Genomic DNA, 55970 nt, shown 5'->3' on the forward strand with positions numbered 1-55970 from the left:
ACGCCGAGACTGACCCACAGCATCGTGTCGACCTTCCGGTGCCGGAAGGCTACCCACGCGACCTGGGCCAGTGTCGCGACGATCGCGACGGCGGTGGCGGTGAAGATGCCCCAGACCTTGAAGGCGGCGAAAAACAGGATGATCGGAAACAGATCGAACAGGAATTTCATGGCGCTCGCAGCTGCGTGAAAGGCCGCATCGCGCGGCCTTTCACCGTTGTGGGGACCCGCCAGGCGCCACTGTCCGGGATCGGGGCAGCCGGGAAGGCTGTCCGACCGATTCGTCCGGTGCCGCTCATTCGTTTTCGGGTCGGGACTCGAAGTTTAACGCAGCCGAATTGATGCAGTACCGCAAACCGGTCTTGTCACGCGGGCCGTCCTCGAACACGTGGCCGAGATGCGCGCCGCAATGGTTGCAGCGGACCTCGACGCGCACCATGCCGTGCGAGCGGTCGATCTTCTCGTCGATCACCTCGCCGTTGAGTGGCTTGAAGTAGCTGGGCCAGCCGCAGCCCGAATGGAATTTGGCGCCGGATTCGAACAGCGGCGTGCTGCAGACGACGCATTTGTAGATGCCGGCGTCCTCGGTATCGGTGTATTCGCCGGTGAAGGCCCGCTCGGTCGCCGCATGCTGCGTGACCTCGTACTGCATCGGCGTGAGCCGGCGGCGCAGTTCGGCGTCGTCCTTCTGGTACGGGAAGGTCTTGTCGTCGGAATCGTGTGACATGTGGGTGTTCTCCTGATCGGTCGGTCGGGTCGTGCGGGTCACGACGAGCAGCTCACTTCGAGCGACCCGGCCCAGTCTGGCGGCAATGCCGCATACGCTTCGTGTTCCGGTTGTTCGTCGTATGGCCGGCGCAGCACCTGCGCGAGTCGCTCGACTTCGGAAAAATCCTTTTCCTTCGCGCGCCGGATCGCGACTTCGGCCAAATGGTTGCGCAGCACGTATTTCGGATTCACGCGATTCATCGCGGCCGCGCGGGCCGCGTCGTCGCGCGTTTCCTCGGACAGCCGGGCGCGATAGAGGTTCGCCCACGCGTCGAATGCGTCGCGATCGATGAACAGGTCGCGCACCGGCGCGTCGCGGCTCGCGTCGTGTTTCGACAGCTGCGCGAGCCGGCGGAACGTCAGTGTGAAGTCCGCATGGCTTGCGTGCATCGTTTCGAGCAGCTTGTTCGCGAGCTCGGCGTCGTTCTCGCGCTCGAGTTCGAGGCCGAGCTTCGCGCGCATCGCGCGTTCGAGCGCGGGGCCGAAGCGCTCGGGAAATCTTGCGAGCACGGCCTGCGCGTCGTCGACCGCGCGCTCGGCGCGCGCATCGTCGTCGGCGATCCCGTGCTGCAGCCCGATCAGCGGCAGCAGCGCCTGCGCGAGGCAGTAGCAGTTCCAGTGCGCGATGCGCGGCTGCATCCGGTACGCGTAGCGGCCGCTCGTGTCGGAGTGATTGCAGATGTGGTTCGCGTCGAACGCGTCGACGAAGCCGAATGGACCGTAGTCGATCGTCATGCCGAGGATCGACATGTTGTCGGTGTTCATCACGCCGTGGCAGAAGCCGACCGCTTGCCACTGCGCGACGAGGTCGGCCGTGCGCAGCGTCGCGGCTTCTAGCAGCGCGAGGTACGGATCGTCGGCGTCGCGGCATGCCGGATAGAAGCGATCGATCACGTGATCGGCGAGCTGGCGCAGCAGGTCCGGGCGATCGTTCGAGAAGAAATGCTCGAAGTGGCCGAAGCGCACGAAGCTCTCCGATACGCGTGTGACGACCGCTGACGTCTCGATCTCCTCGCGCACCACCGGCTGGTCGGAGCCGATCACCGTGAGCGCGCGGGTGGTCGGGATGCCGAGGTGATGCATGGCTTCCGAACACAGGAATTCGCGGATCGACGAGCGCAGCACCGCGCGGCCGTCGCCCATCCGGGAATACGGCGTGCGGCCGCCGCCCTTGATCTGCAGTTCGTAGCGCTGGCCGTTCGTGCCGGGGAGTTCGCCGATCGTCAGCGCGCGGCCGTCGCCGAGCTGGCCGGCCCACACGCCGAACTGGTGACCGGAATACACCGACGCATACGGCATCGCGCTCGCGGGCCAGTCGCGCGTCGGGTTGCCGGCGAAGAGCTCGGCGAACCCGGGCTGCTGGCCAATCGACACCGGCAGGCCGAGCAGGTGCGCGACTTCGTCGGAAAAGCCGACGACGTACGGCGCGGGCAGCGGTGCGGCCGGCAGCCGCGTATGAAACGCATCGCCGAGCGTGACGAACGCGCCGGCGGCCGGCGCACCGAGCGTCGCGGCGAGGTCGGGAAGAGTGTCAGCCGTATCGGCTGCGCTTCGGGAAAACGACATGTTGAGCGCCTCTGGGTAAGCCGATATTGTAAGGCGGCGCCGCGCCGCCCGCATGGCGGCCCGCGCGCCTTGCGCCAGGCCTGTCCGGGGCCGCAAGCTGGCGCACCGCTTCGAGGCTGGTCACCGATTCGCGTCCTTCCGGGAGAACAAGACGATGGGTAAGCCGTTGCTGGGCCAGATGATGGACATGCCGTTGCTGGTGTCGTCGCTGATCGCGCACGCCGCGCGTTACGCGGGCGACACGGAGATCGTGTCGAGGCGCGTGGAAGGCGACCTGCATCGCTACACGTACCGCGACTGCGAGCAGCGCGCGAAGCGGCTCGCGCAGGCGCTCGCGCGGCTCGGCGTCGAATCGGGCGACCGCGTCGGCACGCTGGCCTGGAACGGCTACCGGCATCTGGAGGCGTACTACGGGATCGGCGGGATGGGCGCCGTGTGCCACACGATCAACCCGCGCCTCTTTCCCGAGCAGATCGCCTACATCGTCAATCACGCGGAAGACCGCTACGTCTGCTTCGACATCAATTTCGCGCCGCTGGTCGACGCGATCGCGCCGCAGTGTCCGCACGTGAAAGGCTGGATCGCGATGACCGACGCCGCGCACCTGCCGTCGGGCGCGACGCCGTTCCTGTGCTACGAAACGCTCGTCGACGCCGAGGACGGCCGCTACGACTGGCCGCGTCTCGACGAGCTGCAGGCGTCCGGCCTGTGCTACACGTCGGGCACGACCGGCAACCCGAAGGGCGTGCTGTATTCGCATCGCTCGACGGTGCTGCACGCGTACGGCGCAGCGCTGCCCGACGCGATGAACCTGTCGGCGCTCGACGCCGTGCTGCCCGTCGTGCCGATGTTTCATGTGAACGCGTGGGGCCTGCCGTATGCGGTGCCGCTCACGGGTGGCAAGCTCGTGCTGCCCGGCAAGGATCTCGACGGCAGGTCGCTGTACGAACTGATGGAGGCCGAACGCGTGACGTTTTCCGCGGGCGTGCCGACCGTGTGGCTCGGGCTGCTGAACTACATGCGCGAGGCCGGCGTGCGTTTCTCGACGCTGAACCGCACGGTGATCGGCGGCTCCGCGTGCCCGCCCGCGATGCTGCGCACGTTCGAGGACGAATACGGCGTGCGCGTGATCCACGCGTGGGGGATGACTGAGCTGTCGCCGCTAGGCACGCTCGCGACGCTGAACTGGGCGCAGTCGCAGCGGCCGCTCGACGCGCAGCGCCGGTTGCTGGAGAAGCAGGGGCGCGTGATCTGCGGTGTCGACATGCGGATCGTCGGCGACGACGGCCACGAATTGCCGTGGGACGGCGTCGCGTTCGGCGAACTGCAGGTGCGGGGGGCCTGGGTGATCGATCGCTACTTCAGGAGCGATACGTCGCCGCTGTCGGGCGGCTGGTTCCCGACCGGCGACGTCGCGACGATCGACCCCGACGGCTTCCTGCAGATCACCGACCGCAGCAAGGACGTGATCAAGTCCGGCGGCGAGTGGATCAGCTCGATCGACATCGAGAACGTCGCGATCGCGCACCCGGGCGTGGCCGAAGCCGCGTGCATCGCGTGCGCGCACCCGAAATGGACCGAGCGTCCACTGCTGGTCGTGGTACCGCGCGAAGGGGCGAACCTGACGCGTGACGCGCTGCTCGCGTTTTACGAGGGCAAGGTCGCGAAGTGGTGGGTGCCCGACGACGTCGTGTTCGTCGAATCGCTGCCGCACACCGCGACCGGCAAGCTGCAGAAGCTGAAGCTGCGCGAGGCGTTCCGCGACTACGTGCTGCCGACGGCGGTCGGCGAGCCGTAAGTCGCGGCCGGCGACGGCCCGCAGCACGGTCTCCCGATCCGGCCCCCGGATCGGGGAAAAATAAAATTGAACGACCGTGCTTTTTCGTTGTATGCTGCCTCCGTTCGATCCGGACATGCGGCCGTTCGACCGCGCACAATGAAGCGCAGCCACCCCGGCGCGCGATGCATGGAGGCAGGCAGATGGCAGTGGATTACTCGACTCGCGACGGCGTGGCCGTCATCACGCTCAACAATCCGCCCGTCAACGGGCTCGGCCTGTCGACACGCCAGGGCGTCATGGACGCGCTCGATCGCGCCGCGCAGGATCCGTCGGTCACGGCGATCGTGCTGACCGGCGCGGGCCGCGCGTTCTCGGGCGGCGCAGACATCACCGAATTCAATACCCCGAAGGCCCTGCAGGAGCCGACGCTGCACACCGTGATCCGCGCGGTGGAGGCAAGCGCGAAACCGGTCGTCGCCGCGCTGCACAGCGTCGTGATGGGCGGCGGCCTGGAGCTCGCGCTCGGCGCGCACTATCGCGTCGCGGCGCCCGGCGCGCAGGTCGCGCTGCCCGAAGTGAAGCTCGGCCTGCTGCCGGGCGCGGGCGGCACGCAACGTCTGCCGCGTGCGGTGGGCCTCGAAACCGCGCTGAACATGATCGTGTCGGGCGCGCCGGTACCGTCGGAGCAGCTTGCGAAGAGCGGGCTGTTCGACGAGATGGCCGACGGCGACCTGCTCGACGCGGCCGTCGCGTTCGCGCGCAAGGTCGGCGCGCGGCAGGGGCCGCATCCGCGCGTGCGCGATCGCAAGATCGTCCACGAGAACGCGGCGGGCTTCCTCCAGTTCGCGCGCAATTCTGCGCGGGCCGCCGCGCCGAATTTCCCCGCGCCGCACAAGTGCATCGACGCGATCGAGGCCGGCGTGCTGAACGGCTTCGACAAGGGCAGCATCGCCGAGCGCGAGGGTTTCGTCGCGCTGATGATGACGCCGGAAAGCCGCGCGCTGCGCCATGCGTTCTTCGGCGAACGTGCGGCGAGCAAGATTCCCGACGTGCCGGCCGATACGACGCTGCGCGAGATCCGCCGCGTCGGCGTGATCGGCGCGGGCACGATGGGCGGCGGGATCGCGATGAACTTCGTCAACGCGGGCCTGCCCGTCACGCTGCTCGAGACGAAACAGGAAGCGCTCGAGCGCGGCGTCGCGACGATCCGCAAGAACTACGATGCGCAGGTGAAGAAGGGCAAGCTCGCGCAGGAGAAGCTCGACGCACGCATGGCGCTGATCACGCCGACGCTGTCCTACGACGACCTGAAGGATGCGGACCTGATCGTCGAGGCCGTGTTCGAGGAACTCGGCGTGAAGGAGCAGGTGTTCAGGAAGCTCGACGAAGTCGCGAAACCGGGTGCGATCCTCGCGTCGAACACGTCGACGCTCGACGTCGACAAGATCGCCGCGTTCACGAAGCGGCCGCAGGACGTGGTCGGCATGCACTTCTTCAGCCCGGCGAACGTGATGAAGCTGCTCGAAGTCGTGCGCGGCGCGCAGACCGCGAAGGACGTGCTCGCCACCGTGATGGCGGTCGCGAAGAAGATCCGCAAGACGGCGGTCGTGTCGGGCGTGTGCGACGGCTTCATCGGCAACCGGATGATCGAGCAGTACATCCGCCAGGCACTCTTCATGCTCGAGGAAGGCGCGCTGCCCGCACAGGTCGATCGCGCGATCGAGAAGTTCGGTTTCGCGATGGGCCCGTTCCGGATGAGCGATCTCGCCGGCAACGACATCGGCTGGGCGATCCGCAAGCGCCGCTATGTCGAGCAGCCCGATCTGCATTACTCGAAGATCGCCGACCGCCTGTGCGAGGAGGGCCGCTTCGGCCAGAAGACTGGCGGCGGCTGGTACGACTACGTGCCGGGCGAGCGCAAGGCGAAGCCTTCGGCGCTCGTCGACGAGATGGTCGTCGCGTATTCGAAGGAGCGCGGCGTGGAGCGGCGCAAGATCGGCGACGACGAGATCGTCGAGCGGCTCGTGTTCGCGCTCGTCAACGAAGGCGCGAAGATTCTCGAGGAGAAGATCGCGTCGAAGGCGTCCGACATCGACATGGTCTACCTGACCGGCTATGGCTTCCCGCTGTGGCGTGGCGGCCCGATGCTGTATGCGGACATGGTCGGCCTCTACAACGTCGAGCGCGCGATCCGCCGCTATGCGGCCGCGCCGAACGGCGACGCGTGGCAGCTCGCGCCGTCGATCGTCGAACTGGCAAAGGCCGGACGCGGGTTCAACGGCTGACGCCGTGCGTGACGGCGCGACCCGTCTTGCAAGGAGAAACGCAATGAAACGCACTGACGACGTGTTGCTCGTGATCGACGTGCAGTACGACTTCATGCCGGGTGGCGCACTCGCGGTGCCGGACGGCGACGCGGTCGTGCCGGTGATCAACGCGCTCGCGCAACGCTTCGACCAGGTCGTGCTGACGCAGGACTGGCACCCGCGCGAACACGTGTCGTTCGCGGCGAATCACCCGGGGCGCGAGCCGTTCTCGACGCTCGCGCTGCCGTACGGCGAGCAGGTGCTGTGGCCCGTGCATTGCGTGCAGGACACGGAAGGCGCGGCGCTGCATCGCGACCTCGACATCCCGCATGCGAGGCTCGTGATCCGCAAGGGCGGCGACGCGCAGGTCGACAGCTACTCCGCATTCGTCGAAGCCGACCGCACGACGCGCACGGGGCTCGCCGGCTATCTGCGCGAGCTCGGCGCGAAACGCGTGTGGTGTTGCGGACTCGCGACCGACTATTGCGTCGCGTGGTCCGCGCTCGATGCGCGCGCGGCCGGCTTCGAGGCCGCCGTGATCAACGATGCGTGCCGTGCGATCGACCTGAACGGGTCGCTCGCGCACGCATGGCAACAGATGCAGGCGGCGGGCGTCGCACACGTGACGTCCGCGGGCGCGCGCCCGACGGCGTAGCGCATTCCCATCCGATTCAGGACATGAAGCAGGACCGAAGGAGACTCGCATGACCGAAGCCGTAATCGTATCGACCGCACGCACGCCGCTCGCGAAATCGTGGCGTGGCGCATTCAACATGACGCACGGCGCGACGCTCGGCGGCCACGTGGTCGCGGCCGCGCTCGAACGCGTGAAGCTCGACCCAGCGCGCATCGAGGACGTGATCATGGGCTGCGCGAACCCCGAAGGCGCGACCGGCGCGAACATCGCGCGGCAGATCGCGCTGCGCGCCGGGCTGCCGGTGAGCGTGCCGGGGATGACGGTGAACCGTTTCTGCTCGTCAGGGCTGCAGACCATCGCGCTCGCCGCGCAACGGATCATCGCCGGCGAGGGCGACGTGTATGTCGCGGGCGGCGTCGAATCGATCTCCTGCGTGCAGAACGAGATGAACCGGCACATGATCCAGGACGGCTGGCTCGTCGAGCACAAGCCCGAGATCTACTGGAACATGCTTCAGACGGCGGAAAACGTCGCGAAGCGCTACGGGATCGCGAAGGAGCGGCAGGACGAGTACGGCGTGCGGTCGCAACTGCGTGCCGCGGCCGCGCAGGAAGCCGGGCGCTTCAACGACGAGATCGTGCCGATCACCGTACGCGCGGGCATCGCCGACAAGGCGACGGGCCGGCTGTTCACGCAGGACGTTACCGTGTCGGCCGATGAAGGCATCCGGCCCGACACGACGCTCGAAGACGTGTCGAAGATCCGTTCGGCCGTGCCGGGCGGTGTGATCACGGCGGGCAACGCGAGCCAGTTCTCGGACGGCGCGTCGGCGTGCGTGGTGATGAACGCGGATGTCGCACAGCGCGAAGGGCTGCAGCCGCTCGGCGTGTTTCGCGGTTTCGCGGTCGCCGGTTGCGAGCCGGACGAAATGGGCATCGGCCCGGTGTTCGCGGTGCCGAAGCTGCTGAAGCAGGCGGCGCTGAAGGTCGACGACATCGGCCTGTGGGAACTGAACGAAGCGTTCGCGGTGCAGGTGCTGTACTGCCGCGATACGCTCGGGATTCCTGACGACCGCTTGAACGTGAACGGCGGCGCGATCGCGGTCGGCCATCCGTACGGCGTGTCGGGGGCGCGCCTGACGGGCCATGCGCTGATCGAAGGCAAGCGGCGCGGCGTGAAATACGTCGTCGTCACGATGTGCATCGGCGGCGGGCAGGGCGCCGCCGGCCTGTTCGAAATCGTCTGATCTTTTGCTTGTCGGCCGACGGCCGCCGCCTGTGTTGACGCAAGCCGCGGCCGTCGCATGCGATTCGAAAGGATCGGGAAGCAAACGGTGCCGGTTCGATGCTGCCGTTTCCCCTTACTTGTCAAACGAATTGCCGCACCTATACTTGCTCTGACATTTGCCTTTCGGCGGGATGGGGCAACGCGTGCATCGCACCGACGCACGTGATGCGTTTCCGGTAGCCGGCGCAGTCGATGCATCGCGCGTGTCCGGCACCGTGAACGTTCGAACCACGCAGCAGACCGAACGGGGACCGAATTGAGCACGACCTATGCAGCCGGGGAACCGCCGCGCGTCGTCAGCGCGGCCGCGAGGCTCTATGCGAAATGCCTGCTGGTCGGCTTCGCATTGCTGCCAGCCTATCTGATCGCCTATCTGTGGTTCTTCAGCGACCCGCACGTCGTGTTCGAGAGCCACGCCTTCCATGAAATCGCGATCGCGGCCGCGACCCTCGAGGGTGCATTCGTCACCTACGTGACGTGGGTGTGCTACCGGTCGTCCGGAGAGCCGCTCCTGCGCTGGCTGACACTCGGCTTTCTGGGCTTCGCGATGATCTACGCGTTGCACGGCCTGTTCACCGGGATGGCGCATCACAACATCTGGCTGTTCCTGCTGTACGGGCCCGCATCGCGCCTCGTGATGTCGATCCTGCTGCTGACGGGCCTGCTGTCGTATTCGCAGCCGCCCGATCGGGTCGAGAAGCGTGCGCGCGCGCGAACGTGGCTGCCGTGGATCGTGTTGTTTCTGGTCATCAACGTGGCGGTTGCATACATCGCGTATTCGCCGGTCGCGGGCGCGCTGGGCACGCGACTGTCGATGGAAGGCGGCGCGCTGGTGTTTTCGCTGCTCAACGTCGGCATGCTGCTCGCGCGGCGCATCCGTTCGCCGCTGATGGTGATCTACGGCATGTCGATCATGGCGTTCGCGCTGTCGTCGCTCGCGTTCATCCTCGGCAAGCCCTGGAACCACATGTGGTGGCTCGCGCATGCGATCTTCGCGGGCGGGTTCTTCCTGCTCAGCTACGGCGTCGTGCAGGCGCTGCAGACGACGCGCTCGTTCTCGGCGATCTACAGCCAGGAAGACCTGATGAGCCGGCTGTCGGAATCGATGGCGCGCACCGAGAGTGCGCTGCAGGAGTTGCGGCGCACGAACCAGAAGCTCGAATACATGGCCGCGACCGATCCGATGACGGGCGCGTCGAACCGCCGTCAGTTCATCGCGCAGGTCGAGCGCGAGATCGTGCGCGCGGAGCGCGACGGCACGCCGTTTTGCCTGCTCGCGCTCGATCTCGACAACTTCAAGAACATCAACGACGCGTACGGGCACCAGATCGGCGACGAGGTGCTGCGCGGCGTCGTGCGCCAGTCTCTCGAGGCGATTCGTCCGGCCGGTGCGCTCGCGCGGGTCGGCGGCGAGGAGTTCATGGCGCTGTTGCCCGAGATGCCGCTCGAAGGCGCGCGCATGACGGCCGAGCGCGTGCGTTCGTCGATCGCGAGTTCACCGTTCGGGCTGGATTTCAAGCGCGTGCAGGTGACGGTCAGCGTCGGCGTCGCGCAGTACGGCGTCGACGGGAGCACGGTCGATGCGTTGCTGCGGGCGGTCGATGAACGGCTGTACCAGGCGAAGCGCGACGGGCGCAATCGCGTGGTTGCGCACTGACGAGCGGCGGCCGCGCATTCGGCGACGTGGCGCGCGCGGCCGCAACGCAATGGCGCGACGCGAGGCAGGTCCGATTCGCATGCACCCTGAATGAAGCCCCGCACGCGCACGAGCATGTGGGGCTTTTGTGTCACTGGCGCATCGGCTATCGCGACGCGATGGCCGCCGCATGCTCCGGCTGCGCGTCCTGCATCCTCTGCGACGCCTGCCACCAGTACTTGCCCGCGCGCAGTTGCGGATCGCGGATCGCGAGATACGTCGTGCTCCACAGCTGCGCCGCGTTGGCCTCGGTCGCATCCGCGCTGCGGGTGCCGAATGCATCGGTCTGGTACCGACCGTTCACGTACGACCAGGTCCACATTTCCGACGTGCGCATGTCGCGTCCGTTCGAGATCACCTGCCAGATCGTCTGCCGGGCCTGCGTCAGCAGCGTGCGCGTCGCGTCCGACAGATCCTGGCGCGCGAGCTGGCGGTCGAGCCCGGCGACCCACATCGCCTGTTGCCACGACCAGATCACCGTGCCGTGATACGCCGAACTCGTGAATTTGGGCCATAGCGCCTGGTTCGCATACGCGGGGTTCGCGATCAGCATCCCGACATCGGTGACGAGCCCGGTCGGGAACGGCCGCGTGACGTCGGTGACGATCCGCTGAAGCTGGTCGTCCGCCGGCGTGCCGAACAGCAGCGCGAAGCCGCCGTCGGAATTCATCACCGGGATCGGCGTGCCTTGCTGGTCGAGCGACAGCGCATAGAAAGTCAGCGGCGCGCCTGGCGCGGTACCGGCCGGCACACCGGCGGACGACGCATAGGCCGATACTTCGGTCGCCGCCTGCGCGGCCGGCACGCTCACCTGGAACAGCGGCGGCGCCTGCTGCTCCCAGGTAGCCGCTTCGGTCGCCGTGTTCGCGAGGGTCGCACGTTGCCCGGCGTCCAGGTAAGGATCGAGCAGGCCGCGCGCGAGGAACGCATTCGCCGCGCGCAGCGCGGCCGGCACGAGCACCGCATTCACGTCGTACGGATAGACGCCGCCGCCGAGCCCGTCGGTGCTGTCGCGCCAGTTGCCGACGATCTCGCCAGGCCGCAGGCGGATCAGGTTCGCGACCGACGGCTGCTGTGCGAACGGCTGCGCGGTCGCCGCGACGTGCAGCAGGTTGACGACGAGCCGGCTGCCGTTCGTCTGACCGTCGCTGCCGCGTTGCGCGAGATAGGCGGCCGCGCGCGCCTGGCCGCGCGTGTCGTCGATCAGCCAGGCCGCCGCGATCGGCGCGAGCAGGTAGTCGCTGTCGATCATCTTGTAATCGTAGGTCGGCGTTGCATCGTTCGGCCGGCCGTGCTTCGCGTTGTCGACCAGCGCGAATTCGCCGATGCCTTCCTCGTGCGCGACCTTGCCGTCGTTCGACAGGCGACTCAGCACCGATGTCAGCCCGGCCTCGATCGCCGCAGGCTCGAGCACCGGCATCAGCATGCGCACCGAGATCAGCGTGTCGCGGCCGAAGTAGGTGTCGTATTGCCACGAGCCGGCCAGCAACTTGTCGTGGAAGCTCAGGAATTCGAGCACGTTCTGGCTGACCGGGTCGGGATTCGCGGACGGCGCGAGCAGGTCTGCACGCAGGATCGGCGACAACGGCGTCTCGCCCGACAGCGCATCGACGTGCAGTTTCAGCGTACGAGCGCCGGCCGCCGCGCGCAGCACGAGCTTGCCGCCCGCGGCTGTCGCGATGCTGCCGCCGTCGCGCAGCGTGATGCGCAGCATCTGGCCGGGCGCGCCGTCGATCCGGTCGCGCTGCCATTGCGTGACGCTCCTCTGGATCGTCGGGGCGGTGACGATCTCCGGCGGTATCGTCGCGCCGCCGTTGAAGTCGCGCAGGAAGCGCACGTTGCCGAGCAGCCCCTGGCGGATCGTCAGCGTGTCGGTGTCGACCGATACGTCGGCGCCGATGCCGTGCAGCGGGCGACCGTGCGTGTCGGGTGCCGACAGCGCGGACGGCGGTGTGTCGAGGCTCCAGCTCACCGGCTGGGCAGTGTCGTCGAACCACAGCCCGGTGCCGCTGTTGCCGGCCGGAAACACCACGAGCAGACGTGGTTTCGTCGACGAGCGCACCAGCAGGTGCGCGGCGACTTTGTCCTGCCGGTAGAACGCATTGATCTGCCCGCCGGTGTCCATGCGGAACGACAGTGCGGCGCTGTTGGACGACGTACCGCTGGACTGGACGTCGTCGTCGTTGCAGGCGGCGAGCAGGCCGGCGCAGACGAATCCTAGACACAGCGATTTCGTGAAGCGGTGCATGTTCATGACGACCCTCCTGATGCATGTGATTTTTATCGGAATGCTTGAATGAGCGGACGGCTTGATCCGCTTTGTGCTGCGTCTCGGGTATTCTGAAAATGCCCGGGATTAATCGTGGCGTGATGCTCGGGGGGGCGAATTGAACGGCTTTAATCGAATGGACGATCAATGCCGAAAAGTGAAGGTAAAAGGACGAGTCGCCCGTTCTGATGCGGGTGTAGTCACTGGAGCACGCCTTCGCGCTGGCGAAGGGCAACGTTCGTGCGGTACTGAAAAAGTCAGACGAAAGATGTTGTATGGGATTCTAAATTTCGACGAAAGTCAAAGTCAATGAAGTTTGGTGGTATTTCGGATATTTAATTGCCGGTTAAATCGTAATTGTTACTCGGTGAATCAGTAAAAAGTGCGGTTATGAAAATATGAATGACGAATCCTGATAACTATCGATCAAATGGTTGGCAATGGCGCTGGAATCCGGCGATCCGGTGATTGATGCCGGATTGGAATTGAGCGATCGGGAGCGGCCGAGCAATACGCGTTCCCGCCATTCGGCTGGAGACGGATGCCATTGCCGCCGCAGGACAACTGATGCGGGCTGCCCGCTGCATGATTACCCCATCGCGATCGTCAAGTTTGGTAGGCTTGGTGCCTGCCGCCGTTTCCCGGATCTCGTCGTCGAATATCGATGCGGTGAAAAATCGCGTATCGTCGTCGGAACGACTGGACGACGGTCGATCTTCGACTCGTTTCGTTCCGAGCCGCCCGCGCCCGAGGGTAAACAGCGCAGACCGACAACAGACGGCGTGCGTCGCCCGCCGCCCTTGCGGCGCGCCGGCAGCGCGCACGCCAACGAACAGGAGCAACGGAAGTGATCAGACATATCGTGATGTGGAAGCTGAAAGAATCGGCGGAAGGCGGCACGCGTGCGCAGAACGCGCTGAAGCTGAAGGAAAAGCTCGAAGGCTGCCGCGACCTCGTGCCGGGCATCCTGCAACTCGACGTCGGCATTGCGACGCCGGGCCTCGAAGCCACGTCGGACGTCGTGCTCGTGTCCGATTTCACGGACAAGGCCGCGCTTGATGCCTACCAGGTGCATCCGGTCCACCAGGAAGTGAAGAAATTCGTCGTTGCGGTGGCGGAATCGCGCCAGTGTGTCGACTACCTGTCCGAAAGCGCAGCGCGATGAGCGACGCGGCATCCCCGACGGATGGCCCGTCGATCGAAAGCCCGTTCGTCGATCTGCTCGGCGTGCGGCTCGTGTCTGCGAAGGATGGCGCGAGCGAGATCGTGCTGCCGCTCGACGAGCGGCACATGAACACGTGGAGCATCGCGCACGGCGGCGTGACGATGACGCTATCGGACATCGCGCTCGCGATGGCCGCCCGGAGCCTGACCGACGACGGCGTCGGCGTCGTCACGGTCGAGATGAAGGTGAATTTCATGCAGCCCGGGCGCGGCGAGTTGCGCGCATATGGCCGCGTGATGCATCGTTCGACGACGATGGCGTACTGCGAAGGTGAAGTGCGCGACAGCGACGGCAACTTCGTCGCGAAGGCGCTCGGCACGTTCAAGTATATGCGGCGGCTCGCGGTGGGTCGCGACATCAAGCGGCAACGCACGCGTACGGCGCCGGACGCCCAGCCCGGCCCGAGCGACGCGTAAGCGCCGGGACGCGCGGCCCTGCCTGGTCACAGGCGGGGCCGTTTTGTTTTGCGGCACGGATTCAAAACGGGACGGCGTGACGCTGCGAACGAATCCTGGGAGACAGCCATGAACACGATCAGCCGCTAGATCCCGCTCGTGTCGCGCCCGCAAGGCGCCGCGCGCGCCGACAACTTCCGGCTCGTCGAAACGCCGCCCGTGCCTCTCGCGAATCCGGACCTGATCCTGCGCTCGCCGCTGACGATGCAGGGCTTCATCGTGTTCGAACACCCCGACGCATGGCCGCCCGCGCTGGCCGAGCTCGGCGAACTCGTCGCGACGATCGCATACGGACTCGAGCGGGCGCCGGACGCGTTCCCCGGGCTCCTGAGAGGCCGCAATTTCGGTAGGCAGCTCATGCAACTCGTCTGATCCGCGCGTGGCATCATGTGACGCTTGTCCGTTCACGGCGCCGCACGCGCCGTCCTCACCGATGCCGCTGAATCCGAAGATCGCCCAGATACTCGACATGGTCGAGCGCGCAAAGCGCCCGTCCTATCACCACCAGACGCCGCAGCAGGCGCGCGCCGCGTACGAGAAGAGTGCGCTGATCCTCGATGTCGCGCCCGCGCCGATGCATTCGGTCGAGGCCTGCGTCGTGCCGACGCGCGATGGCCGCACGATCGGCGCGCGGCTCTTTCTGCCTGTCGAGCCGAGCCTCGCCGAACCGCTGCCGGCGCTCGTCTATTACCACGGTGGCGGCTTCACGGTCGGCAGCGTCGATACGCACGACGCGCTGTGTCGCATGTTCGCGCGTGACGCGCAGTGCGCGGTGCTGTCGGTCGACTACCGGCTCGCGCCCGAACACCGGTTCCCGACCGCCGTGAACGACGCCGACGACGCATTGCGCTGGTTGCATCGCGAGGCTGCCGCATTCGGCATCGATGCGACACGGCTCGCGGTTGGTGGCGACAGCGCGGGCGGTACGCTCGCGACCGTCTGCGCGGTGCTCGCGCGCGACGCAGGCATCGATCTTGCGCTGCAGTTGCTGATCTATCCGGGCGTGACGGGCTACCAGGACACCGAATCGCACGGACGGCTCGCGAACGGCTACCTGCTGACCCAGGACACGATCCAGTGGTTCTTCACGCAATACGTGCGGGATCGATCCGACCGCGACGACTGGCGCTTCGCGCCGCTCGACGGCACGCGCGGCGCGCCGTCGTTCGCCGGTGTGGCCCCGGCCTGGATCGCGACGGCCGAATACGATCCGCTGAGCGACGAGGGCGCCGCGTACGCGGACAAGCTGCGCGCGGCCGGCAATACGGTTACGCTGGTCTGCTATCCGGGGATGATCCACGAGTTCTTCAAGATGGGCGGCTACGTGCCGGAGGTGCGGGCCGCGCATGCCGACGCGGTGGCGGCGCTCAAGGCCGCATTCGACGACGTTTGATGGCGGCGGCGCCCGGCGCCGCGCGGAGGAAGCGATGACCGACGGCTGGGTGGAAACGGGCGACTGGGCCGTGCTGGGCGGCGATGCCGCACGTATTCGCGATGCGGTGTTCGTGCGCGAGCAGCGGATTCCGCCGGAATGGGAACTCGACGACGAGGATCCGCTGTCGTTGCACGCGGTGGCCTACCGCGTCGATGCGGCGACCGGCGCGCGCCGCGCGGTCGCGACGGGACGGCTGCTGCGCACCGGCACGATCGGCCGCGTCGCGGTGTTGGCCGATGCACGCGGGCAGGGCGCGGGATCGGCCGTGCTGCATGCGCTGCTGGACGCGGCGCGGCATCGCGGCGAGCCGATCGTGCGGCTCTACGCGCAGGATGCCGCGGTGTCGTTCTACGTGCGGCACGGCTTCACGGCAATCGGCGAACCGTTCCTCGAAATCGGCGTGCCGCACGTCGAGATGGCGCGCACGCCCTAGTGCCGCGCGCGGCAGGCTCAGCGCGGTTGCGTCGCGTCGATGTCGAACGTGAACGCGCGCTCGAAACTGCCCGGCCGAACGGTGCGGTGCGAGCCGTCGTCGTCGCAGCGTTCCTTGATGTCGACCGTCAGCCGCACGCCTTCCTTCATCGTCACGCGCAGCGCGGTCGTGCCGCGCGTGCCGTATTCGGGCGTCTCGATGAATGCGGCCGACAGCGCCCGCTCGCGCTCGATCGGAATGCCGGTGTGCGGCAGCGCGTCGTCGTCCGCGACATGCGGATCGCGCATCAGCTCGATCAACTCGTCGAGCGACGGGGTCGGATTGTCGGTCAGCAGCGTGCCGAGTTCCGCGCGCTTGCGCACGACTTTCGGCCAGGGCGTATCGAGCCGGGCGTTCGACAGCGCGTGCACGCCGGCGCCGATCGCGACCGGCGACGCAACGCCGGTTTCGCCTTCGGCCGCACGATTGCAGAACCACGCGAGTTCGCGCCGCTTCCAGTCGCCGACCAGCAGGTTGAAGCCGTTGTACACGGCCGCGTGCTCGGCCAGCTCGCCGAGGTAGTCGAGCGGCGCGACGGACGGGCCGCGGAGGTAATCGGACACGAGCTTGCCGCGGGTCGGCGCGCCCGCGCGAATGTCGAACGGCGCGCGGTAATTCGTCAGCGCCGCGAACCGGCCGTCGCGCGACACGCCGAGCCACGTGCCACCCGCTTCCAGATCGCGGCCGGCGAGCAAGCCCGGCACGTCCTCCCACCACGAAAGCGGCGCACTGGTACGGCGAAAGAATTCGTCGCGGTTGGCGGTCAGGGTAAAGACGGGACCGGCGGCGGCATCAGGCTGCCAGTCGAAGGCAATCAGACACATCGGGCGAATCTCTCGCAGGAAACTTCGGGCGCCGGCCGCGATCTGCGAGCCGGCGTGCGAACGGGTTGTCAGTGCGTCACGCTTCCGTCGGCCACGCGTACGGCAGCGCGTCGAACGCGAGCGCCGGACCGTCGGCGGAACCAAGGTGCACCGTGCCGTTGTCGAGCGCGGCCAGCTTGATCTCGACGAGCGCGTCGACGCCGCCCGCGGGCGCGGCCGCCGCGTTGACGATCATCCCGCACGGCTGGCCCGGGTCGTCGCTGTGGAACAGCTCGACGCCGGCATGCACGGTGTCGGTCTCGCCGGCGACGTGCGCGAGCGCGGTACGGCGCTTGATCGTGCCGCGGTACTGGCTGCGCGCGACGATTTCCTGGCCCGGGTAGCACCCCTTGCGGAAGTTAACGGCGCCGATCACGTCGAAGTTGACCATCTGCGGCACGAACTGCTCGACGGCCGGCTGCGTAATGCGCGGCTCGCCCGCGCGCACGTCGAGCCAGTCCCAGACGGCCGGCGACACGACCGGCAGCGTGCCGGCGAGCGCGGCGAGACGCGCGTCGACTTCCGCGCGGGGCCCGATCCACAGGTAGCGCTTGCGGCCGGCCGCGTCCGGCACGCGGATCAGCGCGCCGGCCGGGCCGTCGACCTTCACGTGCACGCCGTCCGGCAGCGCGTCGAAGATGCCCGACAGCACGTCGCGCACGTCGCCCGCGAAGCCGACGACCGCGAGCGCATCGCTCGCGTCCGTCAGTTTCGCCTTTGCGCGCAGCACGAACATCGACAGCCGTTTCTGCACGGCGGCCTGAACGTCCTTCGAGACAAGCAGGCGCACGCCGTGACCGCCACGCCACGCGAGGAACGACGCGAGCAGGCGGCCCTTCGGCGAGCAATAGCCGGACAGGCGCGCGCTCGCGGCATCGAGATGCTCGATGTCGTTGGTGAGCTGGCTGTGCAGGAACGTCGCGGCGTCGTCGCCGGCCACGTCGATCACGCCGAACTGCGCAAGCGGCATGCAGGCGCCCGGCGCGTCGAAATCGGCGGCTGACGGGCGGGGGAAAACGGGGAGCGAGACGGATGCGGGCTGTGCAGCCGGTGAAGCGAACGGTGTGCTCATGGAATGAGGGAACAGTCAACCCTGACTTTGACGAAGGCGAGCAAGTATTATATGGGTCTTACCTGAGTCTCGTTTCCATGTCCCTACTGAAGAAATGCGCCGCGACTGTCGTGGCGCTGGCCGTCGTTGTGGCCGCTGCCGGCGCGGGCGGCGGATATTACTGGGCGACCCGGCCGCTGCTGCTGGGTGCCGCGTCGCTCGATGTCACGATCAAGCCGCGCAGCAGCGTCAAGAGCGTCGCGCTGCAGCTCAGGCGCGGCGGCGTGCCGGTCGAGCCGCTCGGCTTCGTCGCGATGACGCGCCTGCTCGGGCTGTCGAGCCGGCTCAAGTCCGGCAACTACGAATTCAAGACCGGCATCACGCCGTACGACGTGCTGCAGAAGATCGCGCGGGGCGACGTGAACGAGTACGTCGCGACGGTGATCGAAGGCTGGACCTTCAAGCGGATGCGCGCGGAACTCGACGGCAATCCCGATCTCGCGCACGCGACGGCCGGCATGAGCGACGCCGAACTGCTGCGCGCGATCGGTGCGCCGGACAACGCGATTCAGCGCGGCAGCGGCGAGGGACTGTTCTTCCCGGACACCTACCTGTTCGACAAGGGCACGAGCGATCTGAACATCTACCGGCGTGCGTACCATCTGATGCAGACGCGTCTCGACGAAGCATGGGCCGCGCGCGTGCCGGGACTGCCGTACAAGACGCCTTACGAAGCGCTGACGATCGCGTCGATCGTCGAAAAGGAAACGGGCCACGCGGCCGACCGCGCGTTCGTCGCCGCCGTGTTCGCGAACCGGCTGCGGATCGGGATGCCGCTGCAGACCGATCCGTCGGTGATCTACGGCCTGGGAGACGCGTACGACGGCCGCCTGCGCAAGCGCGACCTGCAGGCCGACACTCCTTACAATACCTATACGCGCCGCGGGCTGCCCCCGACGCCGATCGCCCTGCCGGGCGTCGCCGCACTGCAGGCGGCGATCAATCCGGCCCAGACGAGCGCGCTCTATTTCGTCGCGAAGGGCGACGGCACGAGCGTGTTCTCGGACACGCTCGGCGACCACAACAAGGCCGTGGACAAGTACATACGAGGTCAATAATGGCGAGCGGTAAATTCATCACGTTCGAAGGCATCGACGGGGCGGGGAAGACCACCCACCTGCAATGGTTCTGTGAACGCCTCCAGGCCAGGCTGGCCGCGAGCGGCCGGCAGGTCGTCGTCACCCGCGAGCCGGGTGGCACGCAGCTCGGCGAGAAACTGCGCGAGATCCTGCTGAATCAGCCGATGGATCTCGAGACCGAAGCGCTGCTGATGTTCGCCGCGCGCCGCGAGCACCTCGCGCTCGTGATCGAGCCTGCGCTCGCGCGCGGCGACTGGGTCGTGTCGGATCGCTTCACCGACGCCACGTTCGCGTACCAGGGCGGCGGCCGCGGGCTGCCGCGCGACAAGCTCGAGACGCTCGAGCGCTGGGTGCAGGGCGGCTTCCAGCCCGACCTGACGGTGCTGTTCGACGTCGCGCCGCAGGTGGCGAGCGAGCGCCGCGGCGCCGCGCGCATGCCCGACAAGTTCGAAAGCGAGTCGGACGCATTCTTCTCGCGCACTCGCGCCGAATACCTGCGGCGCGCGGAAGAGGCGCCGCACCGCTTCGCGATCGTCGACGCGACGCAGACGATTCCCGACATCCGCCAGCAGCTCGAACGCGTGCTCGCCGCGCTGTAACACGAAGGAACGCACTACATGATCTATCCGTGGCAGACCGACGACTGGAACCGCCTGCAGCAACTGCGTGCGCAGTGGCCGCATGCGCTGCTGCTGCACGGCCAGGCCGGGATCGGCAAGCTGCAGTTCGCGCAGCATCTCGCGCAGGGCTTCCTGTGCGAGGCGCCACAGCCGAACGGCGAGCCGTGCGGCGCTTGTGCGGCCTGCACGTGGTTCGCGCAGGGCAACCATCCGGACTACCGGATCGTGCTGCCCGAGGCGCTCGCGGGCGAGGCGCCGGGCGCCGCCGACGACGCGAAGCCTGCCGACGCGGACGAGGGCGGCAAGAAGACGCGCGCGCCGAGCAAGGAAATCAAGATCGAGCAGGTGCGTGCGTTGCTCGACTTCTGCGGGGTCGGTTCGCACCGCGGCGGCGCGCGCGTCGTCGTGCTGTATCCGGCCGAGGCGCTGAACGTCGCCGCGTCGAACGCGCTGCTGAAGACGCTGGAGGAGCCGCCGTCCGGCGTCGTGTTCCTGCTGGTGTCGGCCCGCATCGACCGGCTGCTGCCGACCATCATCAGCCGCTGCCGGCAGTGGCCGATGACCGTGCCGGCGCCCGACGCGGCCACGGCATGGCTCGCGGCGCAGGGTATCGACGATGCGCGCGCGCTGCTCGCCGAAGCCGGCGGCGCGCCGCTCGCCGCGCTGGCGCTCGCGAGCGACGAGAACCGCCCGCTGCGCGATTTCACGCTCGGCCAGCTCGCGGCCGGGGCCGCGTGCGATCCGTTCGCGTGCGGCGAGACGCTGCAGAAGCTGCCGGTGCCGCTGGTGCTCGGCTGGCTGCAGCGCTGGCTGTACGATCTGCTCGCGCAGCGGATGGCGGGCGCGCCGCGCTACTTCCCGATGCAGGCGGCCGCGCTCGCGCGGTGCGCGGAGGCGGTCGATGCGAATGCGTTCGCGCGCTTCATGAAGGCCGTGACGCGCCAGCGGACGGTCGAGAACCATCCGCTCAATGCCCGGCTCGTATTCGAGGAACTGTTTCTCGGTTATCGGGAAATGTTCGCGTGAGCGAGTATTGTTTCCTTCGGGTGAGGAAACGATTGCCGGCGAGTGCATGAGCGCCCGCCAACCGTATTCAGGAAACACGATGTTCGTCGATTCTCACTGCCACATCAATTTCAAGGGTCTCGCCGACCGCCTGCCTGCCGTGCTGGAGAACATGCGCGAGCACGACGTCACGCACGCGCTGTGCGTGTCGGTCGACTTCGAGACACTGCCCGACGTGCTCGCGATCGCGCAGGCGCACGACAACGTGTACGCGTCGGTCGGCGTGCACCCGGATCACGAGGACGCACGGGAGCCGACGCTCGCGGAACTGATCGAGCTGGCCGCGCACCCGAAGGTCGTCGCGATTGGCGAGACGGGCCTCGACTACTATCGCCTCGAAGGCCGCTCGATCGCCGACATGGAGTGGCAGCGCGAACGCTTTCGCACGCACATCCGCGCGGCGACCGCGACGATGAAGCCGCTGATCATCCATACGCGCTCGTCGTCGGAAGACACGTTGCGAATCATGGCCGAGGAGCGCGCGGACGTGCCGGGCGGCGTGATGCACTGCTTCACCGAGCCGTGGCCCGTTGCCGAGCAGGCGCTCGCGCAGAACTTCCATATCTCGCTGTCGGGGATCGTCACGTTCAAGAACGCGACCGACGTGCAGGACGTCGCGCGGCGCGTGCCGCTCGACCGGCTGCTGATCGAAACCGACTCGCCGTACCTCGCGCCGGTGCCATATCGCGGCAAGCCGAATGAACCTGCGTACGTCAGCCATGTCGGACGCTTTATCGCATCCGAGCGGGGGATCGCCGTCGAGGCGCTCGCCGATGCGACGACACAGAACTTTTTCCGGCTGTTCAAGATCGCCCGCTAACGGCGCGCGGCCAGCCGACAACCCAGGGAAGGAGCCCACAACAATGACGAAGCCGACCACATACCTGCCCAAGCGCGCACTCGTCGCCGCCGCGCTCGTCGCGAGCGGCCTCTTTGCCGCCGCCGGCGCGCATGCCGAGTCGCTCGACGCGATCGTCAAGGCGGTCAAGTTCGACGATATCGCCGACATCGGCAAGCAGCTCAAGAGCGGCAAGCTCGATCCGAACACGCTCGCGCCGAACGGCGACCCGATCCTCGTGATCGCCGCGCGCGAGAAGTCCGACAAGGTTGCCGCCGCGATCGCCACGACGCCGAACGTCGACCTCGAGAAGGAAGACAAGGCCGGCGAGAACGCGCTGATGCTCGCGTCGCTGAACGGCGACGTCGGGCTCGTCAAGCTGCTGATCGACAAGGGCGCGGAAGTCAGCAAGAAGGGCTGGGCGCCGCTGCACTACGCGGCGACCAACGGCCAGGACGAGGTCGTCAAGATCCTGCTCGACCACGACGCGTATATCGACACCGCATCGCCGAACGGCACGACGCCGCTGATGATGGCCGCGCGCGGCAACCACGCGACGACCGTCAACCTGCTGCTCGACCAGGGTGCCGATCCGCAGGTGAAGAACCAGCTCGGCATCACCGCGCTCGAGTTCGCGAAGCACTACAAGGCACCGGACGCAATCGACATCCTGAGCAAGCGGACGGTGCGCGTCGGTGCGTCGGCGCCGGCAGATGCCCAAAAGAGTGCAAAATGACGGTTTCGGCGCGGTGGCGCAGCGCCCGGCCGTCCGGAACCCGGCCGGCCGCGGGCGTCCGGCTGCCGCGCCGGTCAGCGCAGCAAGCGGCCCGGGGCCGCATTGACATAAGGAACACCATGTTGCGGGCTATGTTTTGTGCCGCGGCGTTCGCCGTGCCGTTGTCGGCGGCGGCTTTCACGGGCGCGGATCTCGACCGGCTGTGCGCGAAGACGGACGTCAAGTCGCGGGCGTCGTGCGCCGCCTACATCGAAGGCGCCGCCGATGGCGTCTACAACACGATCGACGCGATCGGCGGTACCACGGGGCCGCGCGTCGGGCAGTATTTCTGCCTGCCGCCCGACATCCGGGCGCAGCAGATGACCGACGCGGTGCGCAAGTACATCGCGGAGAACCCGAAGCTGGCCGACTACAACGCGAGCACCGCGGTGTCGCTCGGTCTCGGCAAGGCGTTCCCCTGCAGGGGCGGCAGCTGATCTGACGCCGGGGCCGGGCGCGCGCGTTGCCCGGACGTCGCCGACGCATCCAGGACGAGGCCGCCGCGCCTCATAACCGAAGCATTCCCGGGCGCCGATGATTTCAATCGAGGAATTGCAGCGCATCGCCGATGCGCCGTTGCATGCGTGGCTCGGCACGCTGGGCGTGTCGGTCATCGTCGTGCTTGTCGTCGTGATCGTGCACCGAGTCGGCGCACGCATCGTCAAGCGCATCGCGCAGCCGTATCCGTTGATGAGCGTGATCCTGCGTTACATCGACAAACCTTCGCTCGTCACGCTCGCGCTGCTCGCGCTCGAGTTCCTGTGGATCCAGGCCGACGAGGGCATGTCGTTCGTGGGCGGGATGCGCACCGCGGCCGCAGTCGGCTCCATCGTGTCGCTGACCTGGCTGCTGGTGCGGCTCGTGGCCGGCGTCGGCGACGCGATCATCCAGGCCCATCCGATGGATGCGGCCGATAACCTCCACGCACGGCGCGTCCACACGCAGGCCAAGGTGCTCGTGCGGACCGTCATGGTGCTGATCGTGATCATCGGCACCGGCGCCGCGCTGATGACGTTCCCGAACGTGCGCCAGGTCGGCGCGAGCCTGCTGGCGTCGGCCGGCGTCGCGGGGCTGGTTGCCGGCATCGCCGCGCGGCCGGTGCTCGGCAACCTGATCGCCGGGCTGCAGATCGCGCTCACGCAGCCGATCCGGCTCGACGACGTCGTCGTGATCCAGGGCGAGTGGGGCCGCATCGAGGAAATCACCGGCTCGTTCGTGTCGGTGCGGCTGTGGGATCAGCGCCGGCTCGTCGTTCCGCTGCAGTGGATCATCGAAAACCCGTTCACGAACTGGACGCGCAGCAGCTCGGAGATCATCGGCACGGTGTACCTGTCGGTCGACTACCGCACGCCACTCGCGCCGCTGCGCGAGGAACTCGCGCGGCTCGTCCATGCGGCGCCCGAGTGGGACGGCCGCGTGCAGGTGCTGCAGGTGACCGACGCGACCGAACGCACGATGCAGTTGCGCGCGCTCGTCAGCGCGGCCGACTCGTCGGCGTGCTGGGATCTGCGCTGCCGCGTGCGCGAGGGCTTGATCGCCTACCTGCAGGCGCGTTTTCCGCAATGCCTGCCGCGCAGCCGGATGGAACTGTATCCGCACGATTCGGCGCTGGACGAGCCGAGCCCCGAACGGCCGCATGCGCGGCCGCCCGCCGCCAGCACGGCAGCCAACACCGCGGCCGATCCGAAGGCCACCGAAGGCCGCTGAACGCGTGCCGGTACCCGCCGCCATTTTCTTTCCATGACCGCGCTGAACACGCTCGCCATCGCCAACTACCGCTCGCTGCGCGAGCTGATCGTGCCGCTCGCGGCGCTCACCGTCGTCACGGGGCCGAACGGCAGCGGCAAGTCGAGCGTTTACCGCGCGCTGCGGCTGCTCGCCGATACGGCGCAGGGGCGCGTGATTCCGTCGCTCGCGCGCGAAGGCGGGCTGCCCTCGACGCTGTGGGCCGGCCCCGAGCGCTTTTCGCGCGCGATGCTGAGCGGCGAGACGCCGGTGACCGGTACGGTGCGCAATGGACCGGTGAGCCTCAAGCTCGGTTTCGCGAGCGACGATTTCGGTTATGCGATCGATCTCGGCCTGCCGGTCCCGAGCCGTTCGCAGTTCGCGCTCGATCCCGTCGTGAAGCGCGAATGCATCTGGGGTGGCGCGCTGTTGCGCCCGTCGACGCTGCTGGTCGACCGGCAGGGCGCGCAGATTCGCGCGCGCGCCGGGTCGGGCGACTGGCACACGGTGCCGCAGCCGGTCGCGAGCTTCGACAGCATGATGACCGAGTTCGCCGATCCGGTCGGCGCGCCAGAGATGATCGCGGTGCGCGAGCGGATCCGATCGTGGCGCTTCTACGACCATTTCCGCACCGATGCGCAGGCGCCGGCCCGGCAGTCGCACATCGGCACCCACACGCCGGTGCTCGCGGACGACGGCGCCGACCTGGCCGCCGCGCTGCAGACGATTCGCGAAATCGGAGATGCCGCCGCGCTCGACGCGGCGATCGATGACGCGTTCCCCGGCGCATCGATCGACATCGACAATCCGGGCGGCCGCGGCCGCTTCGACGTACTGATGCGCCAGCCGGGGCTGCTGCGGCCGTTGTCGGCCGCCGAGCTGTCGGACGGCACGCTGCGCTATCTGCTGCTCGCGGCCGCGTTGCTGACGCCGCGGCCGCCCGCGCTGATGGTGCTGAACGAGCCGGAAACGAGCCTGCATCCCGATCTGCTGCCGGCGCTCGGCCGCCTGATCGCACAGGCCGCGCAGCGTTCGCAGGTGCTGGTCGTGTCGCACGCGGCGCGGCTCATCGCGACGCTCGAACGCGAGGCCGGCTGCGAGTCGCTGGTGCTCGACAAGCAGCTCGGCGCGACCGTGCTCGTCGACGCGGATACGCGCGACCTGCCGCCGTGGAAGTGGCCGTCGCGCTGACGGGAGGGGCGGTGCGCGCGTGGCCCGTCAGCGGCGGGCCGTCGGTCGCTCGCCCTCGGATGCCCGTCGCGCCGGTCCGGCCGCCTCGAAGCTGGTACGGGCGGCCCGCGGGCGAATGTATCCTGTCTGTAACAACGCCCATAAAATGAAAGTCCGGTGCTTCCGGGCACCGGGATCGCGAATAATAATGAGATATTTGGCCGGCGCGATGCCGGCCGCATGCCGCACGGAGCGCGGCGTGCACCAGCCCCCGTGGCGGCTGACCGAGGACACAGGAGACGTGGACCATGAGAATTGCCCAGATCGCCCCGCTGACCGAATCCGTGCCGCCGAAGCTGTACGGCGGCACGGAGCGCGTCGTGTCCTACATCACCGAGGCGCTCGTCGACCTCGGCCATGACGTGACGCTGTTCGCCAGCGGCGATTCGACGACCCGGGCCAGGCTCGAACCGGTGTGGCCACGCGCGTTGCGGCTCGACTCGTCGATCCGCGATCGCGTCGCCCCGCACATGCTGCTGATGGAGACGGTCGCGCGCCGCGCGAAGGATTTCGACGTGCTCCATTTTCACATGGACTACTACTCGTTTTCGGTTTTCAACCGGCAGGACACGCCGTACGTGACGACGCTGCACGGCCGGCTGGATCTGCCCGAGCAGCAACCGGTGTTCGACACGTTCAACACTGCGCCGGTGATCTCGATCTCGAATTCGCAGCGCCAGCCGCTGCCGCAGGCGAAATGGCTGACGACCGTGTACCACGGCCTGCCCGACGCACTGTACCTGCCGCAGCCCGTCGAGCCGCGCTATCTCGCGTTCCTCGGCCGCATCTCGCCGGAGAAGCGGGTCGACACGGCGATCCGCATCGCACGCCAGTGCGGGCTGCCGATCCGGATCGCGGCGAAGATCGACGCGGCGGACCACGAATACTTCGAACGCGAGATCAAGCCGCTGTTCGCTCTCCCGCACGTCGAATACATCGGCGAGATCGCCGACCACCAGAAGGCCGAATTCCTGTCGGGCGCGCATGCGCTGCTGTTTCCGATCGATTGGCCGGAACCGTTCGGGCTGGTGATGATCGAGGCGATGTCGTGCGGCACGCCGGTGATCGCGTTCAATCGCGGCGCGGTGCCGGAGGTGCTGGACGAGGGTGTGTCGGGCTTCATCGTCGAGGACGAGATCAGCGCGGTGGCCGCCGTGAACCGGCTGCACCTGCTGCCGCGCGCACGCGTGCGGCAGCGCTTCGAGGAGCGCTTCACGGCGCGGCGGATGGCGCAGCAATACGTCGACGTGTACCAGTCGCTGATTCGCGCGCAGAAGCGTTCGCGCTTCAAGGTGATCGATTCGACGACCTGACGCGCCACGCGCGCGGATAAAAAAACGGCGATGCCCGCAAGGACATCGCCGTTTGCACGTTGCCCGCGCGCGGTGCGCACGGGCGAGGACGCCTCGGCGTCAGATCTTCAGCTTCGTGACCTTCGTGCCGTTGATCGACACGTCGCCCATCAGGCCGGCATTGGTCAGCACGACGACCTGGACCGGCGCGGTGGCCGTGGTCGTGTCGACCGCGCCGTTCGCGCCCATCTTCACGAGCGCGACCGATGCACCGGCGCCGGCTGCCCAGCCGTCCGAGCCGCGGAATTCGTCGAGCGCTTCCTGCGTCATGAACAGGAACACGATCGCCTTCGACTGCGCGCCGGCCTGCAGGCCGACCGACAGCGACGACGTGTTGTAGTACCCGACCGTGCTGCCACCGACGCGCAGTGCGCCGTTGCCCGACTGGCCGCCGACGATGAAGCCTGCCTGGATCACGTCCGGGAACACGAGCACGCCGCGCGACTTCGCGACGAGTTCGCGCGAGCCCTTGACCGTGGAATACATGCGCGACAGCGTTGCGTCGACGCTCGAATCGATCGCCTGACGCTTCGACGCGTTGGTCGCGGCATTGTCGGGCTTGTCGGGGGTGGTGGTGCAACCGGTGAGCGCAAGGCTACCGACGACAAGCGCAGCGGCGGCTTTCAGCACAAGATTCCGTTTTTGCATCGTTCTTCTCCATCGGATGACGTTCGGAGTGAGTCTCGCTCAAGGAGCGGATCACGTCGGCAGTTATATCACAGCGGATTACAAACCCTTTTCGTTCGCGCGTGAAAAAGCGTCAAATCGTTTTGGGGTGTCGCGGCGCGCCAACGGACGGTCGGGCACGCGTACGGCGATACGTCGCGCGGCCGGCCGGGGGCGGCAGGAAAGGGGAAAGGGAAACGGTTGCTGTGCGTCAGTGCGGCGTGACGGGTGGTGCCGGCGGGGCAGGCGGTTTGATCGGCGGGCGCCGCAGCGCGCGGCGGATCAGCGCGATCACGACCCCGCACGCGAACAGGAACGCAGCCGGCACGACCCAATAGCCGACGAATGCATGCCACAGATAACCGGCGAGCGTATTGCGGCGCACCACGTATTCGTCCCGGGCTGCCTGCTGACGTGCCGCGTTGGCGGCCAGCACGTCGGCCGGGCAGCCGGCGGCGCGCGCCGCGTCAGGATCGCCGTGGCACTTCGCGGCGGCGCCTGCCGCCTGCTGCGCATCGGTGAGCTGCCAGGTGGTCAGCGCGAGCTGCAGGTCGGCCTTGTTGTACGCCATTTCCTCGCGGATCTCGCGCACGGCGACGATCGCGACGGGCACGGCCCAGAACACGATCACGATCAGCCAGCGGCGGAACCAGCGGTGTTGTCTCCATGCCATCCATGCCTCCGTTTGACGCGGTGTGCGCGTCCGTCTCGAGGGCGGCCCGATGGCGCTTCTTGTACTTGGATGGGCCGCGTTGCAGCCATCATAGAAGAAATCGCGGCGAATTGCCGCACCATGTGGCGGCATTCGTGCGGCGCGTGTAAGGAAGCGGGGTGGGAGGGTGGTGGAGCATGTCGCAACGGCGACGATGCCGTTGGCCGGACAGCGCGGTGACGCATCCGGCGTCATCGCGCGCGTCGATGCGCATGCAACGAAAACAAAAATGCCGCGCCCGCCGAAGCGGTGCGCGGCATTCGCGCGGGAGCGCCGGAACTCAGGCGGCCGGCTGGCTGCTCAGGCAACTCTTCATGAATGCCTTGCGGTCGTCGCCCTTCTTGTCGGCGGCCTGGGTGTTGCAGGCCTTCATCTTTTCCTGCTGCGACATCTTCTTCGCGGGCTTGGCCGACAGGCAGTCCTTCATGAACGCCTTGCGTTCGTCGCCCGTCTTGCCGGCGGCCTGGGTGTTACAGGCCTTCATCTTGTCCTGCTGGCTGTTCGCCGCGAAAGCGGGGGAAGCCAGCATGCCGCCGAGAAGGACTGCGGCTACGAGCGATTGGATTTTCATTTCGACACTCCCATGGGGTGAATTGCGTTTTATATCGACGCCGTCACGAAGCCCGGCGCAACGGGAACAGGGTCACATCGCGCCGCGCGCTCCGATTATGGCAAATCAATGTGAAAACACCAAAACGGCATACCTATAACGCGGCGGGCAACGCGGCCGTTGACGGCGTGCGCACGCCGGCGATCGGGACAAACCATGATGCGACGCGTTCGGCTCCGGGCGCGCGCACGGGACCTACCGGATGCCGGCCGCGAGCGATTACAATCGCGGCCATGAATATTTCGAACACCGCAACTCCTTCGTCCGCGCCGGCGCTGCCGCGCATCGCCGTACTCGCCACCGGCGGCACGATCGCCGGCGCCGCGCCGGACGCCGCCAGCACGGCCGGCTATCAGGCCGGCGCGCTCGGCGTCAATTTCCTGCTCGACGCGGTGCCGGCGCTCGGGTCGGTCGCGCGCATCGATGCCGAGCAGGTCGCCAGCATCGACAGCAAGGATCTCGCGCTGCCGCTCTGGAATACGCTCGTCGCGCGCATCGACGCGCTGATGGCCGATCCGGCGATCGACGGCATCGTGATCACCCACGGTACCGACACGCTCGAGGAAACCGCGTACGCGCTGCATCTGGTCGTGACCGGCGACAAGCCGGTCGTGCTGACGGCCGCGATGCGGCCGGCCACCGCGCTGTCGTCCGACGGGCCGCTGAACCTGCTGAACGCGGTGACGGTCGCCGCTCACCCGGACGCGCGCGGGCAGGGCGTGCTCGTCGCGTTCAACAACCGGATCCACGGCGCGCGCGACGTCGTGAAGACGAGCACGTACGCGGTCGACGCATTCCAGTCGCCGGAACTGGGCGCGCTCGGCTGGGTGCAGGACGGCCGCGTCGAATTCGCGCGCCGCGTGACGCGCTCGCGCGATGCGCACCTGGCGATTGCTGCCACGTGGCCGCCGGTCGAAGTCGTCGCGAGTTATGCGGGCGTGACGCGCACGGCCGTCGACGCGCTCGTGGCGGCCGGCGTGCGCGGCCTCGTCGTGGCGGGCACCGGCAACGGGTCGATCCACGCGACGCTGCAGGCGGCGCTCGCCGATGCGGTGAAAGCGGGCGTCGCCGTGGTGCGTGCGTCGCGCGTCGGCTCGGGGCACGTGATGCGCAACGGCGCCGCGAACGACGACGTGCTCGGTTTCGTGAGCGCCGGGTCGCTGAGCCCGTTCAAGGCACGCGTGCTGCTGATGCTTGCGCTCGCGAACGGCATGCACGGACGCGACGCGCTGCAACGCGCATTCGATACGCTTTGACCGCTGTCCGCCGATCGGGCGGCGCGCATGAAGAAAAGGCAGGCCATCGGCCTGCCTTTTTTTGCGTCAGTACTGCGCGAATGCTCAGGACTGCGGCGGAATCACGAGCTTCTGACCCGGATAGATGCGGTCCGGGCTCGACAGCATCGGCTTGTTCGCCTCGAAGATCGCCGGGTACTTGTTCGCGTCGCCGTACACTTCCTTGGCGATCGCCGACAGCGTGTCGCCCGGCTTCACATCGTGGTACTGAACTTCCGGATCGTCCGGCTGCAGATCGTCGTCGTTGACGCCCGCGACGCCTTGCACGTTGCCGGCCGCGACCTTGACCTTCGCCTTCGTGTCGAGGTCGGCGACGCTGCCCGACAGCGTGACGGTGCGCGATGCGCCGTCGAACGCCACGGTCAGGTTCGACGTGTCGAGACCTTGCGTGTTGATGTAGTTCTTGATCGCATCGGCCGCGGTCTGGTTCGCGGCATTCGGATCTTCCGCTGCTTGCGCATCGGCGTGACCCAGCAGTTTTTCACCCGCCTCTTTGATAAACGAAAGAAGACCCATCGTTGCACTCCCTAGGTGGTTGAAAAGAAAACGCGCCGTGAAGTGGCGAAAAAAACACCGCGCTGGGCGCGATCACGGGCGTGAGCGCAAGCGCGGCGGATTTCTCGAAAGGCGTGGCGAAAGTGTAGGCGTTCATCGCGACGATTGCATGAAAAATCGCACGCCCGAACGTAAAGAAATGTAATACGCGAAATCCGACAGGCGGACACCCGACGACGACGTCTGACCGACCAAGGCTTCCCCGGCGTCGCCGGGTGCCGCTGCGGACCCCACCACGCCGCTCTCAGCCCAGAGCGGCGTTTTTCGCCCCGCCGCGCACGCATTTCAGCAATACGCGGCGGGGCGCCCCATCGTGATGCACGCGCAGGCGTGCATCGATGCGACCGGCCGTGGCCGGATCGCGTGTGTGCGTCGCGCGTTCGCCGTTGCAGCGAAACGCGCGTCGTTGCGTCGGCGTTACGCGGCCGGCGTCTGGCCGATCTCGAAGTTCGACATGATCTCGAGCGCACGCACGAGTGCCGAGTGATCCCACGCCTTGCCGCCATGCGATGCGCACACGCTGAACAGCTGCTGCGCGCTCGCCGTGTGCGGCAGTGCGAGGCCGAGCTTGCGTGCACCGTCGAGCGCGAGGTTCAGGTCCTTCTGATGCAGCTCGATACGGAAGCCCGGATCGAACGTGCGCTTCGTCATGCGCGCGCCGTGCACTTCGAGGATGCGCGACGCGGCGAAGCCGCCCATCAGCGCCTGGCGCACGCGCTCAGGATCGGCGCCCGAGCGTGCGGCAAACAGCAGCGCTTCGCCGACCGCTTCGATGTTCAGCGCGACGATGATCTGGTTTGCCACCTTGCAGGTCTGGCCCGCGCCGTTGTCGCCGACGAGCGTGATGTTCTTGCCCATCTTCTCGAACAGCGGCTTCGCGCGCTCGAAGGCCTTCTCCGGGCCACCGACCATGATCGTCAGCGTCGCTTCGCGGGCGCCGACTTCGCCGCCGGACACCGGCGCGTCGAGGTAGTCGCAGCCGAGCGCGTTGATCTGTTTCGCGAATTCCTGCGTGTCGAGCGGCGAGATCGAGCTCATGTCGATCACGAGCTTGCCGGCCGAGAGGCCCTTCGCGACGCCGTCGTCGGCGAACAGCACGTTACGCACGTCAGGCGTGTCCGGCACCATCGAGATGATGATGTCGGCGTTCTGCGCGACTTCGGTCGAATTTGCGACGACCTTCGCGCTGGCGCGCAGGTCGTCGGGAATCGGGAACGCACCGTTCACGACGAGCTGATGATCGCCCTTGAGCAGGTTGCGCGCCATGTGCGCGCCCATGATGCCGAGGCCGATGAAACCGATGGTTGCCATGTGAAAGTCTCCTATAGGGGCGTATGTGGGAATGCCGCGGGAAGGGCGGGCCTCAGGCTGCGCGACGCGCCGAGCCCGATGCGCAGCCGGCGACGCTTTGCAGCCAGCCGAGGCCTTCCGTCGTGGTGGTGCGGGGCTTGTATTCGCAGCCGACGTAGCCGGCGTAGCCGAGCCGGTCAAGCAGCGCGAACAGGAACGCGTAATTGATCTCGCCCGTACCCGGCTCGTTGCGGCCCGGGTTGTCCGCGAGCTGGACGTGGCCGATCGATGCGAGGTTGCGTTCGATCGTCGCGGCCAGTTCGCCTTCCATGCGTTGCATGTGATAGATGTCGTACTGCAGGAACAGGTTGTCCGAGCCGACCGCGCGGATCACGTCGAGCCCTTCGGACGAGCGGTTCAGCGCGAAGCCCGGGATATCGAAGCTGTTGCACGGCTCGACGAGCAGGCGGATGCCTTCGCGCTTGAGCGCGTCGGCGGCGAAGCGCAGGTTGTCGACGATCGTGACGAACGTCTTGTCGCGCGCCGTGCTCGCCGACGGGATGCCGACGAGGCAGTTCAGCTGCGGCACCTTCAGCGCCTTCGCGTACTCGATGGCACGGCCGACCCCTTCCTGGAACTCGCCGACGCGATCGGGCAGGCACGCGATGCCGCGCTCGCCCTGATCCCAGTTGCCCGCGGGCAGGTTGTGCAGCACGAGGCGCAGGCGATGCGTCTCGAGCCGCTCGGCGAGTTCCTCTTTCGCGTACGGATACGGGAACAGGAACTCCACGGCGTCGAAGCCCGCGTCGGCGGCCGCCTTGAAGCGGTCGAGGAACGGCACTTCGTTGAACAGCATGGTCAGGTTTGCAGCAAACTTCGGCATGAGCTAAGCCTCTTCGGTCGGTCAGTCAAAAAATGTCGTGCGGATCAGTCGAGCATCGAGATCGCGGTCGGCGCGTGTTCGGCCTTCTCGGCGAGTTCCTCGAACTCGTTGATCGCGTCGATTTCGGTGCCCATCGAGATGTTCGTCACGCGCTCGAGGATCACTTCGACGACGACCGGCACGCTGAATTCTTCCGCGAGCGTTTGCGCCTGCCGCAGCGCCGGCTCGATCTCTTCCGGCTTGAACACGCGCAGCGCCTTGCAGCCGAGGCCTTCCGCGACCGCCACGTGGTCGACGCCGTAGCCGTTCAGCTCCGGTGCGTTGACGTTGTCGAACGCGAGCTGCACGCAGTAGTCCATGTCGAACGCACGCTGTGCCTGGCGGATCAGGCCGAGGTACGAGTTGTTCACGACGACGTGCACGTACGGCAGCTTGAATTGCGCGCCGGCGGCCAGCTCCTCGATCATGAACTGGAAGTCGTAGTCGCCGGACAGTGCGACGATCGGACGGCGCGGGTCGGCCGCACGCACGCCGAGCGCGGCGGGGATCGTCCAGCCGAGCGGGCCGGCCTGGCCGCAGTTGATCCAGTTGCGCGCCTTGAACACATGCAGGAACTGCGCGGCGGCGATCTGCGACAGGCCGATCGTGCTGACGTAGCACGTGTCGCGGCCGAACACCTTGTTCATCTCTTCGTACACGCGCTGCGGCTTGACCGGCACGTTGTCGAAGTGGGTCTTGCGCTGCAGCGTGCGCTTGCGTTCCTGGCACTCGGACACCCATGCGCTGCGATCCTTCAGCTTGCCGGCGGCCTTCCATTCCTGCGCGACGGCGACGAACAGTTCCAGCGCGGCCTTCGCGTCCGACACGATGCCGAGATCAGGGCCGAACACGCGGCCGATCTGGGTCGGCTCGATGTCGACGTGCACGAACTTGCGGCCCTTCGTATAGACCTCGACGCTGCCCGTGTGGCGGTTCGCCCAGCGGTTGCCGATGCCGAGCACGAAGTCGGACGCGAGCATCGTCGCGTTGCCGTAGCGGTGCGACGTCTGCAGGCCGACCATGCCGGCCATCAGCGGGTGGTCGTCGGCAATCGCGCCCCACGACATCAGCGTCGGGATCACGGGCACGCCGATCGTTTCGGCGAACTGGACGAGCAGGTCTTCGGCCGCCGCGTTGAGCACGCCGCCGCCCGACACGATCAGCGGCTTGTCCGCGTCGTTGAGCATCGCGAGCGCCTTCTCGATCTGCGCGCGGGTCGCCGCGGGCTTGTAGACCGGCAGCGGTTCATACGTGTCGATGTCGAATTCGATCTCGGCGAGCTGCACGTCGATCGGCAGGTCGACCAGCACCGGGCCCGGGCGGCCCGAGCGCATCAGATGGAACGCCTGCTGGAACACGCGCGGCACCAGCGCCGGCTCGCGCACCGTGACGGCCCACTTGGTGACGGGCTTCGCGATCGACTCGATGTCGACGGCCTGGAAGTCTTCCTTGTACAGGCGCGCACGCGGTGCCTGGCCCGTGATCGCGAGGATCGGAATCGAGTCGGCCGACGCGGAGTACAGGCCGGTGATCATGTCGGTGCCGGCGGGGCCCGACGTGCCGATGCACACGCCGATGTTGCCCGGCGCGGCGCGCGTGAAGCCTTCGGCCATGTGCGACGCACCTTCGACGTGGCGGGCCAGCACATGGCTGATGCCGCCCGACTTGCGCATCGCGGAATAGAACGGGTTGATTGCTGCGCCCGGCACGCCGAACGCGGTCTGGATGCCTTCCTTCTCGAGCACGAGTACGGCTGCGTCGACGGCTCTCATCTTGGCCATGAATGTCTCCTTGAATGTGCGGATCTTGCGAATCGGTCTGTTGGGAACACTTTAGGGATGCAAGAAAGGTTTGATAAGATCAGCCGAAGTTACTTATTTCGAAACTAAAAGTATGGAATGACGGCCGGACGGGGTTTTCCCGCCGGTGTCGGAGCCGGGATGGAGACGGGAGATGGATCGTTTCAAGCAGATCGAGACGTTCGTGCGAGTCGCGGACGCGGGCAGCCTCGCGGCGGCCGCGCTCGAGGAGGGCGTGTCGCCGGTGGTGCTGGGGCGGCGCATCGACGCGCTGGAGAAGCGCCTCGGCGTGAAGCTGATGTACCGCTCGACGCGGCGGCTGGTGGTCAGCGAGGAGGGCGCCGCGTTCCTCGAGCGCTGCCGCGGGCTGTTGTCCGAATGGGACCAGGCCGAGAACGAGCTGGCCGCCGGCCGCCGCGCGGTCAGCGGGCACCTGATCGTGTCCGCGCCAGCCGCGTTCGGCCGCAAGCACGTGGCGCCGCACGCGCCCGGTTTCCTCGCCGACAAGCCGGAAATGCAGCTGTCGTTCAACCTGACCGATCGTGTCGTCGATCTCGTGCGCGAAGGCTACGACCTGTCGATCCGGATCGGCGGCTCGGTCGACCCGAACTTCGTCGCGGTAAAGCTCGCGTCGAACCGGCGCGTCGTGTGCGGCACGCCTGACTATTTCCGCCGCCACGGCCGGCCGAAGTCGCTCGACGACCTGCTCAGGCACAACTGTCTCGCGTTCAACCTGCAGGGGGGCCAGAACCGCGGCTGGTATTTCCAGCGCCACGGCAAGATCGTGACGATGCGGGTGGCCGGCAATCTCGACTGCAACGACGGTGAGCTGCTGCACCGCTGGGTAGCGGAAAGCCTCGGGCTCGGCTGGCGCTCGACCTGGGAAATCGCCGCACAGCTCGAGACGGGCGAACTCGAGACGGTGCTCGACGAATATGCGCTGCCCGACTACGACATCCTCGCGGTCTATCCGCAGCAGCGCTACGTGCCTGCGCGCGTGCGCTACTTCATCGACTACCTGCGCGAAGCGTATGCGCGCCCCGGCTACTGGAGCAGCACGCCGTAACGGGCGCGGCAGGTTCCGGCATTTTTTTGCGCATCATCGGCTCCATGCGGGAATAAACTCGACGCAGCGGCGGTAAGGTCATCGAGTGCGCACGCTGCCGGTCTGTCCGGGCACCGGGCGCGGAACGGGCGCGGCTTCGGCCGCCGGGACCAGGGAGGCCATGTGGGGCAAGCCGGACAGGCGGTCGACGAACGGACGGAGGACGACGCGGTCGCGCGTGGCGAGCGGTTTCGCGCGCTCGTGTTGCCGCATCTCGACGCTGCGTACAACCTCGCGCGCTGGCTGAGCGGCAATGCGGGCGACGCGGACGACGTCGTCCAGGACGCGTGCATGCGCGCGCTGCGCTTCGTCGACTCGTGTCGTGGCGACAACGCGCGACCTTGGCTGCTGACGATCGTGCGCCACACCTGGTACACCGAGTGGCGCCGCCGCACCCACGCGCACGAGGTTGCATTTCCCGACACGCTCGACGACACGGAGGTGCCCGACGACTGGCAGCCGGCGACCGAGGATCCGCTCGCGCAGTTGCTGCGCGGCGAAAACGTGCGGCTGGTGAACGCGGCGCTCGCGAAGCTGCCGCCCGAATATCGCGAGGTGCTGGTACTGCGCGAGATGGAGGACTTGAGTTATCGCGAGATCGCGGCGATCGCCGACGTGCCCGTCGGCACCGTGATGTCGCGGCTTGCACGCGGCCGGCGCAGGCTCGCCGCGCTGCTGGGCGACACGGCGGCGCCGGCGTCGACGTCCAAACCCGCGCCGGGACGTGCGTCGGCAAGCGGAACCGCATCGGAGGCGATCGATGGACTGTAACGAAGCGCGAGCGTTGCTGGACGCAGACGTCGACCGCGAGCTGTCGGCGCCCGATGCATTGCGCATCCAGCGGCATGTCGAAGGGTGCGACGCGTGCCGCCGCGAACGCGAACGAATCGTCGCGCTGGGGCGGATCGTGCGGCAGGCCGACTATCATCGCGCGCCGGATGCGCTGCGGGCGAGCATCCTCGCGGGACTGCCGGCGGCGGGCGGCGCGGGGGCGCGCAGGCAAGCCCGCGCGGAACCGGAGCCTGACGCAGCGGCGCGGCCGCGACCTCGACCGAACGGTCGCCGCTGGTTCTCATGGCCGACCGGGCGCGGCGAGCCGGCTCGCCCGGTGCCTGCCGGGCCGGGGCCGCGTGTCCCGGCGCTGCCCGGGCTTGGGTGGGGCGTGGCGCTGGTGATCGCGCTGGCCGCGGCCGCCGGAATGGTGGTGTCCGCGCGCCACGCCGAAACCGGCCAGACGGTCGACGAACTGGTCGCGAGCCACGTGCGGGCCGGCCTGTCGGCGCGCGACATCGACGTGATCTCGACCGACCGGCATACGGTCAAGCCGTGGTTCAACGGCCGACTCGACTATGCGCCGCCGGTCGAGGACCTGTCGGCGAGCGGTTTCCCGCTGGCCGGCGGCCGGCTCGACTACGTCGGGCGGCGCCGCGTCGCAGTGCTCGTCTACCGGTACCGGCAGCACGTGATCGACGTGTACGTGTGGCCGGTCGGCGTTGGGCGGCAGGGTGCGCCGTACGCGACCGTGTCGCAGGGTTACGCGCTCGACCGCTGGGATGCGGCCGGGATGACGTGGTGGGCTGTGACGGACGCCGAGCCGTCGGCGCTGGCCGCGTTCAGGACGGCGCTCGACGCGCGGCTGGGCGGGGCGCGCAGCGAGTGACGGCAGGTCGCGCCACCGGCCCGTCATCCTGCGCGCTACGCTCCGTCCCCGATTCTTGGGCCGGCGCACCGCCAGCCTTTTGAATTGTCGGCACCGTTCAAGTCTTTGAAAACATGGCCGAATCCGGTCGGAAATCGTCGATCGGTATTGCATGCTCCCTGTATCCGGGTTAGAATCTTCGGCTTCTCACTTGCCACACCGGTTCAGACGCCCGGGTGGCTTCAATCCACAAGGAGTGTGTAATGCGTCATTACGAAATCGTATTCATCGTGCACCCCGATCAGAGCGAGCAAGTGCCCGCGATGATCGAGCGTTACAAGACCACGATCACGACGCACGGCGGCCAGATCCACCGTGTCGAAGACTGGGGCCGTCGCCAGCTGGCCTACATGATCGAGAAACTCGCGAAGGCTCACTACGTCTGCATGAACATCGAGTGCGACCAGACGACGCTCGACGAACTCGAACACGCGTTCAAGTTCAACGACGCCGTGCTGCGTCACCTCATCGTCAAGATGAAGAAGGCCGAGACCGGCCCGTCGCCGATGATGAAGGAAGTTCAGCGCGAAGAAGCCAAGAAGGCGGCTGCAGCTCAGCCGACCGAAGCGCAGGCTTAAGTTCGTCACTCATTAAGCCATCAAGGAGCGCGTCACCCACGTGAACAGGTTGCAATTGACGGCGAGCGTCGTCGAACGCGCACCGGTGCGATATACGCCGGCAGGTGTTCCGATCGCAAGCGCCACGTTGCATCACCGCACGGAAGTCGTTGAAGCAGGCATTCACCGTCAGGTCGAAATGACGATCGAGGCGGTGGCGGCCGGTGAGGCGAGCGGCAAGCTGGAAAGCCGTGAAATGGGCGTCGAGACGCTGTTCACGGGCTTCCTGGCGAAGAAAAGCCGCAACGCGAGAACCTTGGTGTTTCACATCACTGCATTGCAGGACATAGGAAAGGACTGAAATCATGGCCCGCCCGACTGGTAAGAAATTCGACAAGCGTCGTCAGCAACAAAACCCGCTCTTCAAGCGCAAGAAGTTCTGCCGTTTCACGGCTGCCGGCGTCGAGCAGATCGACTACAAGGACACGGAAACGCTGAAGGACTTCATCGGCGAAAACGGCAAGATCACGCCGGCTCGTCTGACGGGTACGAAGGCGCACTATCAGCGTCAGCTGGACACGGCAATCAAGCGTGCGCGTTTCCTCGCGCTGCTGCCGTACACCGATCAGCACAAGGCGTAATCAGGCGACGCAATAAGGAGAATTCGAATGCAAATCATTCTGTTGGAAAAAGTCGCCAATCTGGGCAACCTCGGCGATATCGTCAAGGTCAAGGACGGTTACGCTCGCAACTTCCTGATCCCGAACCGCAAGGCTCGCCGTGCAACGAAGGAAGCGATCGCCGAATTCGAAGTTCGCCGCGCTGAACTCGAAAAGATCGCCGCTGAAAAGCTGGCGGCATCGCAGGCAGTCGGCGAGAAGCTGAACGGCCAGTCGTTCGAAATCACGCAGAAGTCGGGCGTTGACGGCCGTCTGTTCGGCTCGGTCACGAACGGCGACGTCGCGGAACTGCTGAAGAAGGCAGGTTTCGAAGTCGAGAAGCTGCAAGTTCGCATGCCGGAAGGCCCGCTGAAGATGATCGGCGAGCACGTCGTTCAGATCGCGCTGCACACGGACGTCATCGTCGACGTCACGATCAACGTGATCGGCGACCACGCGTAAGCGTACGCAGGCTTTCCGGGCGGCTTCCGTCGACCGGACAAGGGCAGGCGCCCGGGCAACCGGGGCCTGCCTTTTTTATTGTCCGATCGCCGGAGCGGTAGCGCTGCCGCGATCAATTCGCGATAATCCCAACCCATGAACGCGCCGCAAGATCCTCAAATCGAATCGCTGAAAGTCCCGCCACATTCAGTCGAAGCCGAGCAGTCGGTGCTCGGCGGCCTGTTGCTCGACAACGCGGCATGGGACCGGATTGCCGACTTCCTGTCGCAGGGCGACTTCTATCGCTACGACCATCGGATCATCTACGAGCACATCGGCCGGTTGATCGCGTCGACACGCCCGGCCGACGTCGTGACCGTGTACGAAGCGCTGACCACGTCCGGCAAGGCCGACGACGTCGGCGGCCTCGCCTACCTGAACGCACTCGCGCAGAATACGCCGAGCGCCGCGAACATCCGCCGCTACGCGGAAATCGTGCGTGACCGCGCGGTGCTGCGCCGGCTCGTGTCGGTCGCCGACGAAATCTCGGCCGACGCGTTCAATCCGCAGGGCAAGGAAGTTCGCCAGCTGCTCGACGAGGCCGAGTCGAAGGTGTTCTCGATCGCCGAAGAAGGCGCGCGCGGCAACCAGGGCTTCCTCGAGATCGGTCCGCTGCTCACGCAGGTCGTCGAGCGCATCGACACGCTGTATCACACCGCGAACCCGAGCGACGTCACGGGCACGCCGACGGGCTTCGTCGACCTCGACCGGATGACGTCCGGGATGCATGGCGGCGAATTGATCATCGTCGCGGGGCGGCCGTCGATGGGTAAGACCGCATTTTCGATGAACATCGGCGAATACGTTGCGGTTGAGTACGGGCTGCCGGTGGCGGTGTTTTCGATGGAAATGCCGGGCACCCAGCTCGTGATGCGTATGCTCGGCTCGATCGGCCGCCTCGACCAGCACCGGATGCGTACCGGCCGGCTGACGGACGAGGACTGGCCGAAGCTGACGCACGCGGTGCAGAAGATGAGCGAGGCGCAGCTCTTCATCGACGAGACAGGCGGCCTGAACCCGATGGAATTGCGCTCGCGCGCGCGGCGTCTGGCCCGCCAGTGCGGCAAGCTCGGCCTGATCATCGTCGACTACCTGCAGCTGATGTCGGGCTCGTCGCAGGGCGAGAACCGCGCGACCGAAATCTCGGAAATCTCGCGATCGCTGAAGAGTCTGGCCAAGGAACTGGACGTGCCGGTGATCGCGCTGTCGCAGCTGAACCGCGGGTTGGAGCAGCGTCCGAACAAGCGTCCGGTGATGTCCGATTTGCGTGAATCGGGCGCAATCGAACAGGACGCGGACGTGATCCTGTTCATCTATCGTGACGAGGTCTACAACCCGGACAGCCCGGACAAGGGCACGGCCGAAATCATCATCGGCAAGCAGCGTAACGGTCCGATCGGGCCCGTTCGGCTCACGTTCCTGGGTCAATACACGAAGTTCGACAACTTTGCGGGGGCCCAGACCTTCTACGGCGAGTAACACTTCTTCGCCAGATGTAAACCGTTATTTCACCAAGCGTTGTATCCAATCCCGGCGCGTGCAGATGCGCGCGTCGCGTCGCAACCGAAAACGGTACAATATCGCCCGTTTTCGTGACAGTCGTTTGACAATCTCTCAGGAATCCCATGTTCGGTCGATTCATGCCCACCGAGGGCAAGTTCTTTGAACTCTTCAACGCGCACGCGAAGCACATCGTTTCCGGTGGCCGCGAGCTCGAACTGCTGATCGACAATCTCGCCGACGCCGAGATTCACAAGCAAAACGTGCAGACCGCCGAGAAGGCCGCTGACAAGCTGACGCATGAAGCGATCGATCTGCTGCACAAGACCTTCATCACGCCGCTCGATCGCGACGAGATCCACAAGCTGATCACGACGATGGACGACATCCTCGACCTGATGGAAGACGTCGCCACGGCCGTGTCGCTGTACGACGTGCAGTCCGTCACGTCCGAGGCGAGCCAGCTCGCGCACATCGTCACGCAGTCGGCCCAGCACGTGCAGCAGGCCGTCGGATTGCTGTCGGACATGAAGCAGTCGGCGCAGATCCTCAAGCAGTGCGAGGAGATCGACCGCTGGGAGTCGGAAGCCGATCGCGTGCTGCGCGCGGCGATGTCGAAGCTGTTCCGCGAGGAAGACGACGTGAAGACGCTCATCAAGCTGAAGGCGATCTACGAGTTGCTCGAGGAGATCACCGACAAGTGCGAGGACGTCGCGAACATCATCGAAGGCATCGTGTTGGAAAACGCCTGAGCGGACCACGATGCATTCGATACAACTCGCCCTATGGATGGTCGCGACGCTCGTACTCGTCGCGCTCGTATTCGACTTCATGAACGGCTTCCACGACGCGGCGAACTCGATCGCCACCGTCGTGTCGACCGGGGTGCTGAAACCCCAGCAAGCCGTGGTGTTCGCAGCCGCGTTCAACGTCATCGCGTATTTCATCTTCCACCTGAAAGTTGCGCAGACGGTCGGTAAAGGCACGATCGACCCCGAGATCGTCGACCACTATGTCGTGTTCGGTGCGCTGGTCGGTGCGATCGGCTGGAACGTGATCACGTGGTATTACGGGATTCCGTCGAGCTCGTCGCACGCGCTGATCGGCGGCCTCGTCGGCTCGGCGCTCGCGAAGTCGGGCTGGAGCTCGCTGAACATCGACGGCCTGATGAAGACCGTCGCGTTCATCTTCATCTCGCCGCTGCTCGGCTTCATCCTCGGTTCGCTGTTCATGCTCGGCGTGTCGTGGCTGTATTTCCGTACCGCACCCAGCAAGGTCGACCGGCGCTTCCGCCGGCTCCAGCTGCTGTCGGCCGGTCTGTACAGCCTGGGCCACGGCGGCAACGACGCGCAGAAGACGATCGGCATCATCTGGATGCTGCTGATCGCGTCGGGCTATGCGTCGGCGACCTCCGATGCACCGCCCGCGTGGGTGATCGGCGCGTGCTACCTGTCGATGGGCCTCGGCACGCTGTTCGGCGGCTGGCGAATCGTCCGCACGATGGGCCAGAAGATCACGAAGCTCAAGCCGGTCGGCGGTTTCTGTGCCGAAAGCGGCGGGGCGATCACGCTGTTCATCGCGTCGTTCCTCGGCATTCCGGTGTCGACCACGCACACGATTACCGGTGCGATTGTCGGCGTCGGCGCGACGCAGAAGCTGTCGGCCGTGCGTTGGGGCGTTGCCGGCAACATCGTGTGGGCCTGGGTGCTGACGATTCCGGCGTCTGCGCTGATCGCCGCGGGTGGATGGTGGATCGGGCATCAGATCTTCTGATTCCGACGCTGCCGGACGACGCGACATGCGCCGCAAACCGAAAGGTTGCGGCGCATTTTCTTTGGTGGTCGGGAAAGGGGCGGGACTGGCGGGGTTGCCGCCGGGATGGGGCCGGTCAGTAACTGCCGTTCGCGAAGCGGGCGATCGGATCGTCCGCGGTGCCGGTGCGCGGGCCGCGCGGCGCGGATTGCGTCGACGCACGCAGCACCTGCACGGGCTCGATGTCGCGCGGCGACGGCGCGGCGGCCGCAGGCGGGGGCTCCGTATCGAACGCGGCAGCCTGGGCGGCCGTCAGTGCCGTCGTCGGAATCTGCGTGCCGGTCTCCGTCGGGACTGCGTTCGCCGTCATCGCGGTCATGTCGCCATTCGCGGATGCCACCTGCTGCTGGGCTGCCGGCATGCGCGGCGGCGGCGGTTCGTAAGGGTCGACGGACGGGGCGGCTGCCGGGGCGACCGCTGCGGTCGATACGACCGGTGCCGCCAGCATGACCGGAGCCGGCGACGGTGTTGCGCCGGCTTGTGACGAAGCGTAGGCCGGCTGCCGCGGCGCGGCGGCTGCGACGACCGGGGCCGGTGCGGCCGTCGGCGCATCGCGCCGTGCCTCGTAGGTCGGCGCATCGAACGGTGCTGGCGTACCGCGCGGCGGCGCGACACGGCGAATGCCGTCGAAGCGCTTGGCCCAGTACGGGTTCGTCAGGTAGTCGAGCCGCACGGTGCCGCCGGTCGACGGCGCGTTGACAAAGCGCAGCTTGCCGACGTAGATGCCGACGTGCGAATGCGGGCGTCCGGTCGTATTGAAGAAGATCAGGTCGCCCGGCGCGACCTGGTCGGGGTCGATCGACACGCCGCGGCTGCTCATGTCGGCGGTCGTGCGCGGCAGGTTCACGTCGGCCGCGCGGCCGATCACGTAGCGCACGAGCCCGCTGCAGTCGAAGCCGCTCGTCGGCGTGTTGCCGCCCCAGCGGTACGGCACGCCGACGAGGCTCATCGCCTGGATCGAGATCTCTTCCTGGCCGACGCTGTGATCGACGAATTTCGGGAAATTGGCAGGCGCCGGGAACGCGCGCGGCGTCGTGATCTTCATGCCCGAGGTGCGCGAAGCCGACTGCTGCGGCACGCTGGAGCAGGCCGCGAGCAGTGAAACGACGGCGACGGGAACCCAGATTCGAAGCATGACATGGCGGACGAGCGCAGGGCGCTCGCCAATCGTATGACAACAGACAGACCCGATGGTAGACGTTCCGGCGGGGCTTAGGCAACCATTCCTGAGAATTTACTTGAAGTTTCGCGCGTAAGTGAGGCCGTTGCGTAACGAATCATGACCAACGTTTCCGACCCCAAAAATAAAAACGGCGCTCCGGAAACGGAGCGCCGCATTGCGTCGACGGCCGGCGGGCAGCCGGTCGCGCGTTACAGGATGTCCGACGCGTAGTCTGCGAGCCGCGAGCGTTCGCCGCGCGCGAGCGTCACGTGGCCGCTGTGCCCCCAACCCTTGAAGCGGTCGACGACGTAGGTCAGGCCCGAGCTGCCTTCGGTCAGGTAAGGCGTGTCGATCTGTGCGATGTTGCCGAGGCACACGATCTTCGTGCCGGGGCCCGCGCGCGTGACGAGCGTCTTCATCTGCTTCGGCGTGAGGTTCTGCGCTTCGTCGATGATCAGGTACTTGTCGACGAACGTGCGGCCGCGCATGAAGTTCATGCTCTTCACCTTCAGGCGCGAACGGATCAGCTCCTGCGTCGCCGCGCGGCCCCATTCGCCGGCTGCGTCGTCGGTCTTCTGCAGCACTTCGAGGTTGTCGTCGAATGCGCCCATCCACGGCTGCATCTTCTCTTCCTCGGTGCCGGGCAGGAAACCGATGTCCTCGCCGACGGGCACGGTCGCGCGCGTCACGATGATCTCGTTGTAGCGCTTGTCGTCGAGCACCTGCGCGAGGCCGGCCGCGAGCGCGACGAGCGTCTTGCCGGTGCCGGCCTGGCCGAGCAGCGTGACGAAGTCGATCTCGGGGTTCATCAGCAGGTTCAGCGCGAAGTTCTGCTCGCGATTGCGCGCGGTGATGCCCCACACGTTGTTCTTGTGGTGGCTGTAGTCGCGCAGCGTCTGCAGCAGCGCCGTCTTCCCGTTCAGCTCACGGACGATCGCATGGAACGTCGGTTCGCCGTTCTGCGGTTCGAGATAGACGAACTCGTTGACGAGCATCGACGCGACGAGCGGGCCCGTCACGCGGTAGTACGTGGTGCCCGTCTTCGTGTCCTGCCAGCTCTCCATGCCCTTCGCATGCCTGGTCCAGAAATCCTGCGGCAGCTCACGCACGCCGTTGTACAGGAGATCCGAGTCCTCGAGCACCTGGTCGTTGAAGTAGTCTTCCGCGGGCAGGCCGAGCGCATGCGCCTTGATCCGCATGTTGATGTCTTTCGACACCAGCACGACCTGGCGGTCCGGCCGGTCGCGCTGCAGCGCGCGCACGACGCCGAGGATCTGGTTGTCGGCCTTGCCTGCCGGCAGGCCTTCGACGGGCGGAATGTTGGTGAGCGTCGTCTGGAAGTACAGGCGGCCGAGCGCCTCGCGGCTGCCGAGGCGCGACAGCGGAATGCCGTTCGTGATCGGGCCCGCGTCGGCGACCAGTGCGTCGAGCGTGCGGCTCACCTGGCGTGCGTTGCGCGCGACTTCCGACATCCCCTTCTTGTGGTTGTCGAGTTCCTCGAGCGTCATCATCGGCAGATAGACGTCGTGTTCCTCGAAGCGGAAGAGGCTGCTCGGATCGTGCATCAGCACGTTGGTGTCGAGCACGAACAGCTTCTGCAGTTCGGCTTCGGCGGCCTTGCGGTTGCGCGACTTCGTCGCGGCGCCGGCATCGCGTGCGGGCGCCGCGGCCGGTTTCGCGGCGGCGGGCTTGTCGTGGCGTGCCTCGACCGGCGCGGCGGGTGCTGCTTCGACCGGCGCCTGGATCGGCTGCAGCAGCGCCGCGGTCTGTTTGGTCCTGCGGCCGCGTGCAGGTGTGCTCGCGGATTCTTGCGCCGACGACGCGACGGCGCGCAGCGGCGCGGCCGTGTTCGCGGCTTCGGTCATCGGTTGGGCCACGCTGGCCGGGCCATAGTCACCGGCAGTGGATGCGTCCCCTTCGGCGGATTTCTTCGCGGCTTTCGCGGGTCGCGCTTTCGCCTTGTATTCGTCGGGCGGCAGCAGGCTGCCGAGCTTGCTGGGGGGGGTAGGCAAAGGCATGGTGTCCCTCGGGAGGAATCGTGTCGCATGAAGTGCGCCGCTGATCGCATCCTGCGTGACGTACACGCATGCAGTTTGCGCGCGGTGGCGCACAGGAATTTCGTCTAGCCGGTTCGCCTAAGTGTCGATCAGCTCCTTGACGGGGTGAGGGCCGGACCGAGGGCCGGCGCGCAGTCCATAAAAAAAGCCGCTGCCCCGTCGACAGGGACATGCGGCTCGGCTGATACCGTCGTAATGCGCGTCAGGTGCCGGGAAGCATCGCATCGGGCACCGGTGCAGCTACGAGAAATATGGGGCGAACTGGCATTCATTGCGGCCCAATATAACGCGGCTCAAAGCGCTTGTACAGCCCTTAGCACGTCGTCCACGTGACCGGGCACCTTGATGCCGCGCCATGCCTGGCGAAGCACGCCGTCGGCGTCGATCAGGAACGTCGAACGCTCGATTCCGCGCACTTCCTTGCCATACATTTTCTTCATCTTGATGACATCGAACAGCGTGCACAGCGCTTCGTCGGCATCGGAGATCAACGGGAACGGCAGTTCGAGCTTTGCCTTGAAGTTGTCATGAGAGCGCAGGCTGTCGCGCGACACGCCGATGACTTCGGCGCCCGCCTTCTTGAACTTCGGATAGAGATCGCGGAACTGCAGGCCTTCGGTCGTGCAGCCCGGCGTGTTGTCTTTCGGATAGAAATACAGGACGAGCTTCTTGCCCTTCAGGTCGGACAGCGAAATGTCGCCGCCCGTAGCCGGTGCGGTGAAATCGGGAACTTGGCGGTCAACTTCGACGGACACGTGTTTCTCCTGTTGTTATGGAAAGGCGCCGCTCGGGCGGCGCGGTACGGCGGGACGTCGCGGCGGCACGCCGCGAGGGCAGGGCCGGCGGGGCGCCGGCGCGCGCGAACTCAGTCGGGCTGGACGATCAGTTCGCCGGAGCGGCCGGGAATCTCGCCCCACGTGACAGGGTACGATGGCAGCGAGTCGCGGTCCAGCGTCGCGTGGTAGTCGCCCATCGTCGCAAACGTATGGCCCTGTGCGCGCCACCCCGCGAGCAACTGCTCGAACACCGGCGCGAGCTTCTGGCCTTCCAGTTCCGCATGCAGCGTGAACACCTGGTCGTGCGGATTGGTCTCCGTGAACTTCAGGATATGCGCGGCGACGTTGTGCGTGTCGATGCCGTCGATGCCGAGCACTTCGTCGAGCGTCGGCAGCGTGGTCGGCATCTGCACGTGCGACAGCGTGCGGCCGCCGACGACGGGAAGGTACGGCGAATGGCCGCGACCGTCCGATGCGTAGCGCATCCCCCATGCGTCGATCTGCTCGAACGCCGCGTCGTTCATCTGCCAGCCGGCCGCGCCGTGCGTGACGGGCGGCGCGCCGAAGACGTCGACGAAGCGCGCGTGGCTCTTCTGCATTTCACGCGCGGTCCAGTCGCGATCGCGCACGCGCACGTTGTCTTGCCAGTACACGTGATCCCACGTGTGGATCCCGCATTCGAAGCCGGCCTCGTGGATCGCGCGCATGTCCGCGATCGCGCGGCGGCCGATGTCGGGGCCCGGCAGCAGCACGCCGTACATCAGCTGCTTCACGCCGTAATGCTCGACCACCGACGTGCGCGACACCTTCTTCAGGAAGCCGGGGCGGAACACGCGCCGCAGCGCCCAGCCCGTGTGATCGGGCCCGAGGCTGAAGAGGAAGGTCGCGCGCGCACTGAAGCGGTCGAAGATGCGCGCGAGGTTCGGCACGCCTTCGCGCGTGCCGCGCAGCGTGTCGACGTCGATCTTGAGGACGATACGAGCCAAGCGAGTGTCCCGTCAGTTCTGCTGCTCGACCAGCGCGCGCGCGTCGGCGACATGGCCGCGATACGCTTCGAAGATCTTGCGCAGCGCATCGTCGAACGTCGATTGCGGCGCCCATGCGAGCTCCTGCATCGTGTTGTCGATCTTCGGCACGCGGTTCTGCACGTCCTGGTAGCCGTTGCCGTAATAGGCGCCCGACGTCGTTTCGACGAGCTGCACCTGCTTCGCGGAGCCGGCGTATTCCGGGTATTCGGCGGCCAGTTCGAGCATCTTGTGCGCGAGCTCGCGAACCGAGAAGTTGTTCTCCGGATTGCCGATGTTGTAGATCTTGCCCGACGCGATGCCGTTCTTGTTCTCGATGATCTTCATCAGCGCGCTGATGCCGTCGTCGATATCGGTGAACGCGCGCTTCTGCGAGCCGCCGTCCACGAGGCTGATGTTCTCGCCGCGCACGATGTGGCCGAGGAACTGCGTGACGACGCGCGAGCTGCCTTCCTTCGGCGTGTAGATCGAGTCGAGGCCCGGGCCGATCCAGTTGAACGGACGGAACAGCGTGAAGTTCAGGCCTTCCATTCCGTAGCCCCAGATCACGCGGTCCATCAGCTGCTTCGAGCAGGCGTAGATCCAGCGCGGCTTGTTGATCGGGCCGTAGGTGAGCGCCGATGCATCCGGGTCGAACTGCTCGTCCGAGCACATGCCGTAGACCTCGGAGGTCGACGGGAACACGAGGTGCTTGCCGTACTTGACGGCCGAACGCACGATCGGCAGGTTCGCCTCGAAGTCGAGCTCGAACACGCGCAGCGGCTGCTGGACGTAGGTCGCGGGCGTCGCGATCGCCACGAGCGGCAGGATCACGTCGCACTTCTTCACGTGATACTCGACCCACTCCTTGTTGATCGTGATGTCGCCTTCGAAGAAGTGCATCCGCTCGTGGTTGACGAGGTCGCCCAGCCGATCGGTCTGCATGTCCATGCCGAACACTTCCCAATCGGTGGTTTCAAGAATGCGCTTCGACAGGTGATGGCCGATGAAGCCGTTCACACCCAGGATCAGGACTTTTTTTGCTTTCATGAATGACGGGAAGAATGAATGAACTGCGCGAATTCCGCGGGCGTCACGACGGTTTCGCTGCCGTCGCGCTGCTGCCACAGCTCGAGAATGGATAGGGCGCGGCTGTCGCCGCAGACGCCGAATAGCGCATTATCGCTTACGTGCAGGCCGGGCGGCAAATCCGCCGCGGCCGCGGCGACCGCGCTGCCGGGCGCCGCGAGGCGCGCGCGGGCGATCACGAACCGCGTGCCGCCGACGTCGGTGAACGCGCCCGGATACGGGGGCGCGACCGCGCGAACCAGGTTGTAGACCTGCGTGGCCGGCTTCGACCAGTCGACGCGGCCGTCCTCCGGCTTGCGTCCGCCGAAGTAGCTGCCGTTCGCGAGATCGTTCGGTAGATGTGGCGCATCGCCCGCGAGCAGCGCGGGCAGCACGCGCCAGAGCGTCTGCTCGGCGGCCACCGTGACCTTGTCGAACACCTGCGTGGCCGTGTCGTCCGGCAGGATCGGCACCGCGGTCTGGCCGATGATCGCGCCGGCGTCGGGCTTCGCGGCCATCTCGTGCAGCGTCGCACCGGTTTCCGTTTCACCGTTCAGCACGGCCCAGTTCGTCGGTACCCGACCCCGGTATTTCGGCAGCAGCGAACCGTGCATGTTGTACGCGCCGCGTGGCGCGATCGCGAGCAGATCCACCGGCAGCATGTGGCGGTAGTAGAACGAGAAGATGAAGTCCGGCTGCGCGTCGGCTACCGCGCGGCGCAGTGCCGGATCGGCGGGGTCGGCCGGCGTGACGACCGGGATCCCGTGCTCGGCGGCGACGGATGCGACGCTGCCGAACCAGATGTTCTCGTTCGGGTTGTCCTCGTGCGTGACGACGAGCGCGACGTCGACGCCGCGCGCGAGCAGCACCTGCAGGCACCGCACGCCGACGTTGTGATAGGCGAAGACGACGGCGCGCGGCTTCATTGCGACACCCCCGTGCGGTTCGTGCCGACCGGCACCGCCGGCATGCCGTCATGCTGTTCGAGCACGGCCTGGATCAGGTAGCGTGGCCGTGCACGCACTTGCTGGTAGATGCGGCCGACGTATTCGCCGAGCAGGCCGAGCGCGAAGATGATCACGCCGAGCAGGAAGAACGTGATCGCGAACAGCGTGAACACGCCTTGCACTTCCGCGCCGACGATGAAACGGCGCACGAGCAGCAGCACGAACAGCGCGGCGGAGCCGAGCGACAGGATCACGCCGATGAACGACAGCCACTGCAGCGGCACGACCGAGAAGCCCGTCACGAGGTCGAAGTTCAGCCGGATCAGACTGTACAGCGAGTATTTCGACTCGCCCGCGAAGCGTTCTTCGTGCGCGACCTCGATTTCGGTCGGGTTCTGCGCGAAGGTATAGGCCAGCGCGGGGATGAACGTGTTGACTTCGCCGCACACGTTGATCGTGTCGATGATGCGGCGGCTGTACGCGCGCAGCATGCAGCCCTGGTCGGTCATCTTGATCCGCGTGATGCGCTCGCGCAGCCGGTTCATCATCTGCGATGCCTTGCGTCGCCACAGGCTGTCCTGACGCTGCTTGCGGATCGAACCGACGTAGTCGTAGCCCTCGTGCATCTTCGCGATGAGCTTGCCGATTTCCTCGGGCGGGTTCTGCAGGTCGGCGTCGAGCGTGATGACGATATCGCCGCGCGACTGCGCGAAGCCGGCGAGGATCGCCATGTGCTGGCCGTAGTTGCCGTTGAGCAGCACGACGCGCGTCGTGTCGGGGCGCACGTGGAACTGGTCCGCCAGCATCGCGGCCGAGCGGTCGCGGCTGCCGTCGTTGATCAGGATCACTTCGTACGACGTGCCGAGTGCGTCGAGTGCCGGGTACAGGCGCGCGAACAGCGCGGCCAGGCCGTCTTCCTCGTTGTACACGGGGATGATGACCGATACCTCCGGGTTCGCGGCGCCCGGATGCCCGGCGCGTGCTTCAAGGTGATTCATGTACGCTTATTTTCCGTATTGTTCGCAAATCTGGTTGACGGCGTCGGCCACGCGACGCACGTCGTCTTCCGTCATCTGCGTGAAGAGCGGCAGCGTGACGGTCGATGCGCCGTATCGTTCGGCGTGGGGGAACATGCCCTCCTTGAAGCCGCGTGCACGATACAGCGTGAAAAGATGGATGGCCGGGTAGTGGACGCCGGTGCCGATCCCGCGTTCCTTCATCTGCGCCATGAAATCGGCGCGCGAGATCGACAGCCGGTCGAGCGGCAGCGTGACCTGGAACATGTGCCAGTTGCTGTTCTCGAAATCGGCGACGGGCAGGCCGAGCCCGAGTTTCACGGCCGGGCCGCCGTCGAGCGCGGCGAAGTATGCGCGCACGAGAGCGCGGCGCTGCGCGGTGAAGCGCTCGAGGTGCGGCAGCTGGCCGAGGCCGACGCGCGCGGCGACGTCGGTCAGGTTGTACTTGCCGCCGAGCACGTCGCAGTCCATCCCGTCGAGGCCGGTGCGCGTGATGCCCTGCAGCCGGTACTTCTGCGCGAGCGTCGCCTCGTCCTCGTTGTTCAGCACGAGCGCACCGCCTTCGATCGTCGTCAGGTTCTTGTTCGCGTGGAAGCTGAACGACACGATGTCGCCGATCGCGCCGATGCGCTTGCCTTTCCAGGTCGAGCCGAGCGCCTGCGCGGCGTCCTCGATCACGCGCAGGTTGTGCGCGCGCGCGATTGCGTACAGGCGGTCCATGTCGACCGGCAGGCCGGCCAGGTAGACCGGGATGATCGCCTTCGTGCGCGGCGTGATCGCCTGCTCGAGCTTGTCGAGGTCGATGTTGCGCGTGACCGGGTCGATGTCGGCGAATACGGGCGTCGCGCCCGTCTCGAGGATCACGTTGCTGGTCGACACCCACGACGCCGGCGTCGTGATCACCTCGTCGCCGGGGCCGACGCCCGCGATGCGCAGGCCGATCTCGAGCGTGCAGGTGCCCGAATTGAACGCGCGGACCGGACGGCCACCGCAGTACTCGGACAGCGCTGCCTCGAATTTCTGGCTTTGCGGGCCGGTGGTGATCCAGCCCGAGCGCAGCACTTCGACGACGCCCTGGATGGTTTCCTCGTCGATCTCGGGGCGGGTGAACGGCAGGAACGGAGCGGTAGTCTGGCTCATGAACGCTTGTGGCCTGTAATGGCTGGTAATAAAGGGGTCGGGCGATCCGGCCCGAAACCGGCATTAAACACCGGTTGCCGGATTCGTACCGTGATTTTTTGTAGGCGGACGCTTAATGCCGCCGGGCCGGGCGCGCTCAACTGCGCGCGAGCACGAGCACGCCGATCAGGATGATGCCGATGCCGACGAGCCGCTGGACCGACAGCACCTCGCCGAACAGGTACCAGGCGGCAAATGCGTTGACCACGTAGCCGAGCGACAACATCGGGTACGCGATCGATACGTCGACTCGCGACAGCCCGAGAATCCAGACGACCACGCTCAGCACGTAGCAGCCGAGGCCGCCGATGATCGGCAGCTGGGTCGCGATCTTCAGGCCGACCGGGATGATGTTCGCACGGCTGAATTCGAAGTGCCCAACGGCGTTGACGCCGGCTTTCAGCAGGAGTTGCGCACAGGCGTTGAGCATCACGCCGGTGATGATGCAGATGAACGAAACGGGATTCATGCGGCGGGCGTCCTTACGATTGCGGTTTCTCGACGATCACGCGGCGGTTGTCGCGCGCGATCACGCGCATCGCCACGCCTTGCTTGACCAGCGTGTCGTACTGGCCGGGCGGCATGATCGCGAGCGCATGGGTGTCCTGCTTCCAGCGTTCGATCCATTGGTCGACGGTCGGGATCCATTTGTTCGGCTCGACCGAGATCCCGAATGCGAGTTCGTCCTGGCGCTGGACCATGATCGTCGTGTGGCCCATATAGAACGGGAACGTGTGATCGAGCATCTCGATCGAATAGAACGGTGTGTCGGGCGGCAGCTTCGCCAGTTCGGCGCGCACGGCGGGCGCGAGCAGCGCGCCCGAGCTGTAGCGGCCGAATTCATCGTGACCGGTGCCGCCGATTGTGCCGAACGCGAGCCACGCGGCGCCGAACGCGGTGATCGCGGCCGCGACACCCACGCGACGGTTCAGCCATGCGGCCGCGAGCGTCAGCGCACCCGCGACCGCGAGGCCGGCGTACAGCCATAGCTGGAACGCGCGGTACAGCGCGTTCGGCGTGCGGGCATCGCCCTGATACGCGAGGAAGATGATCCCGAACGCCGCGACGACTAAGAATACGAGGTAGCCGAGCAGGTGACGGCGGAACCGGTCGGCGCTCATCAGCGGCAGGTACGCGCCGATCATCAGCGCGAGCGCTGGCGCGACCGGCAGCACGTAAGAGATCAGCTTCGAATGCGATGCGCTGAAGAACAGGAAGATGAACGCGCTCCAGATCAGCAGCACGAGCATCGGAGAGAAACCGTTCGGCTGGCGCGGCATGCGCAGTGCATGGCGGATGCTCTGCCATGCGACGGACAGCCACGGCAGGAAGCCGACCAGCAGCACCGGCACGAAATAGTAGAGCGGGCCCGGGCGGTTCTGTTCCGGGGTCAGATACCGGCGGAACTGCTGGACGATGAAGAAGAAGTTGAAGAACTCGGGGTTGCGCTGCTGGACGAGCACGAACCACGGCGTGACGATCGCGAAGAAGATCACGAGGCCGCTGACCAGGTACAGCCGCTTCCACAGCGCCCAGTCGCGGGCGATCAGCGTATAGAGCACCAGCACGGCGCCAGGCAGGATCAGGCCGACGAGGCCCTTGGACAGCACGGCGAACGCCATCGCGCCCCAGCACGCCCACATCCAGCCGCGCGCCGCGCCCGCCTGCAGCCCGGGCCGCTGCGCGAGCAGCAGCGAGCAGAGCGACAGCGTCATCCAGAACGCGAGCCCCATGTCGAGCGCGTTGAAGTGGCCCATGAGGTTCCAGTACGGCGAGCACGCGAGCACGACGGCCGCGAGGAAGCCGGACAGCGGGTTGAACAGGCGCGCGCCCGTGAAGCCGACCAGCAGCACGCCGGCGAAGCTGGCGAGGCCCGTGTAGAGGCGCGCCTGCCATTCGCCAATGCCGAACCACGCGAACGTCAGTGCGTTCAGCCAGGTCTGCAGCGGCGGCTTCTCGAAGTACTTGTAGCCGTTGTAGCGCGGTGTGATCCAGTCGCCGGTGACGAACATTTCCCGCGCCATTTCGGCGTAGCGGCCTTCGTCGCTCGGGATCAGGTGGCGCAGCCCGAGCGGCGCGAACCAGACGATCGCGAGTGCGACGAGCAGGAGGACGAGCGTGATGCGATTGAGCGGTAGCCTCGGCGGCGTATCGTTCATGGATTTTCAGCCTGTTGGTTGTTGTAAGAGCCGCCGGCGGGTTGCGCCGGGGGCGGCCGGCGTGCCGGTCATCGACCCGGAGGACGATCCGGGGATCGACCCGGTGTGCCGGCCCGAGTTTTACCGCAACGGTGATTAACGTTCAATTAAGAGCGCGGCGGCGACCTTGCGGCCCTCGGCCATCAGGATGTTGTAGGTACGGCAGGCAGCCTGGAAATCCATCGTCTCGACGCCGATGCGCTTGGCCGTGAGCATGGCCACGAGGCGCGGGTGTGGGAAGCGCAGCCGCGCGCCGCTGCCGAAGATCACGAGTTCGGGTGCCGGGTCGAGCAGCATCGCGAAATGCTCGGGCGCGAGCGCGTCGAACGACGACACGGGCCAGTCTCGCACCGGTGCGCCGGGCAGCACGATGACGCTTCCTTCGTGGCGTTGGAGGTTGACGTCGACATAATCGGGGCCGTAGCCGGTGACGGTGTTGAGCGCGCCGCTCGCGTCCTGGTGCAGTTTCAAATCGGTATTCCGCGGTTCCGTGGAGGGATTGTCTGGCAAGGGCCGCACGGGCCCGGGCGGCCGGTTTCGCGACCGCCGCGCGCGGGACGCCTGAAGGCGCGGGCCCGGAGCGGCCATGGTGCATTGCGAAAGTCGGCCAAAATCCGCTAAATTATAACTTTTTGGTTGCCCCCGGGCGCCAGTTGCATCGTGCGTTGCCACAAGCCGCGTCCGACCGCCCGCATTTTCCCCAGTCTAGACAGCGCGCACAGACCGGCCGCTCTCCAGTTTTGATCCCGTCCCCCGGCCGCAAGGCCAACCCAGGAACCGTGTCGTCGTGAAACCGATTCAGAAGTCGAACAAGCTGCTCAACGTCTGCTACGACATCCGTGGCCCGGTGCTCGAGCACGCGAAGCGCCTCGAGGAAGAAGGCCACCGCATCATCAAGCTGAACATTGGCAACCTCGCGCCGTTCGGTTTCGACGCGCCGGACGAAATCATCCAGGACATGATCCGCAACCTGCCGGCGTCGTCCGGCTATTCGGATTCGAAGGGCGTGTTCTCGGCCCGCAAGGCCGTGATGCACTACACGCAGCAAAAGGGCGTCGTCGGCGTCGGCCTCGACGACATCTACATCGGCAACGGCGCGTCCGAGCTGATCGTGATGGCGACCCAGGCGCTCCTGAACGACGGCGACGAAGTGCTGCTGCCGGCGCCCGACTACCCGCTGTGGACGGCCGCCGTGAGCCTGTCGGGCGGCACGCCCGTGCATTACGTGTGCGACGAGCAGAACGCGTGGATGCCCGACCTCGACGACATCCGCCGCAAGATCACGCCGAACACCAAGGCGATCGTCGTGATCAACCCGAACAACCCGACCGGCGCGCTTTATTCCGACGAATTGCTGCGCGATCTGCTCGAGATCGCGCGCCAGCACGGGCTGATCGTGTTTGCCGACGAGGTCTACGACAAGATCGTCTACGACGGGCTCGAGCACACGGCGCTGGGCTCGCTGTCGGAAGACGTGATCACCGTCACGTTCAACAGCCTGTCGAAGAGCTATCGCTCGTGCGGCTACCGCGCGGGCTGGATGGCCGTGTCGGGCCTCGGCGGCGACAACCGCCGGCGCGCGAAGGATTACCTCGAAGGGCTCGGGATCCTGTCGTCGATGCGCCTGTGCGCGAACGTGCCCGGGCAGTTCGCGATCCAGACCGCGCTCGGCGGCTACCAGAGCATCAACGAGCTGATCGTGCCGAGCGGGCGCCTGTACAAGCAGCGCGAGCTGGCGTATGACATGCTCACGTCGATTCCCGGCGTGACCTGCGTGAAGCCGCAGGCCGCGCTGTACATGTTCCCGCGCCTCGATCCGAAGCTCTATCCGATCCAGAACGACCAGCAGTTCATCCTCGACCTGTTGCTCGAGGAACGCGTGCTGCTCGTGCAGGGTACGGGCTTCAACTGGGCGGCGCCGGATCACTTCCGCGTGGTCTTCCTGCCGAACCTCGACGACCTGACCGATTCGATCAACCGGATCGCGCGCTTCCTCGACGGCTACCGCAAGCGCCATTCGGTCTGAGCGGACATCGTCCCCGGCATTCATTCACTCTTACTCATCGATCACACGCAGCATGGAACCGATCAAAGTTGGCCTGTTGGGCTTCGGCACCGTCGGCAGCGGCACCTTCACGGTGCTGCACCGCAACCAGGAAGAAATCAAGCGACGCGCGGGGCGCGGCATCGAGGTCGCGCGCATCGCGGTGCGCAACCCGGCCAAGGCGCAGGCCGCGCTCGGCGGTAACGCCGGCGCCGCGCAGATCACCGACGATTTCAACGCGGTCGTCGACGATCCGTCGATTTCGATCATCGCCGAGATGATCG

The 55970-nt window shown here is 66.6% G+C and carries 57 protein-coding genes and 1 pseudogene (2 of these 58 cut by a window edge); 34 read left to right on the top strand and 24 right to left on the bottom strand.

Annotation, left to right across the window (positions count from 1 at the left end):
* From DIE11_RS07460 to DIE11_RS07470, 3 genes are all read right to left on the bottom strand, one after another.
* Positions 1-170, bottom strand: partial view of a septation protein A gene (locus DIE11_RS07460; protein WP_059604168.1) — the 5' end (the start) only. The gene continues 361 nt to the left of window position 1, outside the view; 170 of the gene's 531 nt are visible here — the first part of the coding sequence; its start codon is at positions 168-170; its stop codon lies beyond the left edge, outside the window.
* 124 nt (positions 171-294) lie between these two features.
* Positions 295-726: a peptide-methionine (R)-S-oxide reductase MsrB gene (msrB, locus tag DIE11_RS07465; RefSeq protein ID WP_059529717.1), complete on the bottom strand. Its 432-nt coding sequence runs from the start codon at positions 724-726 to the stop codon at positions 295-297.
* A 38-nt stretch (positions 727-764) separates the two neighbouring features.
* Entirely contained in the window at positions 765-2333 is a 1569-nt protein-coding gene (locus DIE11_RS07470) for a YdiU family protein (RefSeq protein ID WP_124622562.1), read from the bottom strand.
* 154 nt (positions 2334-2487) lie between these two features.
* On the opposite strand from DIE11_RS07470, the gene DIE11_RS07475 reads away from it, so the two are divergent.
* From DIE11_RS07475 to DIE11_RS07495, 5 genes are all read left to right on the top strand, one after another.
* Complete coding sequence (locus DIE11_RS07475; protein ID WP_124622564.1) at positions 2488-4131, top strand: 3-(methylthio)propionyl-CoA ligase; 1644 nt, start codon at positions 2488-2490, stop codon at positions 4129-4131.
* 182 nt (positions 4132-4313) lie between these two features.
* Positions 4314-6398 (top strand): 3-hydroxyacyl-CoA dehydrogenase NAD-binding domain-containing protein, encoded by a 2085-nt coding sequence (locus DIE11_RS07480; RefSeq protein ID WP_124622566.1) that lies wholly within the window; start codon positions 4314-4316, stop codon positions 6396-6398.
* A gap of 43 nt (positions 6399-6441) precedes the next feature.
* The gene (pncA, locus tag DIE11_RS07485; RefSeq protein ID WP_044843660.1) at positions 6442-7074 is read left to right on the top strand and encodes a bifunctional nicotinamidase/pyrazinamidase; all 633 of its coding nucleotides are present in this window, start codon (positions 6442-6444) and stop codon (positions 7072-7074) included.
* 49 nt (positions 7075-7123) lie between these two features.
* Positions 7124-8302: an acetyl-CoA C-acyltransferase gene (locus tag DIE11_RS07490; protein WP_124622568.1), complete on the top strand. Its 1179-nt coding sequence runs from the start codon at positions 7124-7126 to the stop codon at positions 8300-8302.
* 297 nt (positions 8303-8599) lie between these two features.
* The gene (locus DIE11_RS07495; RefSeq protein ID WP_059604186.1) at positions 8600-10000 is read left to right on the top strand and encodes a sensor domain-containing diguanylate cyclase; all 1401 of its coding nucleotides are present in this window, start codon (positions 8600-8602) and stop codon (positions 9998-10000) included.
* A gap of 145 nt (positions 10001-10145) precedes the next feature.
* On the opposite strand, the gene DIE11_RS07500 is transcribed toward DIE11_RS07495, so the two are convergent.
* A complete protein-coding gene (locus tag DIE11_RS07500; protein ID WP_124622693.1) occupies positions 10146-12287 on the bottom strand; it encodes a hypothetical protein in 2142 nt (713 codons plus the stop codon).
* Between the two features lie 461 nt (positions 12288-12748).
* Between DIE11_RS07500 and DIE11_RS07505 the strand changes: the two genes are divergently transcribed.
* The 6 genes and pseudogenes from DIE11_RS07505 to DIE11_RS07530 all read left to right on the top strand — a co-directional run bounded on the left by DIE11_RS07505 (position 12749) and on the right by DIE11_RS07530 (position 15856).
* Positions 12749-13159, top strand: coding sequence for a hypothetical protein (locus DIE11_RS07505; protein ID WP_124622570.1), 411 nt, complete (start codon positions 12749-12751; stop codon positions 13157-13159).
* On the top strand, positions 13156-13473 hold the full coding sequence (locus DIE11_RS07510) for a Dabb family protein (RefSeq protein WP_059604189.1): 318 nt from the start codon (positions 13156-13158) through the stop codon (positions 13471-13473). The genes DIE11_RS07505 and DIE11_RS07510 overlap by 4 nt, the downstream gene beginning before the upstream one ends.
* Positions 13470-13949 carry a PaaI family thioesterase gene (locus DIE11_RS07515; protein ID WP_006753420.1) on the top strand — a complete coding sequence of 160 codons (480 nt, stop codon included), beginning with the start codon at positions 13470-13472 and terminating at the stop codon, positions 13947-13949. The genes DIE11_RS07510 and DIE11_RS07515 overlap by 4 nt, the downstream gene beginning before the upstream one ends.
* A 195-nt stretch (positions 13950-14144) precedes the next feature.
* Positions 14145-14360, top strand: a pseudogene (locus DIE11_RS07520) (NADP-dependent oxidoreductase); the annotation flags it as partial.
* A 61-nt stretch (positions 14361-14421) separates the two neighbouring features.
* Complete coding sequence (locus DIE11_RS07525; RefSeq protein WP_124622572.1) at positions 14422-15381, top strand: alpha/beta hydrolase; 960 nt, start codon at positions 14422-14424, stop codon at positions 15379-15381.
* 34 nt (positions 15382-15415) lie between these two features.
* Positions 15416-15856, top strand: coding sequence for a GNAT family N-acetyltransferase (locus DIE11_RS07530; protein ID WP_124622574.1), 441 nt, complete (start codon positions 15416-15418; stop codon positions 15854-15856).
* 17 nt (positions 15857-15873) lie between these two features.
* Here DIE11_RS07530 and DIE11_RS07535 read toward each other — a convergent pair whose 3' ends face one another.
* Both DIE11_RS07535 and DIE11_RS07540 read right to left on the bottom strand, forming a co-directional pair.
* Positions 15874-16719, bottom strand: coding sequence for an NRDE family protein (locus tag DIE11_RS07535; RefSeq protein WP_124622576.1), 846 nt, complete (start codon positions 16717-16719; stop codon positions 15874-15876).
* Positions 16720-16795: 76 nt separating this feature from the next.
* Positions 16796-17830, bottom strand: coding sequence for a folate-binding protein YgfZ (locus DIE11_RS07540; RefSeq protein ID WP_124622578.1), 1035 nt, complete (start codon positions 17828-17830; stop codon positions 16796-16798).
* 77 nt (positions 17831-17907) lie between these two features.
* Here DIE11_RS07540 and mltG point away from each other — a divergent pair, with 77 nt between their 5' ends.
* From mltG to DIE11_RS07585, 9 genes are all read left to right on the top strand, one after another.
* Positions 17908-18927: an endolytic transglycosylase MltG gene (gene mltG, locus DIE11_RS07545; protein ID WP_124622580.1), complete on the top strand. Its 1020-nt coding sequence runs from the start codon at positions 17908-17910 to the stop codon at positions 18925-18927.
* Positions 18927-19547: a dTMP kinase gene (gene tmk, locus DIE11_RS07550; RefSeq protein WP_059604208.1), complete on the top strand. Its 621-nt coding sequence runs from the start codon at positions 18927-18929 to the stop codon at positions 19545-19547. The genes mltG and tmk overlap by 1 nt, the downstream gene beginning before the upstream one ends.
* Before the next feature lie 18 nt (positions 19548-19565).
* Positions 19566-20594, top strand: coding sequence for a DNA polymerase III subunit delta' (locus tag DIE11_RS07555; protein WP_124622582.1), 1029 nt, complete (start codon positions 19566-19568; stop codon positions 20592-20594).
* A 79-nt stretch (positions 20595-20673) separates the two neighbouring features.
* Positions 20674-21453: a TatD family hydrolase gene (locus DIE11_RS07560; protein WP_059538079.1), complete on the top strand. Its 780-nt coding sequence runs from the start codon at positions 20674-20676 to the stop codon at positions 21451-21453.
* Positions 21454-21496: 43 nt separating this feature from the next.
* Positions 21497-22207: an ankyrin repeat domain-containing protein gene (locus DIE11_RS07565; protein WP_059817616.1), complete on the top strand. Its 711-nt coding sequence runs from the start codon at positions 21497-21499 to the stop codon at positions 22205-22207.
* Positions 22208-22326: 119 nt separating this feature from the next.
* Positions 22327-22683 carry a Rap1a/Tai family immunity protein gene (locus DIE11_RS07570; RefSeq protein ID WP_006755340.1) on the top strand — a complete coding sequence of 119 codons (357 nt, stop codon included), beginning with the start codon at positions 22327-22329 and terminating at the stop codon, positions 22681-22683.
* Between the two features lie 97 nt (positions 22684-22780).
* Entirely contained in the window at positions 22781-23953 is a 1173-nt protein-coding gene (locus DIE11_RS07575; protein WP_059604216.1) for a mechanosensitive ion channel family protein, read from the top strand.
* 33 nt (positions 23954-23986) lie between these two features.
* The gene (locus tag DIE11_RS07580) at positions 23987-25162 is read left to right on the top strand and encodes an AAA family ATPase (protein ID WP_124622584.1); all 1176 of its coding nucleotides are present in this window, start codon (positions 23987-23989) and stop codon (positions 25160-25162) included.
* Between the two features lie 287 nt (positions 25163-25449).
* Positions 25450-26514, top strand: a complete 1065-nt coding sequence (locus DIE11_RS07585; RefSeq protein ID WP_124622587.1) for a glycosyltransferase family 4 protein — start codon at positions 25450-25452, stop codon at positions 26512-26514.
* A gap of 99 nt (positions 26515-26613) precedes the next feature.
* Here DIE11_RS07585 and DIE11_RS07590 read toward each other — a convergent pair whose 3' ends face one another.
* The 3 genes from DIE11_RS07590 to DIE11_RS07600 all read right to left on the bottom strand — a co-directional run bounded on the left by DIE11_RS07590 (position 26614) and on the right by DIE11_RS07600 (position 28502).
* Positions 26614-27201 (bottom strand): YSC84-related protein, encoded by a 588-nt coding sequence (locus DIE11_RS07590; protein ID WP_059680074.1) that lies wholly within the window; start codon positions 27199-27201, stop codon positions 26614-26616.
* Between the two features lie 229 nt (positions 27202-27430).
* On the bottom strand, positions 27431-27892 hold the full coding sequence (locus tag DIE11_RS07595) for a hypothetical protein (protein WP_059464355.1): 462 nt from the start codon (positions 27890-27892) through the stop codon (positions 27431-27433).
* Positions 27893-28211: 319 nt separating this feature from the next.
* Positions 28212-28502: a PsiF family protein gene (locus DIE11_RS07600; protein WP_044843641.1), complete on the bottom strand. Its 291-nt coding sequence runs from the start codon at positions 28500-28502 to the stop codon at positions 28212-28214.
* Positions 28503-28774: 272 nt separating this feature from the next.
* Here DIE11_RS07600 and DIE11_RS07605 point away from each other — a divergent pair, with 272 nt between their 5' ends.
* Complete coding sequence (locus DIE11_RS07605; RefSeq protein WP_124622588.1) at positions 28775-29797, top strand: asparaginase; 1023 nt, start codon at positions 28775-28777, stop codon at positions 29795-29797.
* A gap of 84 nt (positions 29798-29881) precedes the next feature.
* Here DIE11_RS07605 and lysM read toward each other — a convergent pair whose 3' ends face one another.
* From lysM to gcl, 4 genes are all read right to left on the bottom strand, one after another.
* Entirely contained in the window at positions 29882-30352 is a 471-nt protein-coding gene (gene lysM / locus DIE11_RS07610; protein ID WP_021162125.1) for a peptidoglycan-binding protein LysM, read from the bottom strand.
* Positions 30353-30808: 456 nt separating this feature from the next.
* Complete coding sequence (locus tag DIE11_RS07615) at positions 30809-31717, bottom strand: 2-hydroxy-3-oxopropionate reductase (RefSeq protein WP_260437096.1); 909 nt, start codon at positions 31715-31717, stop codon at positions 30809-30811.
* Positions 31718-31754: 37 nt separating this feature from the next.
* On the bottom strand, positions 31755-32564 hold the full coding sequence (gene hyi, locus DIE11_RS07620; protein WP_059604237.1) for a hydroxypyruvate isomerase: 810 nt from the start codon (positions 32562-32564) through the stop codon (positions 31755-31757).
* Between the two features lie 44 nt (positions 32565-32608).
* Positions 32609-34384 (bottom strand): glyoxylate carboligase, encoded by a 1776-nt coding sequence (gene gcl / locus DIE11_RS07625; RefSeq protein WP_124622592.1) that lies wholly within the window; start codon positions 34382-34384, stop codon positions 32609-32611.
* Between the two features lie 172 nt (positions 34385-34556).
* On the opposite strand from gcl, the gene DIE11_RS07630 reads away from it, so the two are divergent.
* The 10 genes from DIE11_RS07630 (at position 34557) to DIE11_RS07675 (ending at position 42196) form a co-directional block, all read left to right on the top strand.
* Positions 34557-35468, top strand: a complete 912-nt coding sequence (locus tag DIE11_RS07630; RefSeq protein WP_059604243.1) for a LysR family transcriptional regulator — start codon at positions 34557-34559, stop codon at positions 35466-35468.
* Positions 35469-35630: 162 nt separating this feature from the next.
* Complete coding sequence (locus DIE11_RS07635; RefSeq protein WP_124622594.1) at positions 35631-36278, top strand: RNA polymerase sigma factor; 648 nt, start codon at positions 35631-35633, stop codon at positions 36276-36278.
* Complete coding sequence (locus tag DIE11_RS07640; protein ID WP_124622595.1) at positions 36268-37167, top strand: anti-sigma factor; 900 nt, start codon at positions 36268-36270, stop codon at positions 37165-37167. Before DIE11_RS07635 ends, DIE11_RS07640 begins: the two co-directional genes overlap by 11 nt.
* A gap of 242 nt (positions 37168-37409) precedes the next feature.
* The gene (rpsF, locus tag DIE11_RS07645) at positions 37410-37784 is read left to right on the top strand and encodes a 30S ribosomal protein S6 (RefSeq protein ID WP_006755436.1); all 375 of its coding nucleotides are present in this window, start codon (positions 37410-37412) and stop codon (positions 37782-37784) included.
* A 40-nt stretch (positions 37785-37824) separates the two neighbouring features.
* Positions 37825-38124: a primosomal replication protein N gene (gene priB / locus DIE11_RS07650; RefSeq protein ID WP_124622597.1), complete on the top strand. Its 300-nt coding sequence runs from the start codon at positions 37825-37827 to the stop codon at positions 38122-38124.
* A gap of 4 nt (positions 38125-38128) precedes the next feature.
* The gene (gene rpsR / locus DIE11_RS07655; RefSeq protein WP_004193360.1) at positions 38129-38404 is read left to right on the top strand and encodes a 30S ribosomal protein S18; all 276 of its coding nucleotides are present in this window, start codon (positions 38129-38131) and stop codon (positions 38402-38404) included.
* Positions 38405-38431: 27 nt separating this feature from the next.
* A complete protein-coding gene (gene rplI, locus DIE11_RS07660) occupies positions 38432-38884 on the top strand; it encodes a 50S ribosomal protein L9 (protein WP_059604251.1) in 453 nt (150 codons plus the stop codon).
* 135 nt (positions 38885-39019) lie between these two features.
* Positions 39020-40402, top strand: a complete 1383-nt coding sequence (locus DIE11_RS07665; protein WP_006486249.1) for a replicative DNA helicase — start codon at positions 39020-39022, stop codon at positions 40400-40402.
* A 146-nt stretch (positions 40403-40548) separates the two neighbouring features.
* The gene (locus DIE11_RS07670; protein WP_044847234.1) at positions 40549-41175 is read left to right on the top strand and encodes a DUF47 domain-containing protein; all 627 of its coding nucleotides are present in this window, start codon (positions 40549-40551) and stop codon (positions 41173-41175) included.
* A gap of 10 nt (positions 41176-41185) precedes the next feature.
* Positions 41186-42196: an inorganic phosphate transporter gene (locus tag DIE11_RS07675; protein ID WP_059604254.1), complete on the top strand. Its 1011-nt coding sequence runs from the start codon at positions 41186-41188 to the stop codon at positions 42194-42196.
* 115 nt (positions 42197-42311) lie between these two features.
* Here the strand turns inward: DIE11_RS07675 and DIE11_RS07680 are convergent, their stop codons facing one another.
* The 10 genes from DIE11_RS07680 to DIE11_RS07730 all read right to left on the bottom strand — a co-directional run bounded on the left by DIE11_RS07680 (position 42312) and on the right by DIE11_RS07730 (position 53603).
* Positions 42312-43370, bottom strand: coding sequence for a C40 family peptidase (locus DIE11_RS07680; protein ID WP_124622599.1), 1059 nt, complete (start codon positions 43368-43370; stop codon positions 42312-42314).
* Positions 43371-43606: 236 nt separating this feature from the next.
* Entirely contained in the window at positions 43607-45415 is a 1809-nt protein-coding gene (locus DIE11_RS07685; RefSeq protein ID WP_059604261.1) for a PhoH family protein, read from the bottom strand.
* 332 nt (positions 45416-45747) lie between these two features.
* Positions 45748-46209 carry a peroxiredoxin gene (locus DIE11_RS07695; protein WP_059604264.1) on the bottom strand — a complete coding sequence of 154 codons (462 nt, stop codon included), beginning with the start codon at positions 46207-46209 and terminating at the stop codon, positions 45748-45750.
* A 110-nt stretch (positions 46210-46319) separates the two neighbouring features.
* Positions 46320-47216 (bottom strand): polysaccharide deacetylase family protein, encoded by an 897-nt coding sequence (locus DIE11_RS07700; RefSeq protein ID WP_059529808.1) that lies wholly within the window; start codon positions 47214-47216, stop codon positions 46320-46322.
* Positions 47217-47228: 12 nt separating this feature from the next.
* Complete coding sequence (locus tag DIE11_RS07705; protein ID WP_059604266.1) at positions 47229-48284, bottom strand: bifunctional UDP-4-keto-pentose/UDP-xylose synthase; 1056 nt, start codon at positions 48282-48284, stop codon at positions 47229-47231.
* On the bottom strand, positions 48281-49228 hold the full coding sequence (locus tag DIE11_RS07710) for a formyltransferase (protein ID WP_124622601.1): 948 nt from the start codon (positions 49226-49228) through the stop codon (positions 48281-48283). Before DIE11_RS07710 ends, DIE11_RS07705 begins: the two co-directional genes overlap by 4 nt.
* Entirely contained in the window at positions 49225-50247 is a 1023-nt protein-coding gene (locus tag DIE11_RS07715) for a glycosyltransferase (protein ID WP_059604272.1), read from the bottom strand. Before DIE11_RS07715 ends, DIE11_RS07710 begins: the two co-directional genes overlap by 4 nt.
* A gap of 6 nt (positions 50248-50253) precedes the next feature.
* Positions 50254-51405, bottom strand: a complete 1152-nt coding sequence (locus DIE11_RS07720; RefSeq protein WP_124622603.1) for a DegT/DnrJ/EryC1/StrS aminotransferase family protein — start codon at positions 51403-51405, stop codon at positions 50254-50256.
* A gap of 136 nt (positions 51406-51541) precedes the next feature.
* On the bottom strand, positions 51542-51913 hold the full coding sequence (locus DIE11_RS07725; RefSeq protein WP_124622605.1) for an EamA family transporter: 372 nt from the start codon (positions 51911-51913) through the stop codon (positions 51542-51544).
* 13 nt (positions 51914-51926) lie between these two features.
* Positions 51927-53603, bottom strand: a complete 1677-nt coding sequence (locus DIE11_RS07730; RefSeq protein WP_124622607.1) for a glycosyltransferase family 39 protein — start codon at positions 53601-53603, stop codon at positions 51927-51929.
* Between DIE11_RS07730 and DIE11_RS36235 the strand changes: the two genes are divergently transcribed.
* Positions 53602-53742 carry a hypothetical protein gene (locus tag DIE11_RS36235; RefSeq protein ID WP_174908827.1) on the top strand — a complete coding sequence of 47 codons (141 nt, stop codon included), beginning with the start codon at positions 53602-53604 and terminating at the stop codon, positions 53740-53742. The genes DIE11_RS07730 and DIE11_RS36235 overlap by 2 nt on opposite strands.
* Here DIE11_RS36235 and DIE11_RS07735 read toward each other — a convergent pair.
* Positions 53739-54113, bottom strand: coding sequence for an Mth938-like domain-containing protein (locus DIE11_RS07735; protein ID WP_059604281.1), 375 nt, complete (start codon positions 54111-54113; stop codon positions 53739-53741). The genes DIE11_RS36235 and DIE11_RS07735 overlap by 4 nt on opposite strands.
* Positions 54114-54429: 316 nt before the next feature.
* Between DIE11_RS07735 and DIE11_RS07740 the strand changes: the two genes are divergently transcribed.
* On the top strand, positions 54430-55668 hold the full coding sequence (locus DIE11_RS07740; protein WP_059604283.1) for a pyridoxal phosphate-dependent aminotransferase: 1239 nt from the start codon (positions 54430-54432) through the stop codon (positions 55666-55668).
* Between the two features lie 52 nt (positions 55669-55720).
* Positions 55721-55970, top strand: partial view of a homoserine dehydrogenase gene (locus DIE11_RS07745; RefSeq protein ID WP_124622609.1) — the 5' portion only. The gene runs 1079 nt beyond the window's last position; 250 of the gene's 1329 nt are visible here — the first part of the coding sequence; it begins with the start codon at positions 55721-55723; its stop codon lies beyond the right edge, outside the window.

It is taken from the genome of Burkholderia sp. Bp9012, assembly GCF_003853825.1.
GTDB lineage: Bacteria > Pseudomonadota > Gammaproteobacteria > Burkholderiales > Burkholderiaceae > Burkholderia > Burkholderia diffusa.

What these genes read in the sequence shown, in the direction of transcription:
- DIE11_RS07640 (WP_124622595.1), top strand. Translation starts at nt 36,268, where the DNA reads ATGGACTGTAACGAAGCGCGAGCGTTGCTGGACGCAGACGTCGACCGC.
- lysM (WP_021162125.1), bottom strand. Translation starts at nt 30,352, where the DNA reads ATGGGTCTTCTTTCGTTTATCAAAGAGGCGGGTGAAAAACTGCTGGGT.
- hyi (WP_059604237.1), bottom strand. Translation starts at nt 32,564, where the DNA reads ATGCCGAAGTTTGCTGCAAACCTGACCATGCTGTTCAACGAAGTGCCG.
- DIE11_RS07720 (WP_124622603.1), bottom strand. Translation starts at nt 51,405, where the DNA reads ATGAGCCAGACTACCGCTCCGTTCCTGCCGTTCACCCGCCCCGAGATC.
- DIE11_RS07595 (WP_059464355.1), bottom strand. Translation starts at nt 27,892, where the DNA reads ATGGCATGGAGACAACACCGCTGGTTCCGCCGCTGGCTGATCGTGATC.
- DIE11_RS07480 (WP_124622566.1), top strand. Translation starts at nt 4,314, where the DNA reads ATGGCAGTGGATTACTCGACTCGCGACGGCGTGGCCGTCATCACGCTC.
- pncA (WP_044843660.1), top strand. Translation starts at nt 6,442, where the DNA reads ATGAAACGCACTGACGACGTGTTGCTCGTGATCGACGTGCAGTACGAC.
- gcl (WP_124622592.1), bottom strand. Translation starts at nt 34,384, where the DNA reads ATGGCCAAGATGAGAGCCGTCGACGCAGCCGTACTCGTGCTCGAGAAG.
- DIE11_RS07470 (WP_124622562.1), bottom strand. Translation starts at nt 2,333, where the DNA reads ATGTCGTTTTCCCGAAGCGCAGCCGATACGGCTGACACTCTTCCCGAC.
- DIE11_RS07675 (WP_059604254.1), top strand. Translation starts at nt 41,186, where the DNA reads ATGCATTCGATACAACTCGCCCTATGGATGGTCGCGACGCTCGTACTC.
- DIE11_RS07705 (WP_059604266.1), bottom strand. Translation starts at nt 48,284, where the DNA reads ATGAAAGCAAAAAAAGTCCTGATCCTGGGTGTGAACGGCTTCATCGGC.
- msrB (WP_059529717.1), bottom strand. Translation starts at nt 726, where the DNA reads ATGTCACACGATTCCGACGACAAGACCTTCCCGTACCAGAAGGACGAC.
- DIE11_RS07565 (WP_059817616.1), top strand. Translation starts at nt 21,497, where the DNA reads ATGACGAAGCCGACCACATACCTGCCCAAGCGCGCACTCGTCGCCGCC.
- DIE11_RS07540 (WP_124622578.1), bottom strand. Translation starts at nt 17,830, where the DNA reads ATGAGCACACCGTTCGCTTCACCGGCTGCACAGCCCGCATCCGTCTCG.
- DIE11_RS07630 (WP_059604243.1), top strand. Translation starts at nt 34,557, where the DNA reads ATGGATCGTTTCAAGCAGATCGAGACGTTCGTGCGAGTCGCGGACGCG.
- DIE11_RS07725 (WP_124622605.1), bottom strand. Translation starts at nt 51,913, where the DNA reads ATGAATCCCGTTTCGTTCATCTGCATCATCACCGGCGTGATGCTCAAC.
- DIE11_RS07590 (WP_059680074.1), bottom strand. Translation starts at nt 27,201, where the DNA reads ATGCAAAAACGGAATCTTGTGCTGAAAGCCGCCGCTGCGCTTGTCGTC.
- DIE11_RS07670 (WP_044847234.1), top strand. Translation starts at nt 40,549, where the DNA reads ATGTTCGGTCGATTCATGCCCACCGAGGGCAAGTTCTTTGAACTCTTC.
- DIE11_RS07710 (WP_124622601.1), bottom strand. Translation starts at nt 49,228, where the DNA reads ATGAAGCCGCGCGCCGTCGTCTTCGCCTATCACAACGTCGGCGTGCGG.
- DIE11_RS07560 (WP_059538079.1), top strand. Translation starts at nt 20,674, where the DNA reads ATGTTCGTCGATTCTCACTGCCACATCAATTTCAAGGGTCTCGCCGAC.
- DIE11_RS07500 (WP_124622693.1), bottom strand. Translation starts at nt 12,287, where the DNA reads ATGCACCGCTTCACGAAATCGCTGTGTCTAGGATTCGTCTGCGCCGGC.
- DIE11_RS07715 (WP_059604272.1), bottom strand. Translation starts at nt 50,247, where the DNA reads ATGAATCACCTTGAAGCACGCGCCGGGCATCCGGGCGCCGCGAACCCG.
- DIE11_RS07580 (WP_124622584.1), top strand. Translation starts at nt 23,987, where the DNA reads ATGACCGCGCTGAACACGCTCGCCATCGCCAACTACCGCTCGCTGCGC.
- DIE11_RS07525 (WP_124622572.1), top strand. Translation starts at nt 14,422, where the DNA reads ATGCCGCTGAATCCGAAGATCGCCCAGATACTCGACATGGTCGAGCGC.
- DIE11_RS36235 (WP_174908827.1), top strand. Translation starts at nt 53,602, where the DNA reads ATGGATTTTCAGCCTGTTGGTTGTTGTAAGAGCCGCCGGCGGGTTGCG.
- rplI (WP_059604251.1), top strand. Translation starts at nt 38,432, where the DNA reads ATGCAAATCATTCTGTTGGAAAAAGTCGCCAATCTGGGCAACCTCGGC.
- mltG (WP_124622580.1), top strand. Translation starts at nt 17,908, where the DNA reads ATGTCCCTACTGAAGAAATGCGCCGCGACTGTCGTGGCGCTGGCCGTC.
- rpsF (WP_006755436.1), top strand. Translation starts at nt 37,410, where the DNA reads ATGCGTCATTACGAAATCGTATTCATCGTGCACCCCGATCAGAGCGAG.
- DIE11_RS07605 (WP_124622588.1), top strand. Translation starts at nt 28,775, where the DNA reads ATGAATATTTCGAACACCGCAACTCCTTCGTCCGCGCCGGCGCTGCCG.
- DIE11_RS07530 (WP_124622574.1), top strand. Translation starts at nt 15,416, where the DNA reads ATGACCGACGGCTGGGTGGAAACGGGCGACTGGGCCGTGCTGGGCGGC.
- DIE11_RS07555 (WP_124622582.1), top strand. Translation starts at nt 19,566, where the DNA reads ATGATCTATCCGTGGCAGACCGACGACTGGAACCGCCTGCAGCAACTG.
- DIE11_RS07665 (WP_006486249.1), top strand. Translation starts at nt 39,020, where the DNA reads ATGAACGCGCCGCAAGATCCTCAAATCGAATCGCTGAAAGTCCCGCCA.
- DIE11_RS07585 (WP_124622587.1), top strand. Translation starts at nt 25,450, where the DNA reads ATGAGAATTGCCCAGATCGCCCCGCTGACCGAATCCGTGCCGCCGAAG.
- rpsR (WP_004193360.1), top strand. Translation starts at nt 38,129, where the DNA reads ATGGCCCGCCCGACTGGTAAGAAATTCGACAAGCGTCGTCAGCAACAA.
- DIE11_RS07685 (WP_059604261.1), bottom strand. Translation starts at nt 45,415, where the DNA reads ATGCCTTTGCCTACCCCCCCCAGCAAGCTCGGCAGCCTGCTGCCGCCC.
- DIE11_RS07535 (WP_124622576.1), bottom strand. Translation starts at nt 16,719, where the DNA reads ATGTGTCTGATTGCCTTCGACTGGCAGCCTGATGCCGCCGCCGGTCCC.
- DIE11_RS07475 (WP_124622564.1), top strand. Translation starts at nt 2,488, where the DNA reads ATGGGTAAGCCGTTGCTGGGCCAGATGATGGACATGCCGTTGCTGGTG.
- DIE11_RS07575 (WP_059604216.1), top strand. Translation starts at nt 22,781, where the DNA reads ATGATTTCAATCGAGGAATTGCAGCGCATCGCCGATGCGCCGTTGCAT.
- DIE11_RS07505 (WP_124622570.1), top strand. Translation starts at nt 12,749, where the DNA reads ATGGCGCTGGAATCCGGCGATCCGGTGATTGATGCCGGATTGGAATTG.
- DIE11_RS07600 (WP_044843641.1), bottom strand. Translation starts at nt 28,502, where the DNA reads ATGAAAATCCAATCGCTCGTAGCCGCAGTCCTTCTCGGCGGCATGCTG.
- DIE11_RS07680 (WP_124622599.1), bottom strand. Translation starts at nt 43,370, where the DNA reads ATGCTTCGAATCTGGGTTCCCGTCGCCGTCGTTTCACTGCTCGCGGCC.
- DIE11_RS07730 (WP_124622607.1), bottom strand. Translation starts at nt 53,603, where the DNA reads ATGAACGATACGCCGCCGAGGCTACCGCTCAATCGCATCACGCTCGTC.
- DIE11_RS07570 (WP_006755340.1), top strand. Translation starts at nt 22,327, where the DNA reads ATGTTGCGGGCTATGTTTTGTGCCGCGGCGTTCGCCGTGCCGTTGTCG.
- DIE11_RS07490 (WP_124622568.1), top strand. Translation starts at nt 7,124, where the DNA reads ATGACCGAAGCCGTAATCGTATCGACCGCACGCACGCCGCTCGCGAAA.
- tmk (WP_059604208.1), top strand. Translation starts at nt 18,927, where the DNA reads ATGGCGAGCGGTAAATTCATCACGTTCGAAGGCATCGACGGGGCGGGG.
- DIE11_RS07515 (WP_006753420.1), top strand. Translation starts at nt 13,470, where the DNA reads ATGAGCGACGCGGCATCCCCGACGGATGGCCCGTCGATCGAAAGCCCG.